Source organism: Burkholderia sp. BCC1047, from assembly GCF_902833155.1.
GTDB lineage: Bacteria > Pseudomonadota > Gammaproteobacteria > Burkholderiales > Burkholderiaceae > Burkholderia > Burkholderia sola.
Genome location: NZ_CADFEH010000035.1, coordinates 1 through 57,671, shown reverse-complemented (window position 1 = coordinate 57,671; position 57,671 = coordinate 1). Strand labels below are relative to the sequence as shown.

The window sequence follows — 57,671 nt, the reverse complement described above, 5'->3', positions numbered from 1 at the left end:
GGCACCGACAACGCCGCTGGCCGCGCGTCGAGATCGAGTGCGTCGCCTGTCGCCGCGCGAATCTCGGCCGACGTGATGCCGCTCGCGAGCAGCAGCGCGACGATCGCGCGATTCCGGCAGTCGGCGGGCGTGTCGTCCGCCCGAGGCAGCACATGGCGCTGCAGCGCCGCGTCGGCGTCGGGCGGCAGGTAGCACGGCTCGGGCTCGTCGTCCGGCCAGGCGAGATGGTGCGTCGATCGGCCGGCCGGATGAATCGTCCGCACACCGGCATCGACCAGATGCCGGCCGAGCCGGTCGATCAGCTTCGCATAGCGCACGCGTGTCGACGTGCCGGGCGCGCAGGTGCGGTCGAGTTCCGCGAGGAAGGACGCGACATGGTCGGGCCCGAACGTCGCGAGCGACACGTGCCGCGCGCTCAGGTGACGCAGGAATCGCTCGAACATCGCGACATGCTGGACGATCGAACGCGGCGCGAACGGCCGGTGGCCGGCGCCGGTCGCGGCGGTTTCCTGCCAGGCGCGAAACGCGCCGACGGGGTCGTGAATCCAGCGATTCGTGTCCATCCCCGCTTTATAGCCGGACGCGGCGACGCCGGCAATCGTCCCGATGGCCGGTCGGCCGGCGCGCGACGGAGCCGGCGCGTCAGGCCGGGGCCCGGGTGTCGTCTATGCATGGCTGTCTCGGAACGGACAAATAATCATCACGGACTCCAAAATGAATGGGCGGGCGAAATGCGGCGTCGAGGAGACGCACGCGCCGGCTGGATCGAGTGCCTGCGCAGGAGGGGGCGGCGATTGTCGATCGAACCGCAGGCGTCATCAAGCGGCGCGCCGCTGCCTTCCTGCGTCGCGCGCTCGTTCAGTTGCATCCACCAGCGGGCGGACACGAGCGCGACGGTTGCGATGACGATGTGTCTCGCATTCTTTTCCGAGGCGATCGACGCGATGGAGCACGGGGCCGGCACGCGTCGCCGGGCGAAAAGGTAACGAAGTCACGATACGCCCATGCGCTGCAATGCAGCAGATGAAACCGCATGCCGGTTCGGTGACGTTGCGCACACAACGTCCGGTTGCATGACGCCATTTCCCGATTGCGAAAAAAATTCTGTTCATGGGACTATCGAACGCATCGCCTGCGCACCGAGGGGGTCGCTGGCGACAGGATGTCCATCGCAACGACCAGCACATCGGCAGACAATGAACAGAACAGCGATTTTTCCGTATGCGTCCGCGTTGCTCGCGGCTGCGTTGTTGACCGCATGCGGCGGCGACGTCGAGAACGACGCGGGCCGCACGACCCCACCTTCCACCGATACGAGTTGCCTCGCGGTCGACAACAGCGGCGCGACGGTCGTGGTGGGCTCGAACCAGCCGGGCGACCCGTCGCTGCCGGAAGCGTCGTCGGGCTATCGCACCGGGATGAAGCCCGTCTATGCGAAAACGTACCTGGTGGCCACGTCGAACGCGTACGCAAGCGCGGCCGGGTGCGCGGTGCTGAAGAAGGGCGGCACGGCCGCCGACGCGGCGGTCGCTGTGCAAGCCGTGCTCGGTCTGACGGTGCCGGAGGCCACGGGCCTCGGGTCAGGCGGCGTGCTGCTCTACTACGATGCGCGCGGCAAGACGCTGCAGGCGTACGACGGCCGCGAAACCGCGCCGGCCGCCGCGACGGAGAACTACCTGCGCTATGTCGATGACGCCACCGACCATTCGTTGCCGCTGCCGAACGCGCGTGCGAGCGGCCGCTCGATCGGCACGATCGGCGTGCCGCGGCTCATCGAGGCGCTGCAACAGGATCATGGCCGCTTGCCGTGGCAGAGCCTGTTCGGCGACGCGATCACGCTCGCGACCAACGGTTTCCCGATCGGCGGCCGGCTGGCCGACGCGATCGCGGCGAATGCCGCGAACCTGAAGCGCGACCCTGAAGCCGCCGCGTATTTCCTGAACGCCGACGGTTCGCCGAAACCGCTCGGCACCGTACTGAAGAATCCGGCCTACGCGCGCACGCTGTCGCTGATGGCGCAGTCGGGCGCGAATGCGCTGTACACGGGGCAGATCGCGCAGGACATCGTCGCGAAGATCGCGGTGACGAAGGGCGCGGACGGCTCGACGCTCACGCCGGGCAAGACGACCGTCGCCGATCTGGCCGCATATCAGGCGAAGCGCCGCGAACCGGTGTGCACGACTTATCGCAGCTACTGGGTCTGCGGGATGCCGCCGCCGTCGTCGGGCGGCATCGCGGTCGCATCCGCGCTCGGCATTCTCGAGAATTACGACTTGAAATCGTTGAAGCCGACGGCGATCGATCTCGAAGGCGGCAAGCCGACCGTCGCGGGCGTCCACCTCATCACCGAAGCCGAACGGCTCGCGTATGCCGACCGCGACAAGTACGTGGCCGATACCGACTTCGTGCCGCTGCCGGGCGGCACGTGGGACACGCTGCTGAACAAGCCGTACCTGAAATCGCGCGCGGCGCTGATCGACACGACCAAAAGCATGGGCACCGCTCAGCCCGGCAATCTCGGTGCGGTGCCGCTCGGCGTCGACACGACGCTGATCGAGCACGGCACGAACCAGTTCACGATCGTGGACGGCGACGGCAACGTGCTCAGCGCGACGACGACGGTCGAGTCGAGCATGGGCTCGTTCCACATGACCAACGGTTTCCTGCTGAACAACCAGTTGACCGACTTTTCCGCGAACCCGCTCGACGCGTCCGGCAATCTGGTGGCGAACCGCCTGCAGCCGGGCAAGCGGCCGCGCAGCTCGATGGCGCCGACGATCGTGTTCGGGCGGGCCGCCGACGGCTCGCGCGGCGACTTCGTGATGGCGACGGGTTCGCCGGGCGGCGGCACGATTCCGCAATACGTGGTCAAGACGCTGGTCGGCGCGCTCGACTGGGGGCTCGACGCGCAGCAGTCGGCGGGGCTCGTCGACTTCGGCGCGAGCAACAGCCCGACGACCACGATCGGCGGCGAGCATCCGAACGTCAACGCGGCGAACAACGGTGCGAACGATCCGCTGATCGCGGGGCTGCTCGCGCTCGGGCACAAGGTGTCGACGTCCGCACAGGCGAGCGGCGTCAATACGGTGATGCGCGTGACGGTTGGCCAGTCGCCGGCATTGCAGGGCGGCACCGATCCGCGTCGCGAAGGCGTCGTGCTCGGCGATACGTTCCGGCCGTAACCGCGCAGCGTGTGCACGGCCCCGGTTCGCTTGCTGGCGGCCGGGGCCGTGCCTCGTGACGAGGTCGCATCGACGGCCGCGCAATCCCAAAATAATTCGGAATGCAGATGAAGCGACCGCATGAAGCACGTCAGCCGGCCCGGGCCGCGGCCGTCCGCCGTCAAATACAGCGGCCACCCCGCCGCAAACCTCCGATTGTCAAACAGTGTGAGTCAATCGTCAGCATTTGCAACGGAAGTAACAGTCCCCGCAATTCAGTCGTTTTGCTCGCCGGCGCCGCTACATTAGCTCCACCTGCCGCATGTCGCGGCAAGGCATGCGACCAGCCGCACGAACGCGGCCCGCAGCAACAACGTCTTTGGGGAGAATGACCATGAACAAGATTCGTACGATTCTGCTGGGTGCCGCTCTGACGGCGATGGCGACGTCGGCTGCATTTGCACAGACGGCCCAGACCGGCGCCCAGGGTTCCGCAGGCGTCGGCGCGCAGGTCCAGACGCCGCTGCTCGGCGGTGGCGTCGGTGTGCAGGCTGGCGCCGGTGCGAATGCGGCAGGCTCGGGTTCGGGCGCGGGCAATGTCGTCGGCGGCGCGCTGAACGGCGTCGGCCAGACGGTCGGCGGCGTGGGCTCGGCAGCCGGGACGGCGGTGGGCGGCGCGACGCAGGCGGTCGGTTCGGCGGCCGGCGCGACGAAGGATGCGGCGGCATCGGCCGTGCACACGACGAAGTCGCACGTGAAGCACGTCGCCGCCTCGGCGAAGAGCCATGCCCAAGGCGCGGTGTCGACCGCAGGCGACGTCGCGGGCGGCGCGAAGGCGAAGGCCGGCGAAGCGCTCGAAGGCGCGACGAATTCGGTGCAGGGCGGTGCGTCGGTCGGCGTGAAGGGCTCGGCGTCGACGCAAGGCGGCGCGCTGTAACAAGCAGCACGCATCCCGTCACGGCCCGGCCCGCTTCGTTGCGGGCCGGGTTTTTCTATTGAGGAACGCGATACGTCGCGCACGGAGCCTCATGTCGAAACGCGGGTAAACGATGTATCGATATTGATTTGGATTGCGAATAATAATAGCGTCTGGTCGACTGAACTGGAACGCAATGCGGCCCGCAGGCGGTTCCCCAAACCGCCTACCGCGGAAAGCCCGACACCGTAACGACATATCTCGCCCGAACGTTTCGGCGGCCCCCGATGCGGGGCACTTTTTCTCCGTCAACAAACCGATTTTGCTTTTCGATACCGCCATCGAGCGGCTAGCGGCCTCAATTTCACTTTCATGATTCAATGACAGCCGCCGTAAATGCATTTGCAATGATGAAATAAAGTATTTGCAAGGAAAGTGGAAGCTAGTTTATAAATACGAGCGATTTGTATTTTCTCTACCGGTCGCAACCATCGACGTTGACGGAACGCCCAGATGGTCGTGACACGATTCGCTGCGCCTCATCATGTGCGCGCGTTGTCGCGACATGAATGCGCCTGCCAGGCAGCTATGCCGACGTGAGGGAATCCCGTCGAGATTGCTGAACTCGTCAGCCCGCGCCTGGTGAATCTCAGGCGGAACACGGTATTTTCGTTATCGAAATGCTGATTATCTGATCAGCGTCAATCGAGATCCATCTTGTGGTTATCGCTGGTATTAATGTGGCTTTTGTTAATCAATTTGATTCGTATTGCAAAATGACGGAACTGTATGTAATGAAAAACGAAATGATTGTCGATCCAATTTTCTGCTCCGTGGTCCGCATTTCGGAAGGCAAGATTCGATGATCAATACGCTGCAGGCATGAAGCACCCGCAGTAATTGAACGTGCCGCCAGCCTCCCGGCGCATCCGCCCTCATGTCGAGCGCGCGATTCGCAGTGGCAACGCAGCCGGACAAGCATGTGCGATCTGGCGCGTCGGTGCCGGTCGCGGCACGTCAATCTTCAAGTCAACCTGCACGACGTGTGCGGCAGGCCCGTTCGATACGTGAAATCCGGTGAGACACAAGTGAATACGATGATATCCACGATGGCTGATGGCGCTGAACCCGACGCGGACGTTCGACCGCGGCTCGCAACGCAACCCTCGAGACTCCTTGTGCTTGGCAAGCGCACGATCGACGAACTCGACTACGACCCGTCGATGGTGCTCGATGCCGTCGAACGGGCATACCTTGGCCTCGGTACCGGCGAATCCGACAATCCGCGCAAGCTGATGAGCCAGCCCGCGGACAAGCATTCCGTCGCGTACTCGATGCTGGGTCGAGACGGTGGACGCAGAACGGTCGGTTTCAAGACGTCGTATAAGTTCGATCCGGAACACAACCGCGAACTGCAGAAGTACTACACGACGTTGTTGCTGTTCGACGACGAAACCGGCATGCCTGTCGCATTGATGGACGGCAGCCTTGTCGGATCGCTGCGCACGCCGGCGGTGTCCGCCCTGATCGCGCGTGCGGCCGCGCCGCGGGCTCGGACGGCGCTCGTCGTCGGCACGGGGACGCAGGGACGGATGGCGGCGCCGTTCCTGCTGACCGCATTGCCGGACATCGAGCGCGTGATCGTACACGGCCACTATGAGTCGGGAATCGATGCTGTCCGCAAGACGTTGAGGCGCTTTCATCCGGGCCGTGACATCGAAGTGTCGAAGGATCTCGCCGCCTCCGCGAATGAAGCGGACATCGTGCTCGGGGTGGCCGGCGCCGGCGTATCGGAGAGCGTGCGGCACGCGGCGTTGAAGCCGGGCGCGCTCGCGCTTCTGGTCGGATACGGCATTCACGCCGACGCGCTGCATCGCGCCGATTACCGCATCGCGACGAGCGCGGCCCAAATGCAGGTGACCGGCGCCGATCTCGCGGACGAAGCGGGAAAACTGCCTGCCGTCGATGCGGAGTTTCCGGACATACTGCTTGGCCGCAAGCCTGCGCGGCGCAACGATGCCGATATCGTTTACGCGTTCAACAGCGGCATGATCGTGACCGACATCGCGCTGGGGCGCGTGCTGGCCGATGCCGCGCTGACGAAAGGGCTCGGCCGGGAAGTCGAGCTATGGTGACGGATATTCCGCGACTGCCGGCGTTGTGGGATCCGCTACTGCGGGATTTCGTGGACGAGCATCAGGCGATGATCCACGATCTTGTCCATGGCTTCGACGCGCCCGTTCATTTCCTGTTTCCCGAGCGCTTCACGCGCAATGTCGCTGAATTTCAGCGCGTACTGGACGATCGCCGGGTGTCCGGGCGCATTTACTACGCGAAGAAGGCGAACAAGGCGCGATGCTTCGCGCATGCGGCGGCAGCATCCGGGATCGGCGTCGACGTCGCAAGCACGGGCGAGTTTTCAGAAGCGTTGGCCGCGGGGGTGCGCGGAACCGATATCGGTGTATCCGGCCCGTCGAAGTCGAGTGAACTGCTGCGGCTCGCGGTTTTGCACGATGCGTTGATCGCCATCGACAGCGACGAAGAACTGAATCGGCTGATCGCGATCTCGGGACAGGCGAAGCGGGTTGCACGCATTCTGTTGCGGATGGCGCCGGCGGCACGCAACGATAGCCGATTCGGTTTGAGTGCCGACGCACTTCGCGTTGCGCTATCGACCTGTGCCGCGACGCGGGCGTCGCTCGTCCTTGAAGGGTTCTCGTTCCATCTGTCCGGTTACAGCGCGACGGAGCGCTGCAATCAGGCCGCGATCGCGATGCGTGCGTGCTTGGCTGCGCGCGAACGCGGTCTTGCGCCGCACACGATCAACATCGGTGGCGGCTTCGCGATGTCGTACGCGAGCGAGCGCGACTGGCACGCATTCCAGCGTGCGCACCGGGCGGACGATTACCACGCCAACAAGGTATTCGACGGATTCTATCCGTATCACTCGCCCTGCAGCGGCGCGCAGATGCTCGATGCGATTCTGGCTGGTACGCCTGGTGGGGAATCCGCATCGCTCGCCGAACTGCTTCGCGAGCACGGCCTGACGATCATGCTGGAACCGGGGCGGGCGCTGCTGGATCAGGCGGGGTTCACGGCGTTTGCCGTGCAAGGCGTGAAGGACTGCGGCGACTATGGCATCGCGACCGTCAACGGCACGAGCTTCAGCGTGTCGGAGCAATGGTTTGCCAGCGAATTCCTGCCCGATCCGGAATTGCTGAGCGTCGTGCGCGAGTCTTCGCGATCGCCGCGCACGGGCATGCCTTATCGCGCCTGTGTCGGCGGGGCGAGTTGCCTCGATTCGGACATGCTGACCTGGCGCAAGATCGCATTCGGGCAGCGCCTCGAACCTGGCGATCTGCTGATCTACCCGAACACGGCCGGCTATCAGATGGATTCGAACGAATCTTCATTTCACGAGCTGCCGCTTCCCCCCAAGCTTGTCTTGACACTTGACGGCGCGCGGCCACGCTGGCGCGTCGATCGCCTCTTCCAGCTTCCGGGAGCCTGACCAATGAATGTGCGTTTTATGGGTGAGCAAGCCACGATCACCGTCCCTGCGATCGTGTCGAAGGTATCGGATCTTGTCGGCCGCACGCCGTTGTTCGAATTGATTCGCGGCGCCAACGGCGCGCGCATCCTGCTTAAACTCGAATCGACGAATCCGACCGGCAGCGCCAAGATCCGGATGGCGAGGCAGATGCTCGACGAAGCGGAACAGGACGGCACTCTGCGGCCGGCCGGACACGTGATCGAATCGACGTCCGGCAATACGGGCATGGGGCTGGCGCTGTTGTCAGCCGAGCGCGGCTATCGGTTTACCGCGATCGTGGACAGTCACGCGTCGAAAGACAAGCTGCGCGCGATGCAAGCATTCGGCGCAAAGCTCGTCTGCGTGAGCGACGGCGACGCGATCGCGACGGCGGACCGCGATGCGCTTGCCAAGCGCATGGCAGCCGACGATCCGGACAGCATCTGGACGGAGCAGCACAACAATCCCGCGAACGGTAACGGTTACCGCGGGCTGGCACATGAACTGCGCGACATCCTTGGCGACCGAATCGACTTTCTGGTCGGGTCGGTCGGCACCGGAGGCTCGCTGTTCGGCACTGCACGAGAACTGCTCGCGACGGGCCCGGCGCCGCGCGTCATTGGTGTCGAGCCCGTCGGCTCGATCGTTTTCGGCGGCGAAGGCGGATCGTATTATCAGTCCGGCACCGGGACGCCGCCTGGCGCCGAGATCGGCGCGTTGGTCGACTATGCGTTGCTCGACGAAGGCCACAAAGTGACGGACGCGGCCGCCTTCAATACGGCACGCTATATCGCACGCAAGAAGTCGCTGCTCGTCGGCGGCTCGGCGGGCAGCGTCATCTGGCACGCGTTGAAGATGTTCGATTCGCTGCCGGCGGGTGCCACGCTCGTGGCCCTGGTCTGTGACGGCGGCGAAAAATACCTCGACACGGTGTTCGACGACGACTGGATGCGAGCGCGAAATCTGCTCGACGAATCGATTGCTCAGGAACTCGAATCGATATTTTCCCGCGCCGCATGAAACTTCATCGACAAGTCTGGCTCGATGCCGCGCAAATCGGCGTGCTGGCCGCTCCTCTGATCCTTACGCAGCTCGCCCAGGTGGCGCTGACGACCACCGACATCGTCATGATGGGGATGCTTGGCCCGCGCGAGATCGCCGCTGGGGGGCTCGCGCTGACGATCTTCAACCAGTTCCGGACGATGGGAACCGGACTGGTGACAGGAACCGGCAACCTCGTCGCGTTCGCGAACGGTCAACACGCGCATGCTGACATCATGCGGCTGGTGCGCTCCGGCTTTGCGCTGTCGACGCTCGCGGCACTGGCGTTTGCATTGATGATGCTGTGTATCGAAATGCCGCTTGTCTGGCTCGGGCAGGATCCGGACGTTGCGCGGCAAGCCTCGTTCTATCTTGCGGCGGCCGCACCCGGCATATTGCCGTGTCTGTGGTTTCAGGTGCTTCGACAATATACCGTCGGACTGCGCAAGCCCGGGCCGCTATTGGCGATCACGATCGTATCGATCGTCGTCAATGCGGCGCTCGACTACGCGTTGATGTTCGGCCGGTTCGGCTTTCCGAAGCTCGGCCTGATCGGTATCGCGTGCGCGACCAGCAGCGTGTACCTGCTTTCCTTCATCGCGTTTCTGACGATCGCCAGGCGCCGGCCGGAACTGTCCGAACACTTGTCGCTTGCCGTCTGGCGCGCCGATGCCGATACGTTGGCGCGGACGTGGCGGATGGGTTTGCCGATTGCGGCAACCTATGGATCGGAGGCTGCATTCTTCACCGTCCTCACGCTCGTGATCGGGACGCTCGGCGCCGATGCGCTGGCCGCCCAGACGATCGTGAATCAGGTGATCTACATCGTGTTCATGATTTCGGTCGGTTTGTCTCACGCTTCGTCGATCAGCATCAGCCATGCGTGTGCGCGGCACGACTATCGCGGTGCGCGTCGACTCGGCTATACGGGGCTCGCGCTGGGCATCGTGACCATGTTGATCGTTGCGTTACCGTATCTCGTTGCGCCCACCCGCGTGCTCGCGCCATTTCTCGATAACGGCGTGGCCGCGAGTGCCGAAGTCCTGCGACTCGCCGGTGGGCTGCTGACGATCGCGGCGCTGCTGCAGATCTTCGATTGCAGCCAGAACATCGGCGTCGGCATTTTGCGGGGCCTCGGTGACGTAACGAGTTCGTTTCGGATATCGATCGTCGGATACTGGTTGATCGGTCTGCCGGTCGCCTGGGCGGCCGGTGTGATGCTGGGATACGGCATCTACGGCATCTGGAGCGGACTCGCCATCGGGCTTGCGGCCACGGCGTCGATGTTGCTGCACAAGTTCGAGGGCCGCCTTCGCGCGATGACGAAGCGGACGCAAGACGGACGTTCGTGAACGCGACGAAGCTTCCAATGCGCACACCGGTGCACATCGGGCACCGGAATTCCTGAAATACCGGCCGGCATTGCATCGAACGCGCCACGTCCGCTCGTCTCGCCAGCGGCGGAATGCCGGCCGAATTCCCGACTGCCCGCAGGTGTTGTCGTTGATGGACGGCGACGTATCTTTGTCCGCAACCGTACCTGATGCGCGGCATGGTCGTCGTAACCGGCCGCATACGGCGTATTCCGCTTTGGGGACGCACAAGCCGTGACGGTCATTGCTCATGATTGCGCCAATCGTATGCCGACGAGATGCGTCGGTGGAAAGTTTGCGTAGTCTGCAAATTTTTCTAATTGGACCGATCGATGGTCGCAAGAGCGCGACAAATATAACGGCATTTGAAAAGCATGATTTGACCGGCCACCTTTTTTGAATTATCGAAACGGTAATTGATCGCCGTGGATGCGGGAGATGTAAATAATGCAACGTATTATACGAGAGGGTGAAATTGACGTCGGATGATTTGTAAAGTTTTCTGGCGTTCTCGAGTCGGAATTGTGACAATATGCCGCACTTCGTCGGATTGTTGAAATATTGTGCGATATCAAATCGTTTTCATGCAATCAAATAGCCACTTTTCTACGTAATATAAAAGAAAGGTTCATTACATATTTTTTTCGGAAAGTAATGCTTCTGTCTTGTGTCCTCCGATATACTTGCGCAGCTTCAAGTTTAGAGTGCGGAATCCAGACAGGTGGCCCGTACAGTGAACTGTTTCAGCCATTGGCAAAGTAAATAATTCAGATGTTAATGGTCTTGCGTAATTGGTTTGTATTCCTCGTGAGTGCTGGTTATCAAAACATGGTTCGCGAACGATGGCTGCCTAGACGTTGCCATTGGATACTGTCGCAGTGCTGGCGCGTAGAAAGCAAGCGGCGTTGGATTGCCCGTCCGGTAAGGCCTTGAAGCTTTGGCAGATATTCGGCTGCCGGAGCATGTCAACGAATACGAATCTTGTCTTTTCAATAAGGGCCCAGAAAATTGGAGACCTTTTCTCGCATCATTGGCGAGATTCTTCGTCCCAACGGTTTGACCGAGGGGATCGATCAACTCGCGGAAAAAATCGGACGCGTGATTCCGTTCGACAAGTGTTTGATTTTGCACGGCGGAAGCGGCGATACGGCTTCTCACGGGCTGATATATCGCTATGGGGCCGCGAGCGATGCCGGAACCCGGCGAGGCGTGACTTTGTTTGGTCCCGGGATCGATATCGATCGATATCTGAGTTGCTTCGCGTTGTCCGATCGTCAGGATCATACGTTTCGCTGGTGCGATCTCGACGGGGAAGCGCCACAACGCGATGCGCAGGTCAACGATGTCGCGTCATACATGCGCGGGCGGGGTGTGGTCGCTTGCATCGGCGCTCCACCCGGTGATTCGACGGCCATTCGGACCGTTTTGCAGCTGAAGTGCGAAGACACGACGTTGCATTCGGCGTTGCTCGTCAGTCTCATCGCCATGCATTTGCACGCAGCGTTGACCCAGAAGATTGCGAGGCAGAACCGGGAAGGCGCGCAACCGTGCGCAGCGGGCCTCGAGCCGGATGCTTGCGAAAGCGCGAACAGGATTCAGTTCACGAGAAAGGAATCCGATGTAATCAAATGGGTCGTCGAAGGCAAGACTGCGTGGGAAATCGGCCGGATCCTTTCGATGTCCGAAAGAACAGTCAAGTTTCATCTGACGAATGTCTATGAAAAGCTGCGTGTGTCGAATAGAGCGCAAGCGGTGGCGAAGGTTAGCCGTCTGGGATTGATCTAGGAGAGTTCGGGAATGTCTTTCAAGGAAAAGGTCAAGGCATTTGTCGCGCGTCACGGGTTGACGTACAAAGCCTATATTTTGTCGATTCTCTTTCTGCCGCCGGCAGCACTTTATATCGCATGGAAGCGACCGGGCTTGCCGATCCCGGGCCGTGTCTTGCTGTGCGTGACCGGCGTGCTTGCGCCTCCGTTGATCGGCATCGCCACGGCGATGATGCTGAAAGGCGCATTCGATTTGATCCGGACCGTCATTTCCGTTTAGTTTTCCTGCTGATTGCCGAATACGATTCCGCTTTCCCGAGCGTGGTTCTCGATCGCTTCATCATTCATTTCATAGACGCCAATGAATGCCCGACTGCCAACCGTACAATTGCTGGAGCGTATTCGGGCAATAGCAGGATTACATGAGCCGTCGCGCAATATTCCGTATAACTACACGTCGTTTTCCGATCGCGAGATCGTGATCCGCCTGCTCGGCGAGGACGCGTGGGCGGTGCTCGACGAACTGCGCGCCGAGCGCCGCACGGGCCGCTCGGCGCGGATGCTCTGCGAAGTGCTCGGCGACCTCTGGATCGTGCGTCGCAACCCGTACCTGCAGGACGATCTGCTTGATAACCGACGGCGTCGCCGGTTCCTGATCGCCACGATGCATGACCGGCTGTCCGAAATTGCAAGGCGCCGTCGGGTGAGTGTGAGCGGATGGTACGACGACGCCGGCCGCGAACGCGCGTCGCGCGTCGAGATGCTCGAAACGGCCGCGCAGCGCGCGGTCAACGAATTCGCCGACGAATTCGACAAGATGGCCGAGCTGCGCCGTCGCGCGACCAAGGCGCTCGGCCGCTGCACGCAGAAGGACAACATCCGCTTCGACGGGCTGTCGCGCGTGTCGCACGTGACGGACGCGACCGACTGGCGCGTCGAATACCCGTTCGTCGTGCTGACCCCCGATACCGAAGCCGAGATCGCCGCGCTGATCAAGGCGTGCTTCGAGCTCGGCCTGACCGTGATCCCGCGCGGCGGCGGCACCGGCTACACGGGCGGCGCGGTGCCGCTCACGCCGTTCTCCGCGGTGATCAACACCGAGAAGCTCGAACAGCTCGGCGCGGTCGAGCTGACCGAGCTGCCGGGCGTCGCGCACAAGGTGCCGACGATCTTCTCCGGCGCGGGCGTCGTCACGCGCCGCGTGACCGAGGCGGCCGAAGCGGCCGGCTACGTGTTCGCGGTCGATCCGACCTCGCTCGACGCGTCGTGCATCGGCGGCAACGTCGCGATGAACGCGGGCGGCAAGAAGGCCGTGCTGTGGGGCACCGCGCTGGACAACCTCGCGTGGTGGCGGATGGTCGACCCGGACGGCAACTGGCTCGAAGTCACGCGCCACGAGCACAACCAGGGCAAGATCCACGACATCGCGGTCGCGCGCTTCGAGCTGAAGTGGTTCGACGGCGCGTATGCGCCGGGCGAGAAGCTGCTCAAGACCGAGATGCTCGAGATCGAGGGCCGCCGGTTCCGCAAGGAAGGGCTCGGCAAGGACGTGACCGACAAGTTCCTCGCCGGCCTGCCGGGCGTGCAGAAGGAAGGCTGCGACGGGCTCATTACGTCCGCGCGCTGGGTGCTGCACAAGATGCCCGCGCACACGCGCACCGTCTGCCTCGAATTCTTCGGCCAGGCGCGCGAGGCGATCCCGAGCATCGTCGAGATCAAGGACTACCTGTTCGAGACGTCGAAGCAGGGCGGCGCGATCCTCGCGGGCCTCGAGCACCTCGACGAGCGCTACCTGCGCGCGGTGGGCTACGCGACCAAGAGCAAGCGCAACGCGTTCCCGAAGATGGTGCTGATCGGCGACATCGTCGGCGACGACGCCGATGCGGTCGCGCAGGCGACGTCCGAAGTGATCCGGATGGCGAACGGCAAGAGCGGCGAAGGCTTCGTCGCGGTCAGCGCGGAGGCGCGCAAGCGCTTCTGGCTCGACCGCAGCCGCACGGCCGCGATCGCGAAGCACACGAACGCGTTCAAGATCAACGAAGACGTCGTGATCCCGCTGAACCGGATGGGCGAGTACACCGACGGCATCGAGCGGATCAACATCGAGCTGTCGCTGAAGAACAAGCTGCAGCTGGTCGACGCGCTCGAGGCGTTCTTCAAGGGCGGCAACCTGCCGCTCGGCAAGACCGACGACGCGAACGAGATCCCGAGCGCGGAACTGCTGGAAGACCGCGTGCAGCAGGCGCTGGAGTTGCTCAAGCGCGTGCGCGCGCGCTGGGAATTCGTGCGCGACCGGCTCGATCAGCCGCTGCGCGAGGCGCAGCACTACCTGGTGCAGCTCGGCTACGAGGCGCTCGCCGAGAAGTTCGCCGATCGCGCGGACGCGCAACCGGGCGCGACCGTGTTCCACGTCACGCAGGACCGCACGGTCCGCATCTCGTGGAAGCAGGAGATCCGCGCGGAGCTGCGCGCGATCTTCAACGGCGGCGCGTTCAAGCCGATCCTCGACGAAGCGCAGGCGATCCACAAGCGCGTGCTGCGCGGGCGCGTGTTCGTCGCGCTGCACATGCACGCGGGCGACGGCAACGTCCACACCAACATCCCGGTCAACTCCGACAACTACGAGATGCTGCAGGACGCGCACGCGTCGGTGGCCCGCATCATGACGCTCGCGCGCTCGCTCGACGGCGTGATCTCGGGCGAACACGGGATCGGCATCACGAAGCTCGAGTTCCTGACCGACGACGAGATCGCCGAATTCCGCGCGTACAAGCAGCGCGTGGACCCGAACGGCCGTTTCAACAAGGGCAAGCTGCTCGACGGCGCCGATCTGCGCAACGCGTACACGCCCAGCTTCGGGCTGATGGGCTACGAGTCGCTGATCATGCAGCAGTCCGACATCGGCGCGATCGCCGATTCGGTGAAGGACTGCCTGCGCTGCGGCAAGTGCAAGCCGGTGTGCGCGACCCACGTGCCGCGCGCGAACCTGCTGTACAGCCCGCGCAACAAGATCCTCGCGACGTCGCTGCTGGTCGAGGCGTTCCTGTACGAGGAGCAGACGCGCCGCGGCGTGTCGATCAAGCACTGGGACGAGTTCAACGACGTGGCCGACCACTGCACGGTGTGCCACAAGTGCGCGACGCCGTGCCCGGTGAAGATCGACTTCGGCGACGTGACGATGAACATGCGCAACCTGTTGCGCAAGATGGGCAAGAAGAAGTTCAACGCCGGCAACGCGGCGGGGATGTTCTTCCTGAACGCGACCAATCCGCAGACGATCAACCTCGCGCGCGGCGTGATGATGGGGGTGGGCTACAAGGTGCAGCGCTTCGCGAACGACATGCTGAAGAAGGTCGTGACGAAGCAGACGCAGCACCCGCCGGCGACGACGGGCAAGCCGCCGGCGGTCGAGCAGGTGATCCACTTCGTGAACAAGAAGATGCCGGGCAACCTGCCGAAGAAGACGGCGCGGGCGCTGCTGGACATCGAGGACAACAAGATCGTGCCGATCATCCGCAACCCGAAGTCGACGACCGTCGATTCGGAAGCGGTGTTCTATTTCCCGGGCTGCGGCTCCGAACGGCTGTTCTCGCAGGTGGGGCTGGCCACGCAGGCGATGCTGTGGGAGGCGGGCGTGCAGACGGTGCTGCCGCCGGGCTACCTGTGCTGCGGCTATCCGCAGCGCGGCTCGGGGCAGTACGACAAGGCCGAGAAGATCGTGACCGACAACCGCGTGCTGTTCCACCGCGTCGCGAACACGCTGAACTATCTGGACATCAAGACGGTGGTCGTGTCGTGCGGTACGTGCTACGACCAGCTGGCAGGGTATGAATTCGACAAGATCTTCCCGGGGTGCCGGATCATCGACATCCACGAGTTCCTGCTCGAGAAGGGGATGAAGCTCGACGGCGTGACGGGCACGCGCTACATGTATCACGACCCGTGCCACACGCCGATCAAGACGATCGACCCGGTGAAGCTGGTCAACGAGCTGATGGGCGCGGAGAAGGACGGCTACAGGATCGAGAAGAACGATCGCTGCTGCGGCGAGTCGGGCACGCTGGCGGTCACGCGGCCGGACGTGTCGACGCAGGTGCGCTTCCGCAAGGAAGAGGAGATCCGCAAGGGCGCGGCGAAGCTGCGCGCGATTCCGGTGGTGGCGGGCGATGCGCCGGCGCCGGCCGCCGCGGCCGCGAGCGGCCCGGACGTGAAGATCCTGACGAGCTGCCCGTCGTGCCTGCAGGGGCTGTCGCGCTACAACGAGGACGCGAACCTGGAGGCCGACTACATCGTGGTGGAAATCGCGCGTCAGGTGCTCGGCGAGAACTGGATGGCCGATTATGTCGCACGGGCGAACCATGGCGGGATCGAGCGCGTGATGCTGTGACGAAACGATCTCGCAAACGATGCAGGCGCGACCGGTTCCCCGTATCGCGACTATGCGTGCGCGGCCAGCGTCGCGACAACGTGATCCTGGAGCTCGCGCTCCCGGGCATGGATGAAGAAATGATCGCCGTCGAACCGATGAAGCGAGAACGGCCCGTCGCTGTAGCGGCGCCATTCGCGCAGCGCGTCGATGTCGACATGCGGATCGTGCAGGCCGCCAAATACGGTCAGCCCGCAGCGCAACGCGAAAGGCGTATCGGTGCAATAGCCTTCGGCGAGCGCCAGATCGGCTCGCAGCGCGCGCAGGAAATGCCGAAGCCAGTCCGGCTCCGACAGCAACGCATCCGGTGTGCCGCCCATCGTCTTCAGCCAGTCGATGAGCTCAGGTTCCGGCAACCGATGAATCGCTAACGGACGAGGGACGACATGCGGCGCGCGGTGCGCCGCGCAGAATGCGTGAATGGGCCCGCGAAGCCGTCGTCGGTCGAGTTCCCTCAGCCATTCGATACCGACGACACTGCCGAAACTGTATCCGAAGGTGCCGAACGGCTTGTCGAGGAGCCCGTGCGCGGCGGTGGCCAATGCATCCGTCATCGCATCCAGCGACGTGGGCGGCGCTTCCGAGAAGCGCGTCTGGCGTCCCGGTAGTTCGACCGCCACGACTTCGATCCAGTCGGGCAGTTCGAGCGCCCAGCGCCGATAGAGCAGCGAGCCGGCGCCGGCGTACGGGAAGCAGAACAGCCGGTGCGTGGCCGCGGGTTGCGGGCGATGCAGGATGAACCAGGGCGTGATCTTGACTGGCATGCCGATTGAGAGCGGAAGTCGTGACGCGTCGCAGCCGCGATCCGATCCGGGGCGGCGCGCCGATGACGGTGCAGCGTAATCGCAAGGGCCGGCAACGGGTGCCGTCCGACGGTACAGGTTGACGATCCCTCCCGGCCGTGATTGTTCGCGAATGCGGGGCGCGACATGCGATCCCGGCATCGCGTTCGCACCCGGATGCTGCCCCAACGAACAGGTTTTTCCCTACACGCAAGTTGGTATTCTGCGCTGCGCGATCGTCCTGCACCGTGCTGTCGCGGCCTGCCAACTTCGTACATCGAGACCATGAACGCCGTAATACTCGAAGCCGTTGAAAAGTCGTATCTGATGGGTTCCGTCAACGTGACCGCGCTGCGCGACGTCACGCTCGACATTCGCGACGGAAAACTGACCGTCATCGCCGGCGCTTCCGGTAGCGGGAAGTCGACGTTGCTGAATCTCGTCGGATGCGTGGACCGGCCCGACCGCGGCCGCATCGTCGTGGCGGGCGAAGACGTCGGTCGTTTGTCGGACGACGCACTGTCCGATTTTCGTGCGCGACGGCTCGGTTTCGTCTTCCAGAACTTCAATCTGCTTCCGGTGCTCACGGCGCACGAAAACGTCGAATATCCGCTGCTTCTCGCGGGCACGCGATTGACGGAGTCCGAACGTGCGCTGAAGGTGCGGGACATGCTGGATGCGGTCGGCCTCGCGGACAAGGCGCATCACCGTCCGGGACAGCTGTCCGGCGGTCAGCGGCAACGCGTCGCGATCGCACGCGCACTCGTTGCGTCGCCGAACCTCGTGCTGGCGGACGAGCCGACCGCCAATCTGGACAGCAAGACCGGTCAGCAAATCATCGCGCTGATGCGGCGATTGCAACGGGAGCGGCGCGTGTCGTTCGTGATTTCGTCGCACGATCCGCAGGTCATCGCGGCAGGCGACGACGTCGTTCACATTGCCGACGGGATCGTGTCCGACGTGACACGCACCGACGACCAGGAGGCGTTCGCATGAAGACTTTTTCGCTCGCGCTCCGCAATCTGCTGCGCAACCGTCGCCGCTCGATCACAACCCTGCTCGCGATGATCGTCGGCGCGCACGCGGTGCTGCTGTTCGGCGGCTATACGCGCAACATCACGTACGGTCTGCAAACCGATTACGTGAAGTACGGCGGCCACCTGCAGATCGAACGCAAGGGGTTCTACGAGTTCGGTAGCGGCAATCCTTCCGCGTACGGGATCGACAACTACGAGGCGATCATCGATGCGGTGAAGGCCGATCCGGAACTGGCGAAGATGGTGCTCGTCGCGACGCCCACGCTGCAGTTGCAGGGGATCGCGGGCAACTTCGACGCGGGGTTGTCGCGTACCGCGCTCGCGCTCGGCGTGCGCGTCGACGACCAGAACCGGATGCGAGCGTGGAACGACTATCAGTTCCCCGTGACGATCCCGCCGATGGCGCTGACCGGCACGACCGGCGACGCAGCCGTGATCGGAACGGGCCTCGCGCGCGTGCTCGAACTGTGCGGGCCGCTCAAGGTACCCGACTGCAACCCGCCGAGGAAGGCGGCGGATACCACGCCTGCTTCGCCGCTTCCGGGCGACATCGCGGCCCTTGCCGAGGGGACGCGTGCGGCGCCGGTTGCCGCGGCGGACGGCCGGCGGATCGAACTGCTTGCGGCGACCGCGCGCGGTGCGCCGAACGTGGCGGAACTGCAGGTCGTGAAGGCGGAGCGGCAGGGCATCAAGGAATACGACGACATGTACGTCGGCCTGCATCTCGCGCAAGCGCAACGACTCGTCTACGGCACCGAGCGGCCGATGGCGACGGCGATCGTCGTCCAGTTGCGCCACACGTCGGATTTGCCGGCCGCGAAGGCGCGGATCGAGACGCTGCTGAAAACGAAATTCGCGGGTACGGATACGGAAGTCGTCGACTACACGGTGCTGAACCCGTTCTATGGTCAAGCGCTTGCGATGTTCGCGACGCTGTTCGGTTTCGTCGCGCTCCTGATCGCCGCGATCGTGCTGTTCACCGTCGGCAACACGATGAGCACCGCGGTGTTCGAACGCACGGTCGAAATCGGCACGCTGCGCGCGATGGGATTGCGCCGTGCGGGCGTGCGTCGCCTGTTCCTGTGCGAAGGGTTGCTGCTCGGCGTGATCGGCGCGGTGCTCGGCGTCGCCAGCGCGGCGTTGCTCGCCGGCGTCATCAACGTCAGCGGTCTGACGTGGACGCCGCCGGGCCGCTCGCCGGTGCCGCTGATCATTCGTGTGTGGGGCGAGAACGACCTGATCGTCGGGACCGCGATCGGCCTGCTCGTGGTGGCGATGCTTTCCGCGTTGCTGCCCGCGCGCCGCGCGTCGCGAATGGAGATCGTCGATGCGCTCCGCTATGCGTGATCGAACGATCGGATCGGCCATCGATGAAATGTCGATGAAATCGATTCGTCGGCGGATTGTCATGTTAGCCTTCGCCGGGAGTTGCATCGCGATGCTCGGCGCATGTGGCGCACCGGCCGAGCAGCCGGCGCCCGCGGGTCTGAATCTGTCGTTGACGCAAGCGACGGCGTCGGGCGCGTACGTCGTGACACTCGAACCGCCGACGACACCGCCGCCGCTGAACCGGATCCATGCATGGACCGTGATCGTGAAGCGTGCATCGGGCGAGCCCGTGCGCGGTGCGCGCATCGATGTCGGCGGCGGGATGCCTCAGCACGGGCACGGTCTGCCGACGCGCCCTCGCGTGATCGACGGCGACGCGAACGGGACGTATCGACTGCAAGGGATGAAGTTCAGCATGCCCGGCTGGTGGACGATCACGCTGAAGGTCCGGGACGCGCAGCGCGACGACGACGTGACGTTCAACGTCGTGTTGCCGCCGGCGGCGGCGTCATGACGGTCGACACGGGCGCCATGCCTGATTACTGGATGAGTTCCATATACGGAGAGGCTTCAATGCGAAAAGTCATGCTGTACTGGATGATGGTGCTGCTCGCGCCGTTTGCATCGGGTATCGCGAACATGGCCCATGCGGGGCCGGCGAGCGAAGCGTCGGCGCCGGCCGCCGCCGCGCCCGCGGCGGCACGCGCGGACCGGCTGCCCGCGTATCAGCCGCGCTTCGGGCGCACGCGCCCGATCGTCGCCGTCGTCGGCGAAAACTACTATACCGAGCTGACCGATTACGTCGTTCCCTATGGGATCGTGGCCGAATCGGGCGCGGCGGATCTCGTCGCGCTTGCGACGAAACCGGGCCCCATCCGGATGTTCCCGGCACCGATGAACGTCATTCCGGACGAAACCACTGCCCAGTTCGATCAGCGCGTGCCCGAAGGGGCCGACTATGTGATCGTGCCGGCCGTGCATCGCGACAGCGATCCGGCGCTGCTGGCGTGGGTGGCCGAGCAGGCGAAGAAGGGCGCGACGATCATCGGCGTGTGCGACGGCGTCTGGGTGGTCGCCCGTGCGGGGCTGCTGGAAGGCCGCCGTGCAACCGGGCACTGGTATTCGATGAACGATCTCCGCAAGAAGTTTGCCGATACGCGCTGGGTCGAAGGCAAGCGTTACGTTGCCGACGGCAAGGTCGTCACGACGACCGGCGTCACCGCGACGATTCCGGTATCGCTTGCGCTCGTCGAGGCGCTCGCGGGGCGCGAACGTGCGCTGCAGGTCGCCGAGCGGCTCGGACGTCCTGCATGGTCGTCCGAGATCGCGAGCGACCGCTTCAACCTCGGCTTGCCGGCGATGGCGACGATCGCGACCAACTACGTGTCGTTCTGGTCGCATGAGGATTTCGGTATCCCGATCGCGCCGGGCGTCGACGAAATCGCGCTCGTGCTCGAGGCCGACGCTTATTCCACGACGTTCCGCTCGACCGCCTACACGGTGGCCGCGAACCGCGAACCCGTGCGCACCCGGCGCGGGTTGACGATCGTTCCCGACCGCGTGGCCGGCGTCGACGCGCCGACGCGGATGTTGTCCGCGCCGATCACGCGCTATCCGTTGCATGCGCTCGATGCATCGCTGAATGCGATCTCGTCCGAATTCGGCAAGCGCACGGCCGCATGGGTCGCACTGCAGATGCAGTATCCGGGCTACTGAGCGGCACACCGCAGCGTTACCCCGTTCCTCCCCGAGCCTGTCGGTTTTCCACCCGTTTTTCGGGTGGGAGCCGAACTCGTCCCTGTCATTCCGTAATTGCTCCGGAGATTCCGATGCAGACGCATTCGATGGCGCGCCTGTCCGCCGCCGCGATCCTCGCACTCGCCTGCTGTACCGCACACGCCGCGCCCGATCCGCAACGCATCCTCGCCGCGAGCGATGCCGTTCGCAACCCGAGCGAACCGTTCACGCTGAATGTCACGCTGACCCAGTACACCGACGGCAAGCAAACGGATTCGAACGCACTGACCGCCTATTCGCGGATCAACCCGACGAGCGGTCAGTTTCGCAGCCTGATTCGATTCGCCGCGCCGGCACGCGATGCGAACAAGCTGATGCTCAAGAGCGGCAACGATCTGTGGTTTTTCGATCCGGCAAGCAAGGCGACGATCCGCATTTCGCCGCAGCAACGGTTGCTCGGGCAGGCGTCGAACGGCGACGTGGTCACCGTCAATTTCGCACAGGGATATCGTGCCCAGGTCGAGGCGGAGGAGGACGTGCAGGACGGCGAGCGCCAGATGCGCCGTGCGTACCGGCTGAAGCTGGTCCAGAGCGTATCCGACATGACGTATCACTCGATCGAAATGTGGATCGACACGACGGACTCGCGCCCCGTGAAGGCACGGTTCTTCAGCGAAAGCGGCAAGCTTCTCAAGACCGCGTTCTATCGGCGCTTTCAGCAGCAGCTCGGTGCGTTGCGGCCCACCGAGATCGTGATCATCGACGGGCTCAATCCGAATCTCGTGACCGTGATGCGATATGCGGACTACGTGGCGAAGGAGATTCCGGATGCCTGGTTCCAGTCCGATTTCATGGCGCGTTTCCAGCCTGAATGATGACGCGCATCGGCATCGCCTGTATCGCGTTGGCCGGCATGGCGGGCGTATGCCATGCCAACGACGCGGAAGAGGCCGGGCTGGCGCTGGCCGACGCGACGCCGGTGCAGAAGGTCGACGACGGCAAGTACCAGTTCAGTCTTGAACCGGGCTTGCGCTTCGCCACCTTGCGCCCCGGCGGCACGCGGACGGCCACGCGGCTGTCGCTCGACCTGACGGCGCGTCACGCATTCTCGAACGGCTGGGGCATCAGCCTTGCAGACCGACTCGACCTGAACGGTCCGTGGCGCTTCGATGGCGACTCGGGCGCGATCAACACGCTGAAGGAACTGTATGTGGACGGCCGCGTAGGCAGCGGCAGCACGCTGCTGCAGGCCGGCCGCGTCAATGTGCGGCTCGGCGTGGCGACCGGCTACAACCCCACCGACTTTTTCCGCGACAACGCGGTCCGTTCCGTGACCTCGGTGGATCCCGCGAGCCTGCGCGAGAACCGGCTCGGTACGGTGATGCTGCGCGGCCAGCAATTGTGGGCAGACGGTTCCGTCAGTGCGCTCGTCGCGCCGCGGATCGCGGATCGCGCCACCGACGCATCATTCTCGCCGGACTTCGGCGCAACGAATCAGCGCACGCGCTGGATGCTTCAGTTCAGCCAGCGCGTCATCTCGGATCTGTCGCCGCAGATCGTGATCTACGATGACGGAAAGCCCGGCAGTTCGCCGCAATTCGGCGTCAACCTGGTTCATCTCGTCAACAATGCGTGTGTCGGATACGTCGAGTGGTCGGGCGGGCGAGGGCCGTCGACGCTGGCGCGTGTGCTTGGGCAGCCGTACAGCGATGTCGCGTTCCGCTGGAAACTCGCAACCGGTGCGACTTGCACGACGTCGCGCAATCTTTCCGTCACGCTGGAGTATGACCGGGACGGCGCCGCGCTCGATCGTGCGGGTTGGCAGGCGCTGCGCAATGGCCCGCCGGCCGGTTATGCCGCGTATCGAACGCTCGCGGCCGCCCAGCAGGACCCGACGACCCGCGACGGACTCTTCGCGATGGTCAGGTGGCAGGACGCGTGGATCCAGCGTCTGGATCTCTCCGGTTTCGTCAGGTTGAACCTCGCCGATCGCAGCCGGCTCACGTGGCTCGAGGCGCGTTATCGCTTCGCGAGAACCGATGTCGCGCTGCAATGGCAGATCAATGCGGGCGCGTCGTCGACAGAATATGGCGCGCTGCCCCAGTCGAATCTCTTCCAGTTGCTCGTCAAGCACTATTTGTGACGCGGCAGCGCCACCTGCTTCAAGGAGAAGCACTGCATGAAACACTATGTGACCTCGGGCCATGAATTGCCGCAGTGGCCGTCGCCGATCAGCCATGCGGTGGTCGCGAACGACACGTGCTATCTCAGCGGCCAGCTTTCGCTGGATGCCGACGGCCGCTATGTGCCCGGTACGCCGGCCGAAGAAGCGCGGCGCGCGTTCGCGAACCTGTTCCGTGCGATCGAGGCGGCGGGATTCAGCCCGCAGGATCTCGTGTTCGTCGACATCGCGTTCTCCGACATCGGTGCGCTCGCGGAGGTGAACGGGGTGTATGCCGACCTGTTTCCCGCGGATCGCCGGCCGGCGCGAACCGTCTATCAGGCCGCTGCGTTGCCGTTTGGCGGCCAGGTCAAGGTGATGGGCGTCGCCGTTCGCGACGCGTCGCGCTGACGCACGGCGGCGCGGACGATCAGCGCTCGACGATCGGGGCGGAAAACGCGCCGAGCAGCGCGACGAGCTGCCGTTGCTCGTCGTCCGACAACGCGATCCGCTTCAGTTCGCTATGCCCGATCGCGGCCGCGGGCGCGTCCGCGTAGTGGCGCATCACCGCGTCCAGCGACGCGAACTGACCCGCGTGCATGTACGGCGGCCGCAGCGCGACGTTGCGCAGGCTCGGCGTCTTGAACGCGCCGAGCATGTGCGGATCGTCGGTCGAGATGAATTGCAACTCCTCGCACTGCTCGGGCTTCGCGTCGCTGAACGGCCCCATGCAGTTGAATTCGTCGTGCAACACCTTGGCGACCGCCGCCGCGCGACCGGGATCGGCAGCCGTTCCGCTACGTGGCGGTACGCCGATGTTGTGGAACTGCCGGTCGCTCAGCATGGGCCCGGTGTGGCAGGTCATGCATTGGCCTTTGGTCACGAACAGGCGCAGGCCTGCTTTCTCGGTCGGCGTCAGCGCGGCCAGCTTGGCCGGGTCGCCGGTCCGGACGCCGTCGACATAGGTATCGAAGCGTGAAGGGCCGTATTGAAGCGTCGCTTCGTACGCCGCGATCGCCTTGCCGAGATTCGCGAACACGCGCGACACGTCGGTGCAGGTGCGTTCGTCGAGTCGCTGCCACACCGCTTTCTCCGCGTCCGTGCCGAGCGGGCCGCCGTCACGGGGCAGCGCGCTCAGGTCCGGCAGCGGCCCGAACAGCGGCTCGTAAGCGTCGCGGTAGTGCTCGGCAAGCACATGGGCGGCGCGCAGCCGGGTGCCGCCGTGTTCGTTGTGATCCTCGATCGGCCCGATCGCCTGCGACCACACGCTATCCTTGCGGCCGTCCCAGAACAGCCACGGCGCATCGGTCATGCCGACGACGGGCATCGTGCGACGCACGCCGATGCCCAGGCCGATCGCCAGCGGCCGCCCGTCTTCGAACTGGCGATCGGCAGCGTGACAGCTTGCGCAGGCGATCGCACCATTTCGGCTGAACCGAGGATCGGAGAACAGACGCTTGCCAAGCTGCGCCGCCGGTGCGGATGCGGCCACGCGATTCGACGGGTCGACTTTGACGACGACGCTCGCGGGCAGGCGCATCGATTCGAGCTGCGCCCGTTCGTCGGCGCGCCAGTGGTCCGGCGCGTCGGCGGTTTCGGCCATCGCGTCGGCGCGATGCCCCGGCCATGCGGTCCAGACGAGCAGCGCGCCGACCATCGACGCAGCGGCGAGCCCGTAGTGCGTGCGGGACGGCCGTCGCATGCGACGGCCGGCATTACGCGATCGCATCGATCGTGCGCGATGCCGGCAGCAGCGCGCGCGTATTGCCCGACATCAACCACTTGCGTTGCACCGGCGCAACCGCCGCGAGCGGGCCGTCGGCGGCGAGGAACTGCTCCATGACCTTGCGGTGGCCGCCCGAATTACGAAAGACCGGCCAGTCGGTGCCGAACAGAATCTTGTGATTGATGTTCATGCGGAACAGCTCCGCGAGCGCGACCGACCACCCCTGCGGATGCTGCGAGCCGAGAAATGCGCTGACGTCGAGATACACGTTCGGTCGATACGCGCACTGTCGCGCGCAAGCGTCGACGTGATGGACGGCGCCGTGCGCGAGGATGAAGTTCACGTCGGGAAAATCGAACGCCGCGCGATCGAGCAGATCCGGGTGCGAGTACGCAAACTCGAGCGTCGGGCTGGTCGGCCCCACGTGCAGAAGCACCGGCAACCGGTGGGCGCGACAGATTTCGTACAGCGGGTACAGGCGCTTGTCGCTCGGGCTGTAGCCGCACGGCGGATAGAGTTTCAATCCGGAGAAGCCGTACTCGACCACGCCTTTCTCGAACAGCGCGACGCCGTCCGCGCCCCAACGCGGATCCATGCCGCCGAAAACGTGAAAGCGCTCGCCATGACGCCGCAGAATCGCATGATGCTCGGCATACATCTCGGCGATCGTGAGGTCGCTTTTCATCACGTATGTGAAATCGGGCAGCAACACCACGGCCTGCTCGATGCCGGCCGACGTCATGTCGGCCACCAGTGCATCGCCGAAGTGGTCCTGGCTTTGCGCGAGATAGGTATCGAGCAGTTCCGATCGCGATTTCCGTACGCCATTGGCGACGAGCCGGACATGAACGTTGGCGCAGAATCCCTCGAGGAACGCAGTGGGGATGAAGCGCGTCGACGCGATGTGGCAGTGCGAGTCGATGATCGGCCCGTCGTAGATGGCGTGGCTCATACCGTTGCTTTGACGGGGGCGGTGCGGTCGGCGTCGCGACCGGTGAGCATGCCGAGCGCGCGTTCCTTGAGGTCGGCCACGCGCTGCATCATGAAGTGGCCGGCATGCATCTTCCCGTTCGCGCGGGCGTAGTCCGGCAACGTGCCCCACGTCTGAAAACCGTAGTGTTCCCATACGCGGTGAGCGGGCGTGCCGTCTCGCACGTCGAGCGTCAACAGTTCGACATTGTCCCGATCGCATTGCAGCGCAATCTCGACGAACGCGGCAGGCAGCACGCCACCGCCGCGGCAGGCGTCGTGGATCATGCCTTTCGCGAGATCGGTGATATGGCGATTGTTGGGGTTCAGGTTGCGGCGCAACGTGCACAGGCCGATCAGCTGCCCTGTGTTCGCGAAGATCGTCAGCAGGCGCACCTTTTCCGCGGCGAGATTCGAGCGCAGTTCGTCGAGATAGCGGCTCGCTTCCGCGTCCGCGATCGTTTCGGCGAAGCCGATGATCGGCGCGCTTTCGCTCGTGCGCCGCATCAGTTCGACGATCTGCGCGCCCAACGTATCGTCGACGGCGTTCGTCCAGCGATAGGTGACGTGCGTGACGTTGGCCTTCGGCAACGCGATCGGATACTGCGCGCCGTCGGCAAGCAAGGTACGGATGGAGTCGTTCATGGGTGTCCCTGGATCACGTGGTTTCGAGGGCCACGGCGCTTTCGGCGCGTGGCGCGGGCGCGGCGGTGCACAGGTCGTCGAGCACGGCCTGGAGGCCATGATCGACCAGCCACTGATCGTCGTAGATCGTGTCGAGATATTTGGTACCGCTGTCGGGGAACACGAGCACGATGTTGGCCGGACCTTGCAAGGTGGCGACGTAGCGACGCGCGGCCTGCGCGATGGCGCCGGACGAACCGCCGAGCAGCAATCCTTCGTCGAGCGCGAGGCGACGACAGCCGACGAACGCATCGCGATCGACGATGCGCATCGTTTCGTCGACGAGATGAATCAGGATGTTGCCGGGCTGAAAACTGAGCCCCGCGCCGTTCTGCAGATGCGGCCGGTAGGTGCCGCCGAACACGACCGAGCCGTCGGGCTCGACACCGATCACGCGGGTGGCCGGGTCGCGCTCCTTCACATAGCGTGCGATGCCGCTCAGATGGCTGCCGGTGCTCGCGGACACGATCACGGCGTCGAGCCGATCGGCGAGCTGCGAGACGATTTCGGGCCCGGTGGAGTAATAGTGGGCGTCGATCGCGGCCGGATTGTTGTACTGATCGAGGTTCACGCAATTCGGCACGCTCGCGGCAATCGCCTTTGCGACCGCAATGCGCTTGCGCTGATAGCTGCCCGTCTCGTCGGGGTGTTCGACCATCTCGACCTCTCCGCCGAATGCGCGCACGAGATTGGCATTCGTCTTCGGTGTCTTCGGATCGAGCACGCAAATGAAGCGATAGCCGCGCGTCGCGCACAGCATCGCGAGTGCGTGCCCCATGTTGCCCGACGTCGATTCGACGATCGACCAGCCCGGCTTGAGGCCATGGTCGCGCTCGGCCTGGCGGAGCAACTGCAGCGCGCTCCGGTCCTTCACGCTGTTGCCGGGGTTGTAGCACTCGAGCTTTCCATACACGCGGATTCGCCTGTGTTCATTCGACAGGCTTTTCAGATACAGCAGCGGCGTATCGCCGATCAGTTCGACAAGGCTGTTTGCGTACATTCGACATCTCCGACCAGCGGGTTGGCGTTGGCTTGTGCGTCGTTTGCGAGTTGTACGACGCGATCGGCCGCGTGTGATCCGGCTTGCTTCACAGTGCGATTTTAGTGATCGATGCCCGGGGCCTGTAACTGTCCGAACGGGCATCGGAAGGCGCGTGCGTCACAGTTCGCCCGATTCCATCTCTATCCCCATCTCCACGTCGCCGCGGTCGGCCGCAGGGAGGACGCGCAGTCTCGGATGCGGCAGTGCGTCGGGTGTCAGCGCTCGATCGCCGACGAACGCGCCGACGAGTTGCGCGAGCAGCGCCGCATTCTGGTGAACCATGTGATGACTGCCGGCCTGGAGCTCGACCTGGATCGGGCGAAGCTGGGCCGACGTAATGGCTCGCGCACGGATCGCGCAGGTCATTTCGTCGTATTCGCCGGTCACGAGCAGCGCGGGGATGCCGGCGATCGATCCGTCGCGTTCGGCTTCGATCCGATGGGCGCGGAAATTCAGCAGTTGCTGGCTGTATTCGATCATGTTCGCCGCCGACACGAACGGCGCGTGCAGCCAGTGACGGGTCGCCGAATCGGGTAGCGCGAACATCGATGCGTGGCCGCCTTCGCGTGCGTCGCTGCGTGCCCGCTTCTCCAGGAGCCCGATCATCGATTTGGCCATGCTGTCCGCGGCCTTCGGCATGCGCGCGACGAGCGAGCACATCGTATTGAGATTGTTTTCGTACGCGCTGTCGGCGCCGTCGTAATCCTGCGCGCCGGCAAACGACGGCGCGATCAGGCTCATCGACGCGATGCGGCCGGGCAGTGCGCGCGCCAGCGCCAGCGCATATCGGGCGCCTCCGCACCAGCTCGCGACGTGAATCGCGTCGATCCCCTCGACGTCGAGCAATTCAGCCACGCTGCGCGCGTAGCGGTCCGGCGCATCGGGGCTCGAATAGTACGCGCGTGTCAGTCCTGCATCGGCTGACGCATCGCTTGCATCGCCCGCCAGATAGAGTGAAAAATCCGGCGCCAATCCGGCCGCGAAGTCGTGCCACACGTCGTGCGGGATGCCGAATGCGTTGATGAGCAGCATGGCCCGCGAGCCGCGCCCGGCATTCAGATACCCATGCCCGCTGCCGGTCGTGATCCGGCGCGCAGACGGCAGGTCGACAAACCGGCGAGCGTCGCGCCTTTCGTGCCGGGCCGCGTGAGCGGCGACGCGTGAAGCGATCCGGGCTTGCCAGTCGAAGCCGTCGCAGCGTAGTCGGTGAGAACGGATGTCGGTCGGGGGAACGTGCGCGTCATCCGCGTATCCCAGCATGTGCTCGGCGTGCTTCAGATTCGTTTCGAGTAGCGCGAGAACGGCGTCGGAGCCGGCCTCGTCGGCATCGCTTCGCGTCGGAATGGGCACCCTTTGCGCGACGCTTTCGGCGAGTTCGCGCCAAGCAATACGCCGATCGCCATGCACGACGTGAAGGCCGGGCGACGCTTGCGTCGCAAGCCAGGCCAGCACCGCTTCAGCCGTCAGCAGGCAAGCCGTGCCGGCTGTTTCGGCAGGCAACGCCAGCGGCTCTTGCTCGAAGTACGCGTCGGCGCGGCGGCGTACCTCGAACACGGTTTCGGCGACCGCGTCGGCGAGCGTGTCGAATGACGCCAGCGATAGCGTACCGGCTTCGCCGATGGCGGCCGTGCCGTCCGCGAGCGCGTCGCCGAGCACGACGATGCATGCGTTCGCAACGGATGCGGACGCAACGTCGAGCGCGGCCGACAGGAGACGGGGCAAGGACGCGAATTCGCGCGTGCGACGCATCTCGGGATCGTCGACGACGACGGCGAGCCGCCCGGAACCGGGCGCGTTCAATGCGTTGCGAAGCCGAGCGATGCGTGCGTACGCGTCGAGTGCCGATGCCACATCGCCGGCATCGGCCGCTGCGCGCAGCGCGGCGAGGTCGCCGGTATCCAGCAGGAAGACACGGTCGTCGTCGCCGGCCGACGGCATCCTGCATGCATCGTGCGGATGATCGTTCATCGTCATCTCGTTACGCTTTCACGGACAACAGCATTTCCACCAGATCAACCGCATCGCCGATGGTTTCGAGGTTCGCGACCTGTTCCGTGTGCGAGGCGAAGCTGATGCCGAGCCGATCCTCGGTCAGCGCCATCAGCGACAGCAGCGAGATCGAATCGAGCATCAGATCCGACGTCAGCGACGTTTCCCGCGTCAGCATGTCCGGCGCAATATCGAGCGCAGCAATCTGCGGAATCAGTTCGGTAAGCGTAGCGAACACGTTCGCGTGGTCGTCCATCGGATTCTCCAAGTGCCGTAGGGGTTCCGCTTTATAGCGTCAAGCCACCGCACTGCCTACCTGCACTGACGTACAGGGTTGGCGCAGCAAGGGAAACACTCGCCCGAACGGACAGGTTTCAGTCTTGAAAGCCGCCATTACATTGCCGGTTACCTCACCGACAGGGAACGATCATGACCCTCACCAAAGAAGCCGTGCTGATGGACAAAGCGACGTTTTCGCGCGCGCTGCGCGAAACGCTGGACGAGCAGCTCACGCTCGATCACCCGATCTTCGCGGAGTTGTTCACGCCGCAGAAAAACTGGCGCTTGCTGAAGATCATCTCGCTCGAGGGATACCAGATCACCCGGTACTTTCTCGAGTACATCGAGAACCTGTACTTCCGCTGCCCGTTTCCCGATCACAAGCGCCGGCTGCTGTACAACCTGTTCGAAGAGGAAACCGGGCGCTTCTCGAAAACGAAGAACCATGTCGAGCTCATGGAAGACTTCATTCGCGCGCAAAACATCAGCGACGAGGAGCGCGATGCGTGGACGCCGTCCGCGGCCACGCGCGAGTTGATCGACTATCGCCTCGAGAACTGCAAGGGCGACGGTACCTACCATATCGGCGCCGCCGCGGTGATGATCGCGAGCGAAGGGCAGAGCCTGGAAACCCGTGCGGGCGACGCGCGCCACTCGATTCTGGCGAAGTGCTACGGGCTCACCGAGGAAGACACGCGATTCTTCTCGGTTCACCAGAAAGAGGACGTCGCGCACGTCGCCGAGGGCATCTCGCTCGTGACCGACCTGTGCACGACCGTGGAGATGCAACAGGAAGCGCTGTTCGCGGTGCGCCACACGTGCAAGCTGTTCTGGAACATGTATGAAAGCGCCGCACAAAAGTACTACGCGTCCGCCGAGGGCGTCGCGCACGCGTGACGGGACAACGCCGATGATGACCTTCGACGATCTCGTCGCGCGCTTGCGCGACAGCAGTCATACGCTGACCTTTGTCGACGACAAGGGCGCCGAAACCGTCCGGACCTTCCACGAACTGTTCGAAGACGTGCTCGCCACGGTCGAGCGCGGCAAGACAATCGGCCTCGTACCCGGGGCGCGCGTCGGCATCGCGGCGCCGAACGGCTATCCGTGGATGGTGTGGGATCTGGCGTGCATCGAGCTCGGCTGCGTTTCGGTCGCGTTTCCGAACGATGGCCTGCTCGACACGTGCGACGCGTTGATCGAGCGCTACCAGCTGAGTGTGCTGGCAGTAGACGCACGATGGATCGATGCCAGCGAGACGATCGCCGGGCGCGTCGTGGATATCGATCCCGCCAGCCGCGGCGATTCGCGCGCGCGTATCGAACCTGTGCGGGTGGAGCATGCACCCGATACCCATTCGTTGGTGTTCAGTTCGGGCACGACAGGCAGGACCAAAGGGCTCGTGATGAGCCGCCGCGGCACCGCGCACTTGCTCGGTCTGTATGGCGACGCATTCGGCGTCGCACCGGGCGAGCGGTTCCTGACGTTTTTGCCGTTCGCGAACTATCAGCAACGGATGACGTACTACTTCTGCCTGTATCACGGGGTCGATCTCGTGTCGGTGCCGTTCCACGGGCTCTTTCCGGGACTCAAGCGGCACCGCCCGACGTTCGTGATCGCACCGCCGGTGTTGTACGAGACGCTGCATACGCTGGCGCGCGCGGCTGCCGGGCCCGGCAGCGATCCGTCGACGCTCGCCGAGCGACTGAGCGCGCTGACCGGCGGCAACATCCGCTACATGGTCACCGGGATGGCGCCGATCAAGCGCGCGGCGCTCGATTTCTTCTGGGATTGCGGGATCGCGCTGTACGAGGCATTCGGGATCACCGAGGCCGGCATGGTTGCGTGGAACAAGCCCGGGCAGGTACGCGTGGGTACGGTCGGCCAGCCGGCGGAGCCGGGCAGCGTCTCGTTGCTGGAGGACGGCGAAGTCGTCGTCACACGGCACGCACTGCTGTCGCTCGGCTACTTCGATGCGCCGGACGAGGACAGTCGCGCGACATTCATCGCACCGAATGCGGTCGCGACGGGCGACATTGCCGAATTCGACCGCGACGGCTTTCTGCGCGTCGTCGGGCGCAAGAAGGACGCGATCATCACGAGCAACGGCGAGAAATTCCATCCCGAACCGATCGAGGCGCTGCTGTATCGCGATCCGCGCGTCGACGTGGCCGTGGTGATGGCGGGTGCGCAAGCGGGGCTCAGCGTCGTCATCGCGACGCGCCGGCCGGACGATCCCGACGTCACCGACGCGCTGCGCGAGCTCGTCCGCGCGGTCAACGGCACGCTGCCCGCACAACGGCAACTGGTGAAGGTGATTTTCACCGACCGCGCATTCGACGTCGAAGGCGGGTTGCGCACGCGCAACCTCAAGCTCAATCGCCGCGCGATCGCGGACGCGTTCCTGCGCGACGCATGAGATCACCCCCGTGCGCAAGCCGCCGCCTTTGCGCGGCGGCGCGCACAGACCTCATTCTGGACACACCATGACGACGCATCCGAATCCGAACGTGTTTCAGATGGAAGTCGAACCGACCTCCATCATCGAGACGCTCGCCCATCACACCGAGCGGGACCCCGACCGCGTCGCGCTGACCATCCTGCGCGACGGCGAAGCGATCGAAAGCGAAAGCACGTTCGGCGATCTGCATGCCGGCATGATGCGCGTGGCGCGCGGACTCGCGCAACTGACCGAGCCGGGCGCTCGCGTGCTGCTGCTGTTGCCGACGAGCGCCGAATTCGTCTGCACGTTCTATGGATGTCTGGCATCGGGGCGCGTCGCCGTGCCGGCCTATCATCCGCAGCAGGTACGCAAGGTCGCGCAATGGGCGAAGCTGCATGCGATTGCCGACAATTGCGGCGCGACGCTGATCGTTGCGCCGGCGACCTCGGTCGAGACCATCGAGACCCTGCGCGCGACGCAGCAGCTGTTCGCCGGCTGCAAGCTCGTCACGTACGAAGCGCTCGTCGACGCCGGTGCGCAGGATACGTCGGCGTTGCCGCGCATGCCGGCGCCGGATGATCTTGCGTTCCTGCAATACACGTCCGGATCGACGGGCACGCCGAAGGGCGTGATGATCACGCACGGCAACATCATCGACAACCAACGGTCGATCGCGCTGCTGATGCAGCACGATCGCGACACGCGCATGCTGTCGTGGCTGCCGCTGTATCACGACATGGGACTGTCGATGCCGTTGCAACTGGCGTCGATCGGGCTGTCGGTGGTGCTGATGTCGCCCGTTGCGTTCGTTCAGCAGCCGGGCCGATGGCTGCGCGCGATTGCCGCACACCGCGCGACGACGTCCGGCGGGCCGAATTTTGCGTATGCGCTTGCCGCTGCCGCACTCGACGGAAGCGACGACGGCGGCCGGCTCGATCTGTCCAGTTGGCGGGTGGCGTTCTGCGGCGCGGAGCCGATTCATCGTCAGACCGTCACCGATTTTATCGACGCTGCGCGCGCGCACGGTTTCGAGCCCGGCTCGTTCTATCCGTGCTACGGGATGGCCGAGGCGACCCTGATCGTATCGGGCGTGCCTTGCGGCGAAGGCGCCTATTTTCTGGACGTCGATAACGTGAAGCTCGCCGCCGGCATCGTCGAACCGGTTCAGCCCGGCGCCGCGAACGCGAAGAGTCTCGTGTCGTGCGGCGGCACGGCGCCCGGTACCGAGATCCGGATCGCGGGCCCCGATGGTCGCCCGGTGGCCGACCCGAACGGCGTCGGCGAGATCTGGGTGCGCGGCGGCGCGATCGGCGTGGGCTACTACGGCAACCCGGAAGCGACACAGTCGACGTTCGGCGCGCATGTCGATGACGAGCTTGGTGCCCGTCCGTTCCTGCGCACCGGCGATCTGGGCGCGATCGTCGACGACCGCCTGTACGTGACCGGCCGCGTGAAGGACATGCTGATCGTGCGCGGCCGCAACCTGTATCCGCAGGATATCGAGGCGTGCGTGCAGGACGCGGTGCCGGCGTTGCGCCGCGGGTGCGGCGCCGCCGTATCGGTGCAAGCGGACGGCGAAGAGAAGCTCGTGATCATCCAGGAAGTCGGGCGCACCGCGCGCCGCACGCTGGACCTCGACGCCACGCTGCGCGCGATGGTGGTCGCGATCGGCGAGGACTTCGGGGTCACGCCGCACGCGATCGTGCTGGTCGAGCCGGCAACCATCGAAAAGACTTCCAGCGGCAAGATCGCGCGTGCGCTGTGTCGTCGTGCGTATCTGCAAGGCGAACTGCGGGCCGTCGCCAGCTGGACCGATGGCGCCTACGCGATGGATGCGGGCGCGGCGCGTGACGGTGCGCTGGCGCCAGCTGTCGCCGAGGTTGCGCCCCATTCCGAGTCGACGCTGATCGAGCGCGAAATCGCGGACCGGATCGTACGGATCGTCGCCGAGCGGCTCAAGATCGCCGAGACGCAGGTGTCGCGCACGGCCGCGTGGGTCGAGATGGGTTTCGACTCGATGAGCGCGCTCCAGTTTTCGTTGAAGGTGCAGCACACGATCGGGCTGACGTTCGACGCCGCCGTGCTGTGGGACTGTTCGAACGTCGAGCAGCTTGCCGCGCATCTGGCGCGGATGCAGGGCGCGGCCGATGCGTTGCGATCGAGCGACGCGCCCGCATCGGCCGCCGCGCACGCGCATTCCGCGCCGATCGTCGGCGGCGCCGATGCGCCGCCTACCCGGGAGCAGCTTGCGGCGCTCTCCGACGCGCAGGCCGAAGCGCTGCTGCTGAAAGCGCTGCAGCGCTGAGCCGATCCCCGGCAGTCTCGTTCCGCGAACGTCTGGAGTGGTACACATGATCGAGTCCAACGGCGCGCCCGCCGCGCCCCTTACCCCCGTGAAGCAAGCGTTGCTGAAGATCGACGCGCTGCAACGCGAACTGGCCGACGCGCGCAGCGCGATGAACGAACCGATCGCCATCGTCGGTATGGGCTGCCGCCTGCCCGGCGGCGCGGATTCCGCCGACGCGCTCTGGTCGATGCTCGCGGACGGGACCGACGCCGTCGGCCCCGTGCCGGCCAACCGATGGACCGATGCGATCTACGATCCGCGGCCGGGCCGGCGCGACACGAGCTACAGCCGGCACGGCGGGTTCATCGACGATGTCGATCGTTTCGATGCGGGATTCTTCGGCGTGTCGGAGCGCGAGGCGCCGCACATCGATCCGCAGCAGCGGTTGTTGCTCGAATGCACGTGGCGTGCACTCGAAGATGCCGGCTTTTCGCGAGAAGCGATCGCGGCGTACCGAACCGGCGTGTTCGTCGGTTCGTCGGTCGACGACTACGCGCGCGTCAGCGAGAGCGTCGCGGGCGACGCGCTCAGCTATGCGCAAACCTCGCTCGGTACCGCGCGGCCCTTCGCGGCCGGACGCATTTCGTACCTGTTCGGATTTCATGGCCCGGCGTTGCATCTCGACACCGCGTGCTCGTCGTCGCTCGTCGCCGTCCATTTGGCTTGCCATAGCCTGCGTACCCGCGAGTCCGATGTCGCATTCGCGGGCGGGGTGAACCTGATGCTGTCGCCGGAGATGACGATCGCGCTGAGCGAGCTTCAGGCGCTGTCGCCGAGCGGCCGCTGCCGGACGTTCGACGCGGCTGCCGACGGTTACGTGCGCGGCGAAGGCTGCGGCGTCGTCGCGCTGATGCGGCTGTCCGATGCGCGTGCGCAGGGCAGGCCGATCCGGGCGGTGATCCGCGGCTCCGCCGTCAATCACGACGGGCGCAGCAACGGGATGACGGCGCCGAACGGCCGTGCGCAACGCGACGTGATCCGCGACGCGCTCGAGCACGCCGGCGTGTCGCCGGCCGACGTCGACTACGTCGAGGCGCACGGCACCGGTACGCCGCTCGGCGATCCGATCGAGCTGCGTGCGCTCGAGGACGTGTATTGCCGCGACACGAATCGCACCGGCGACCTGTACGTCGGCAGCATCAAGACGAATATCGGGCACCTCGAATCGGCCGCCGCGGTCGCCGGGCTGATGAAGGTCGTGTGCGCGCTGCAGAAGGGCGAACTGCCGCGGCATCTGCATTACGATACGCCGACCACGCACGTCGACTGGGATGCGAACGGCATTCGCGTGCCGACCGAGCATGCGGCGTGGCCGTCGTCCCGACCGGGCCGGCGTATCGCGGCGATCAGTTCGTTCGGCATGAGCGGCACGAACGCACACCTGATCGTCGAGGCATGGCAGGAGACGCGCGCAGCGGAACCCGACGCGGACGTCGCGCTGGCCGGGCACGCGCGTCACGATATCTGGCCGTTGTCCGCTCACACGGCGCCGATGTTGAAACAGGCGATCGAAGACTGCGCGGCGCACGTGAGGGCAGACGCGTCGCTGGCGCCCGACGCGGTCGCCAGCGCGCTGCGTCTCGCGCGCGACAGCCATCGGCATCGCGTGGCGATTGTCGCGGATGCTCGCGACACGCTGCTCGATGCGCTGTCGGACGCGGCGCGGGCCATGACGGTCCGGAGCGGGCAGCCGGGCGGCGCCCGCGACCGCCTTGCGTTCCTGTTTACCGGACAGGGCGCGCAGCGCGCCGGGATGGCTCGACAGCTCTATCGGGATTTCGCGCCGTTTCGCGACGTATTCGACGCATGCGACAGCCATATCGAGGCGCAAGGAGAACTGTCGCTCGTGGACGTGCTGTGGGGCGACCATCAGGACCGGATCAACGAAACGCGTTATACGCAACCGGCGATGTTCGCGCTCGAGGTCGCGCTCGCGCGCTTGTGGATGCACTGGGGCGTCGTGCCGGAGGTCGTGATGGGCCACAGCATCGGCGAGTACGCGGCTGCGTGCATCGCTGGCGTGTTCTCGATCGAGGACGGCTGCCGTCTCGTGACGGCGCGCGGACGTCTGATGGATACGCTCACCGCGCCGGGCCGTGCGCTCGCGGTGTTCGCGAGCGTGCGTCACGTGGCCGATGCGGTGCGCGACTACCCCGGACGGGTCGCCATCGCCGCGGACAACGCACCGGAGAGCGTGCTGGTGTCCGGCGACCCGGATGCAATCGAGTCGATCGAGCGGCTGTTCGCGTCGCGCGGCATCGCGACGAAAGCGCTGGCGGTATCGCGCGCATTCCATTCGCCGCTGATGGAGCCGATGCTCGCCGAATTCGGCGCCGTCGCCGCGACCGTGCGGTATCGCGCGCCTGCGATTCCGATCGTGTCCAACGTGACGGGCCGATTCGAGGTCGAACGTTTGTGCGATCCCGCGTATTGGGTCGAGCATGTTCGGGCCACGGTAGCCTTCCGTGCGGGTGTCGACACCCTGCTCGACGACAAGGTGACGACGGTCATCGAGATCGGGCCTGGCAAGACGCTTTCGAGCCTCGTTACCGCATGCACGACGGAGCGGGCGGATCATCGCAACGTGATTGCGCTGCCGTCGATGAACCATGACGGGCGCGAGACCGAGCAGTTGCTGCGTGCATTGGCACATGTCTATATGTGCGGTCGTCGTGTCGACTGGCATGCGTATGAGCGGTCCCGAACCGGTGCGCCGATGCGGCAAGCCGCGCGCCGCGGCGTGCTGCCGCCGTATCCGCTCGAAGCGCAGCGTTACTGGGTGAATGCGCGGGAGCCGGCGCAGCGGGCGAACGTGCTGACGAGCGCAACCGGCGCGCGTCGGACCGCCGGTCGCGGCGTGCTGGGCCGGCATCTCGCGATTCCGGCATCGGATCATCTTCGCTACGAGAGCGAGGTATCCGATCGGCATCTGCCGTTTCTGGGCGGACACCGCGTGCACGGGCAACTCGTTTTCCCGGCGGCAGGCTTCGTCGAGGCGCTGCTCGATGCCGCATCGCGGCGCGATGGCGGCGATACGGAATCCGCGGCCGGCCGCTGGCTCGTCGCGCGTGAGGTGTCGTTCGATAACGCGCTCACGCTGGAGCCCGGCAACGCGGTGACGTTCGGCACGGTCGTGCACGCAGGTGATCCCTCGCATCCGGGCGAAGAAAGCGCACGGATCGACATTCACGCCTGCCACGACACGGCCGCTTCCCAACCCGAATGGACGTTGCAGTGCGCCGCGCAGATCGGGACGACGCATGGCGTTGCCGACGTGCCCGACGTGCCGGCGCTCGATGAATGGCGCGCGCAATGCGGCGACGCGTTGCCGGTCGACGGTTTCTACGAGCGTTTGCAAGCGACCGGCCTCGAATACGGCGGTGCATTTCGCTCGATTCGCGCGCTGTCGCGGGGCGGCGACGTGGCGCTGGCCCGAATCGAAATGGAGCCGGACGGCACGGACGACCTCGTCCGCATCGTTCATCCGGCGCTGCTCGACAATGCGTTTCAGACCGTCGCGGGCGCGCTATGGGATGCGGATCTGAACACCGCTTTCGTGCCGATCGGCATCGAACGGATCGCTTGCATGCCGATGCGCGGCGTGCAGGCGGTGTGGTGTGCGGTGCGGGCTCGGGTGAAGCGCAGCGTTGCTACCGCGGATCTCTGGATATACGACGACGCGGGCAGTTGCGTCGCCGTCGTCTCCGGATTGCGGCTGATGGCCGTCGATCCGCGACGGTTTCAGCGGGTCGCGGAGCCTGTCGCGCTGAACACGCTCGTCTGGCGGCCGTTTGCGGCCAAACATGAGGCGGCCGACGCGCGCGCGAACTTCGTGCTGATCGGCAACGGGTCCGCGCTGGACGCGATGCTGGCGCACGCATGTGAAGACGCTGGCAACGCGTGCGCAACCGCAGCGCTGCCGATGGACGACCTGTTCGACGACGATGCTGGCGCCGAGCGCATTCGAGCTGCACTCGACGACGACGCACTCGCCGGCCTGAATGCACGGCCGACTGTGCTGCTCTACGTGTGGCCGTCGATAGACGATGCGGAATCAAAAGACGAACTCGCCGCAGTCGGCGCAGCTTACCGGCGCTTCGCGAACATCTGGCGCGAAGTGCAGTCGACCCGCTGGCCGCAGCGCACACCGACCGTCTGCATCGTGACCCAGGCGGCGCAGCACGTGTCCGGCATCGACGTGCGCGTGTCGCCGTTTCAGGCGGCCGCCTGGGGCGTCGCCCGCAGCCTGATGCACGAGAGCGGCGACATTCCGGTGTGTGTGGTCGATCTGCCGGCGCCCGACGCGACGTCTTGCGCGAATGCGCTGACCGCGCTGGCGGGCGCGGCGGCGACCGGCGAGACGCAGTTCGTGTCGCATGGCGACACCGTATACGTTCCGCGGCTCGTCGCACGCGACGCCGGCGCGGCGCAACCGCTTGCCCGCGGCGCCTATCTGGTGACGGGCGGACGCGGTGCAATCGGCACGTGGGTGATCGAGCAGTTGATCCGGAATGGCGTGCCGAAGATCGTGTCGGCCAGCCGCCAGGTGCCGACCGACAGCGAACGCGCGCGACTTGCGTCGATCGCCGATGCGCACGGCGCGATCGTCGAATTCGTGGCGGCCGACGTCGCCTCGTCCGCCGACATCGACGCGCTGGTCCATGCGCTCGAAGCGGATTCCGCGCATCCCCTCGTCGGCGTCCTGCATGCGGCGGGCACGCTTGACGACGGCCTGCTCGCGACTCAGCCGATGACCGACGTATTGAAAGTGCTCGCGCCGAAAGTCGCTGGAACGTTGAATCTGCATCGCGCGACCGCGCATCTGCCGCTGCGGCACTTCGTGTCGTTTTCGTCGATCGTGGCCTGCATCGGCTCCCCGGGCCAATGCGCATACGCCGCCGCGAACGCCTACGTGGACGCGCTGACGGCCGTGCGCAACCAGGACGGTTTGCCCGGGCACACGATGAACTGGGGCCTGTGGGGCGGCAACGGGATGGTCGATCAGCTCGACGCGCGGCAACTGCGCCGCATCGCGTCGTTCGGTCTCAAGCCGATCGAGCCGGACGTCGCACTGCGCGTGTTCGACGCGCTGGTCGCCGAACCCAACGGGCAGACGCAGATCTGGAACGTGGAAGTCGATACGCTGATCAAGCGCAGCCCGAGCCGGGCGATGGGCGCGCTGTTGTCGGAACTCGTGCCGCCAGCGCCGCCGGCGCATCGCCCGGCCGGTACCGGCCCTGGCTTGCGCGAGCGCATCGCGGGGGTGCCGGACGACGAGCGCATGCAATTGCTGCGCGGACACCTGACCGACGCCATCGCCGCGACCCTGCATACGTCGAGCGAGCGGATCGCGCCGGATATTCCGCTGATCGAGCTCGGCCTCGATTCGCTGATGGCCGCGGAATTCCGCAATGCATTGCGCAGCGAGCTGGGCGTCGATGTTCCGTTCGGGCGATTGCTCGAAGGCGCGTCCGTCGACGACGTCGCGCGCACGATCGTGACGACGCTCGACCGCAGCGAGTCGCGGGCGCCCGACGGAACACCCCCATCGCGCGCGGCGGACCGGATCGACGTGGTGTCGGGAGAAGCGACGTTCGGCGTCGAAATGGAAGGAGGAGAGCTGTGAGCTCGATCGAATTCATCAACGAACTGGCGGGGCGCGGCATCGAGCTCTGGACCCGGGACGGCAAGCTGCAATACAAGGCGCCGAAGGGCGCGGTCACACCTTCGCTCGTCGACGAGCTGAAGACCCACAAGGCGACGCTCATCGCGCTGCTCGAGCAATTTGCGGGAACGGCGGGCACCTACCCGCTCTCGTTCGCGCAGAAATCGCTCTGGTCGCTGCATCAGCTCAATCCCGACAGCGCGGCATACAACGTGACGTACGCAACGCGCATCGACGACGATGTCGACCTATCCACGCTGCGCCGCTGCGTCGACTATCTGATCGCACGCCATCCGATCCTTCGCACCGCGTACCGCGTGATCGATGGCGAGCCGCGTCAGCAGGTGGGGTCGCAAGCGCGCGCGCAGTTCTCGGTCGATCGCGTGTTCGCGGCCGACGAAGCCGCGATCCGCCGGTGGATCGACGAAGAGTCGAATCGCCCGTTCGATCTGACGCAATCGCCGATCCGGCTCAAGCTGCTGCTGAACGAGCACGACGGCGCCGACGCGATTCGCGTGGTGCTGCTGTTGAACGTTCACCATATCGCCGCCGATTTCTGGTCGCTCGAGATCCTGCTCAACGAGCTGCGCACGCTCTACCGTCTCGCCCGCGCGGGCGAGCCGCTGAAGTTGCCGCCGCTGCCGGTGCAGTACAAGGATTGCGTCGAACACGAGCGCGCACGGCTCGACGGCGCGGACGGCGAGCATCTCGCGGCGTTCTGGCGGCGCGAGCTGGCACACGGATTTCCGGTGTTGAGCCTCGCGACCGACCGGTTGCGCCCGCCGCGCAAAACCGAGCATGGCCGCGTATACGATCGGTCGCTCGGCGCGACGCTATCGCAGCAGGTGCGCGACACGGCCCGGCTGCTGCGCGTGACCCCGTACATGCTGCTGCTCGCGGTCTATCAATTGCATCTTCACCTTCACACCGGGCAGGCGCGGGTGATGATCGGCGCACCGACTTCCGGGCGCAATGCGCCGGGCAGCGAGAGCGTGGTCGGCCATTTCGTGAACACGGTCGTGCTCGCGTGCGAAGTCCGACCGGACGATTCGTTCGACGATCTGCTGCGGCGCACGCGCGAGATGATGCTGCGCGTGCTCGATCACCAGGATTATCCGTTTCCGTTGCTGGTCGATGCACTGCGCCCGGCGCGCGATCCGAGCCGGTCGCCGATCTACCAGGTGATGTACAACTGGAACCAGGCGCGCGGCGATTTCGCCGCCGAAGGCGGGAGCGGCGTGCCGTTCTATCGTGAGCGTCTCGCCGCATCGAGCACCGGTACGCGCGGCGCGACACACGACCTGACGCTCAACGTACAGGATCTCGGTGACGAATATCTGACCGCCTGGACGTTCAATACGGATCTGTTCGACGACGAAACGATCGAGCGATTCGCGAGCCAGTATGTGCATCTCGTCGTGCAGGTGGTGGCTGACACCAGCCGTTCTCTGCACCAGTACACACTCGCGACCGCGCCGATCGACGATGCGCGAAGCCGCATTGCCGCAGCCGACGCATTCGTGCGCCGCGCGGCCCATGCCGAATCCGAGGTGCAGCTAGATGCCTCGCGCGTGGTCTGGCAATTCGACCATCGCGCGATCAGCGATGGCGAGGTCCGCGATGCGGTTCGCGCCGTCCGTGCACAACTGGACGCCCTCGGGATCGGTGCCGGAAAGCGAGTCGAACTCCGGTTGCAAGGTGTCGCCGAACGCGCGGTCGCGTTGCTCGCGATCCGCGCCGTCGGCGCGTGCTATACGGTGTCGGGCGACACGGCCGACGCGGTGTGCCGCGGACGCAGCGACGGGTGGGCCGGCTGGGAGATCGGCGCGATCGAAGTGGTGCATGTGCGCGATGTCGCCGCGCGCGGCGACGGCGTTGCCGTAGGCAGCGCGTCGGCGGTCGAGCCGCTGCTCGACTATGTCGGTCAATTGCTCCATCTCGACGCCCACGCAACGGCGCTCGTTCCGCACGGCGCGCATGACTGGCTGTCGGCAGCGGCGCTTGCCCAGGCCGTACTTGTCGGCGGCACGGTTCGATTGTCCGAGCAGGCCGCCATTGGTGCGCTCGCTTCCGGCGACCCGGCGATCGCGACCATCGCGTACGCGGCACTCGACCGGTTGCTCGCGGACGGCCCGTCGCTCCTGCTGCCGTCGCTTCTGTTGCAACGTGCCGACGTCGCCGGCATGGGGCGGGCACGCACGCTTGTCGCGTACGGCGAGCATCCGCAACCGGTGAAGTCGCTCACCGCGGCCAACCGGATACCCGCAGCGGCGTACTTCGTCCCGGTGCAGCACGCGGACATCGGTTCGGCGCTGTGTGCGTTCGCGGCCGGTCCGGACGGCTGGCAATTGCTGGCGCCGTCGTATCCGGGACGCGTTGCGTTCGCGCTCGGATCGTCCGGAAGTTTCGCCGACGATCGTCAGGCCGGAAAACTGCATTTCTTCGACGGCGCGTCGATCCGCGCGTCGGATGTGGGAGCGCCCCTCGAAACCGCGCCCACGGACAGGACGCTGATACCCACTGGCGTGTCGGTCGTCCGCCGTGGCGCCGACATGCTGTGCGCCGATCCTTCTTCACGGGTCGCGCGTCACCGGCCCGTGCCGATCGAGATCGGCACGGTCGAGCAGGCCATCTCCGCGATTCCCGGTGTGGCCGCCGTCGCCTGTGCATGCGTCGTCCGCGACACGCAGGAAATGCTGGTCGCCTATCTCGTCGCGGATGACGGCCACGCGGATGCGCATGCGCTCGAAAACGCGGTTCGTTCGGCATTGAAGCATGCGTTGCCGGACGCGATGCACCCTGACGCGATCGTGGTGCTCGACCGGCTGCCGCTCGACGCGGGCGGCGCACTCGACGCAGGCGGGCTCCCGCTGCCTCGCGCAAGCGAGCGGGCCGACCGTCGCGCGTCGACCGACATCGAGCGCAAACTCGCGGCGATCTGGGCCGACGTCCTGGGCCAGCCGTCGGTCGGCGTCGATCAGGATTTCTTCGAATTGGGCGGCGATTCGATTCTCGCCGCGGTGATCGTATCGCGAGCCGCGCTTGACGGCATGTACTTGAAGCCGCAGGACATCTTCCTGCATACGACCGTGGCGGGCCTGTCGACGGTGGTGCGCGAGACGCCGGGTCTCGATGTCGATCAGGGGCCGGTGCAGGGCGAGACGGTGCTCGGTCCGGCGGCGCAATGGTTCGTCGAGCGCGTCGACGTCGATCGTTCGCACTTCAACCAGGCGCTGCTCGTTCCGCTCGGCGAGACGCCCGACGCGAACATCATGGCCGAGGCGATTCGCGTCGTCATCCGCCATCACGACGTGCTGCGTTCCCGGTTCGTCGCGCACGGCGACGGAATGCGGCACGTGTTTGCCGGCGACGGCGGCACCGACGCCGTCGATTTTGCGATCGTTCCGTGTATCGACTCGGCTGGCCGGCATTGCGAACGCACGTGGCGCGATGCGATCGACGCCGCACAGCGCAGCCTCGACCTCGAGGGCGGCCGACTCATCGCGGTCAGGTGGCTCGAGAGCACCAGCGTGTCGAGCAGCCGGCTGCTGATCGTCGTTCATCACATGGCGATCGACGGTGTGTCCTGGAGCATCCTGCTGCAGGATCTGGCCGACTGCTATCTGCGCTTGCGTGACCGCACGGCGGCGGCGTTGCTGCTGAAGACGAGCTCCGTGAAGGCGTGGGTCGACCAGTGGCTCGCGCTGGCGCAGGGCGACGCGCTCGACGACGACCGTCTCTACTGGCGCAGCGTGAACGCACAGGTGCGCGACGTGCTGGGCGGGCCGAAGCGGGTCGCGCTGATGCGTCACGGGCTGACCTCGATCGTTCAGCATGCTTATCAGGAATCATCGCTCAGTTGCGCGATCACGCTCGATGCGGATCTGACGCACGCGTTTCGAACCACGGCGCCGCGTGCTTACGGCACCGACGCGAACGACCTGCTCATCGCCGCGTTGCACGCGGGTTTCCATGCATGGAGCGGCAGCGATGCGTTGCTGGTGGACGTCGAGGGGCATGGCCGGGATGGCCTCGGCGACGCGATCGACCTGAGCCGCACGGTCGGCTGGTTCACGTCGATCTATCCGGTGCTGATGGACACGCCGGCTGACACCGCGGATCCATCAGCGCTCATCAAGTCGGTCAAGGCCCGACTGCGCGAGGTGCCGCGCAAGGGCGCGAGCTATGGCGTGCTGCGCTATCTCGACACGAAACCGCAGGCCGGCGCCGATGCGCTGGCGTCGTTTCCGCGCGCACCGATCCTGTTTACGTACCTCGGTCAACTGGAGCAATTGTCGGGACCGTCGTCGCCGCTGTACGGCGGGCCGCCCGAACCGGCGCCGGGCATCCGCAGCCCGCGTCAGCGGCGCACGCATCTGCTGGACGTGGTTGCATACGTGTCGCGCGGCAGGCTGACCGTGGAGTCCAGCTTCTTCGGGGTGCCGGGCGTCGATGAGAGCATCGGCTGCCTGATGTGCCGCGTCGAAGAGGCGCTGACGATGCTGATTCGCCATTGCAGCGCCGACGGGGTGGGCGGTCTGACACCCGACGACGTTCCTCAACTCGATGTCGACCAGGACGCGCTCGACGCGCTGCTGGAAGAAATCGACGCACTCGAGCGCTGAACGCGGCGGCGCGCGATACCGCGCGTTCGTCGAGCATGACCGCACCAGGAATCCAGGATGACCCGAAACGTCGACACCATTTACCCGCTTACGCCTCTGCAGCGAGGCATGCTTCACCATTCGCGACTCGATCCGGCCTCCGGTATCTACGTCGAGCAATTTTCCTGCGTGTTGCATGGCCCGCTGGACCTCGAGCGATTCCGCGGCGCGTGGGAAGCGGTCGTGCATCGCCACGACACACTCAAGACGCTGTTCATTCGCCTGCACGAAGAGAATCCGTTGCAGGTCGTCCGGCATACGGTCGGGTTGCCGTTCGAGGTGATCGACTGGCGCGACCACGCGGCCGACGAGCAAGCCGATCGATTCGATCGATTGCTCGCGAGCGACCGCGCGCGCGGCTTCGATTTCAGCGTCGCGCCGCTGATGCGCGTCACGCTGATCGAGCTCGGTCACGAGCGGCATCGGTTCCTGTGGACCTATCACCACGCGATCCTCGACGGCTGGTCGATGCCATTGCTGCTCGGCGAGGTGTTTCAGCGTTATTCCCGCCCGGACGCGCCGCTTCCTGCCATCGCGCGGGACTATCGCGACTACGTTGCGTGGCTGCGCACACGCAATGGCGACAGTTCGCTCGACTATTGGCGCGATCTGTTGCGCGGCTATCGCAGGCCGGCAGGATTCGCGCCGTCGGTATGCCCTTCGCCGGCGAACGATGCCGCAGGCCGCGCCGACACGCGCCGCACGCTGTCGGTTCGGGCGGAGACGATGCCGGCCGGATGGATGGAGGCGGCCGGCCGCGCATGCCGCGTCGCCCGGGTGACGCTCAATACGCTGTGCCAGGGTGCGTGGGCGATGCTGCTTGCGCGCTACGGCGGTTGCGACGACGTCGTCGGCGGCATCGTCGTATCGGGACGTGCGGCAGAGGTGGACGGCATCGAACGCATGGCCGGCCTGTTCATCAACACGCTGCCGTGGCGTGCGACGCTCGACGGCGAGCTCGATGCGACCGACTGGCTGCGACGCTTGCAAGCCGATACGCAGCGGCTGGAACAGCATGCGCACAGCGCACTCACGGACGTATTGAAATGCAGCGAAGTGCCGCGCCAGCAATCGCTGTTCGACACGCTTTACGTATTCGAGAACTATCCGGGCCGCGATGCGTTCGACCGGCTCGCGGCGAGTTGCGGGTGGCGGATCGACGACCCGCGCGCCGTCGAGGAAACGAGCTATGCGCTGGCGCTGATCGTATTGCCGACGGATACGCTGACGTTTCAGTTGACCTACGACACGGCCCGCTTCGACGCGGCGTTCATTGAACGCATGGCGTCGCAGTATCGCAGGCTCCTCGAAATCCTGGCCGACGCGACCCCGCGAAAAGTGTGCGATCTCATGCTCGATGTGCGACCGTCGACGGGTACCGGCGGCGCGTCCGACGCATTCGCACACGCATCGATGGGCGACGCGACGTTGTCGGCGCATATCGCCGCGCATGCCGCTCGCACGCCGGATCGAATCGCCTTTTCCCGACTGGACGGGCGCGAGTCGCCGGGCGGCGCGCACGGCGTCACCTATGGAACGATGGCCGAGCGCGTGCAGCGTGCGGTTCATCAATGGCGGCGTTTCGGCTATCGGCCGGGCGAGCGCGTGCTGATTGCATGCGACGATCCCGTGTCCGGGCTGGTGTTGCTGTTGTCCGGGCTGACGTATGGCGTCGATTGCGTGATGACCGACCCGAATCTGCCGTCGTCCGCATTCGATGCGCTCGTCGACGGCAGTTGGTCGCCGGAACCGCTGAGAAGCTGCGTGACGACCGCGCAGCATACGCCGTTGACCGGCGTCATGTGTTACGTATTCGACGAGCAGGACCCGATGTACGGTCAAATCGACGGTGCGCTCGACGATCGTTCGGATCCGGTGCAGGGCGCGTGTTCGTTGCTGCGGCGCGATGTCGATGGCGATTGGCACGTCGTGCGCTATACGCACGCCCAGCTTGTCGAAGCCGCGCGCGCGTTCGGCGCGACGTTACCGGCCGGTGCATCGCGGGATGTTGCGCTCGGCGACGGGCCGCTGTCGCATACGGCGTTGTGGACGGTACTGGGCGCACTGAGTGCCGGGCTGTCGCTGCACCAGATCGCGAGCGCCGGCGATCCCGCGTTTCTGCGGCGAGCGGCGTCTCCGGATGCGCACTGGCACGGTATCGTCCTGAGTCCGGAAGCGACGCGTCATATCGTCCGCGCCTCGCCGATGCTGTCGGCCGGCGCGCTTCGCACCGACTGGGTCATCGCCGATGCACGCTCGTTGACGCGTGCGGACGCCGCGAGACTCGCCGAGCTCGCACCCGGCGCGAAACGCTTCCGGCAATTGTGCTGGCCTGCGTGGTCGCTCCCGCATGCGGTGTCGTCGGCCGATGGATTCGATCGCGTCGAATCGGGCGTGGTATCGGCAAAATCGGCCAATGAATCCGTGTTCGTCGCCGACACCCATCTGAACCCGGCGGGTGGGGACGCGCTCGGTACGCTCGTCGTGTCGGGGCATTCGGTGCCCGATCTGATGTTGCGCAACGGCAAGCCGGACCGCGACAGCCTGACCGTCACGCGCAACGGTACGTGGTTGCGCACGACGCTGGACGCGTGGCACACCGAGCATGGCTGTCATACGTGGCTGCCCGACCGAAGCGCGTGTTCCGACGAGACGACGGCGGACTGGCTCGATTTCGAGGCCGACGTCGCACGGCAGGCGGGCGTCGATGAGGTGGCGCTCGTGGAGCGGATCGCCGAAAGCGGGCAATGGGACCATGCGCTGTTCCATCAGGACGCGACGGCCGACGCCGCGGATATCGTGCGCCGACTGGCCGGGCTGCGCGGCATGCCGGCACTGTCCGCCGGCGCAATCGTCGCGCTCGCGGCTCTGCCGCGTTCCGCGAAAGGCAGGATCGACCGCGTCCGGCTGCTTTCCGGTGACGTCGAGGTTCGCCAGCATGGTCGCCATGCGGCGCCTCGCGATCTGGTGGAAACGGCGATCCACGACATCTGGTGCGTGTTGCTCAAGCAGCCGCGTATCGGCATTCACGACAATTACTTCGATCTCGGCGGGGATTCGCTGCAAGCCACCGTGATGCTGTATCAGGTCGGTGAGCGGCTTCAGCACCCGATCGACATGGAAACGCTGCTGGCCGCGCCGACGATCGCCGGCCTGGCCGCCAGTATCGCGAATGGCGATGTGCGTCGCGATACGCCGGCCGTCGATTTGCCGGGCGAAGCGCGGCTCGACCCGACGATCGAGACACGGCAACCGTATGCGTGGCGCCCGTATCGGACGGTGTTGCTCACGGGCGCGACCGGATTCCTCGGCGTGCACCTGCTTCATACGCTGCTCGCGACGACCGACGCACGCGTGATGTGCGTGGTGCGCGCCGACGATCCGGCCGCCGGCGTGCGACGCATCGAGGCCGCGATGCAGTCGCATGGCTTGTGGGACGCGCAACACCGCGATCGGATCGTCGCCGTACCGGGCGATCTTGGCGAACCGAACCTTGGCTTGTCGGCGGCCGCATTCGACGCGCTCGCACGTGAAATCGATGCGATCTACCACAACGGCGCGCTGGTCAACTTCGTTTATCCGTACGCGACACTGAAGCAGGTCAACGTGCTGGCGACTCAGGACATCGTCAGACTGGCGAGCCTGCATCGCGTGACGCCGATTCACTACGTGTCCACGGTCGGCACGCTGAACCGTTATTCGGATGCGTTGCCGGAAACGCTCGCGGTGCCGTTCCACGAACACCTGACGAGCGGCTATGAACAGAGCAAATGGGTCGCCGAGCAGTTGCTCGCGCAGGCGCACGCGCGCGGCGTTCCCGTCACGGTCTATCGTCCGGCGCGGATCGTCGGGCATGCGGTGAGCGGGCGGATGAACCTGGACGATCTGTTCTGTCGATTGATCAAGGGCATCATCCTGTTTGGAAAGGCGCCGCGCGACGTGGGATTCGACAACATCCTGCCGGTCGACGTCGTCAGCCGGATCATCGTACGCGCGTCGCTCGACCCGACTGCCGCGGGGCAGGGCGTACACGTGATCAACCCGCGCTGGAACTCGCTGGACGCGCTGGTCGATTTCATCGAAGACGAAGGCTTCGCGATCGAACGGATGAGCTACGACGCGTGGCTCGCGGCGTTGGCAGAACATGTCCGGCAGGACCCCGCGCATCCGCTTTCGATGCTGATTCCGGTGCTCAAGAAATTGAATCCCGTCGCGGATCCGACGGTCGGACGCATTCTTCCGATCGACGTCACCCAACTGAAGCGGCTCGCGGGCGACGTGCTCGCATCGAGTCTGCGTCCGGCCAACGACTGGTTGCGCACGTTCTTCGATTACTTCTACGAAGACGGTTTTCTCGAGCAGCCGCATGAAAGACTGGTCACCGCATGAGCGGCGGTTCGCCGGTGCGGCCGAGCGCGAGACGATGATCTGAAGTCGGCGCTGTCGGGTCGCGACGACCGACGTCGTCGAATAGTCGATGCCGGGAAGGCGGGCTCACCGTCGTCCCGGTTCCCGCATTGCCCGAAAGCGATGCGCTGCCTTGTTGCAAGTCGCGCGGGGCGGGCTGGTATCGAAACGGTATCTGCCGACCGTGTTCGCGGATCGCGAGCGGTTGAAGTGTCTGGTTCGACGGTGCACCCGCGCAAGGTTGCCCGGCCGCAACGCTTCCATCGGTGAGAAAGTGCCTCCAACGAACATCACCGACGTGCCGCGCTCGATCAGTCGCGGATCGACGGGCGCCCCCTGCCTAATGCCTGCGCGCCATGCTTAAATAGCAGGGCTCCCGACCGCCGGCCGCCGCGATCGCAGCGCCGGCCGGCACGGGCCAGCATGTCCGATCGACACCGTGACGACAGACGATACGAAAGTGCCGTTCCGGCCCGCCCGGCGCGGTCCGATAACATTCCGGGGCATCACGTCATGACCATTCGCGCGATCGGACGATCGCGCAGCCATCATTTCGTGCGCTGCCCGTTCTTCGGCGGCGCGGTATCGCCGTCGCTCGCTCGTGCTGCGGCACAATGTCGGTTCGTATCGGTATCGCGTGCTTCCCCGCCATCCGGACCGACGGAGAACGCATGTCGTTACCGGTTTCAGGTACCATCCCGACCCGCTTGCAGCGGGCAGCATGATTCGGTCCGGCGCATGTCGCATGTGCGACGGCTACCGGGACGACGCTTGACGGCACGGCCCGTGCGAGCGGCGTCGCCCGTTCGCCATGAAACAGAGGAACCTTCGTGAAGTTCATCCACGCGGCAGACATTCACCTTGACAGCCCGTTGCACGGCCTGAGCGCGTATCCCGACGCGCCGACCGCGCAGTTGCGCAACGCGTCGCGCGAGGCGTTGCGGCAACTTGTGGATCGTGCGATCGAAGAGGAAGTCGCGTTCCTCGTGATCGCGGGCGACCTGTACGACGGCGACTGGAAGGATCACAACACCGGCATCTTCTTCGGCCAGCAGATGGGGCGCCTGCGCAAGGCCGGCATCCGCGCGTTCGTCCTCGGCGGCAACCACGATGCCGAAAGCGAGATGACGAAGAAGCTGACGCTGCCCGACAACGTCACCGTGTTCGGCCACCGCAAGCCGGAAACCTTCCGGCTGCCGGAATTCGACGTCGCGTTGCACGGGCAGAGCTTCAAGGACAAGGCCGTCGTCGACAATCTCGCGATCGGCTATCCGGACCCGGTACCCGGGTACTACAACATCGGCGTGCTGCACACGGCGCTCGAAGGTAATACGGCGCACGCGAACTATGCGCCGTGCACGCTGGCCGAACTGCACGCGAAGGGCTACGACTACTGGGCGCTCGGCCACGTGCACGAATTCCAGCAATGGACGGGCCCGTCTACCGTCGTGTTTCCCGGCAACCTGCAGGGGCGTCATATCCGCGAGACGGGCCGGCGCGGCGCGGTGCTCGTCACGGTCGAGCAAGGCAGGACGCAGGTCGAACGTCTGTATCTCGACGTGCTGCGCTGGGAAGCCGTGTCGGTCGATGCGTCCGATTGCCTGTCGGTTGCCGATCTGTCGCGAAAGATCGGCCAGTCGCTGGAGGCGCTGTTGACCGTCGACGGCCACGTGCCGCGCGCGGTGCGCGTCACCGTCACCGGGCGCACGCCCGCGCACGGCCTCTTTTTCGGCCGTGCGCCGCAGTTGCGTGCGGAAGTGCTGAACCAGATCGGCATCATCGGCAACGAGCGGCTGTGGCTCGAGAAGGTCCGGCTCGCGACGTCCGCGGCCGATCGGCAGCCGGGCGAAAGCGAACCGCTCGAAGCGCTGGAGGACCTGAAGCAGATCCTGGCCGATGCCGCGCACGATCCGGACTTCCTCGCGCTGCTCGAACGCGATCTGAAGCCGTTCGTCGGCAAGGTCCGCAGCGACGTGAAGGAGGACGTGCCGCTGCTGACGATGGCGCGCGCGGGCGAGCTGACGGCGCTGGTCGAGCAGGTCGGGCCCGCGTTGCTGGCGCGGCTCGCGAGGGGAGAATAAGCGATGCGCATCAGTCAGCTCGATCTGATCAAGTACGGCAAGTTCACCGACGAGACGCTGCGGTTCCCGTCGGCCGCCGAGGATTTCCATGTGATCGTCGGGCCGAACGAGGCCGGCAAGTCGACGATTCGCACGGCCGTGTCCGAGTTGCTGTTCGGGATGAAGCTGCAGACGCCGCTCGATTTCCTGCACAGCACGCCCGAGTTGCGGATCGGCGGCGTGCTAGAGAGCGGCACGGGCGAACTCGCGTTCCACCGCGCGCGCGGGCGCAGTCCGTTGCGCACGCCCGCCGACGACAAGTTGCCCGACGACTATCTGGCGGCCGTCCTGGATGGCGCGACGCGCGAATTCTTCGAGCAGATGTTCGGGCTCGATCACGGGCGGCTGGTCGATGGCGGCCGCAGCATTCTCGATGCATCGGACAAGCTCGGCCAGGTGCTGTTCGAATCGGCTGCCGGGGTCGGCAGCCTCGGGCCGGTGCGCGAGGAGCTCGACGCGCGCGCGCTCGAATTGTGGGCGCCGCGTCGCAGCGGCAGCGCGTTCGCGCTGGCCGAAACCGCATTCAACGAAGCGGTGACCGAGCTGAAGGCCGTCCAGGTGCGCACGCGCGACTGGGTCGATCGCAAGGACGCGCGCGAAGCGGTCGAGCAGCAGATCGAGCAGGCGCGCGCGGAACAGCGCCGGCTCGAAGCGCTGCGCTCGAAGCTCGAACGCGTGCGGCGGCTCGCGCCGTACCTGAAGGAGCTGACGGTCAAGGACGCGGCGCTGGCCGAACTGGGCGCGGTCGTCGAGTTGCCGCCGACCGCGTATGCGGATCTGCTGAAGGCGCAGGGCGATCTCGCGGCCGAGCAGAAGGTGCTCGAGGAACGGCGCGCCGACCTGCTCGCGAAGCGGCAGGCGCGCGATGCGATCGCCGCGGACGCCGACACGTTGGCGCTCGAAGCCGATATCGAGGCGCTCGATCGGCTGCGCGGCGCATGCATGAATCACGCGCAGGATCTGCTGCTGCTCGGCGCGGACGTCGAGCGGCACCTGTGCGCCGCGTCGTCGGCGGCCGCGCAGCTCGGCTGGCCGACGGACGAAGCGTCGCTGCGCGCCGCGTTGCCGACGGCACTGTCGCTGAAGACCGTCGCGAACCTGCTGCGCGAACATGGCGCGCTACACCAGGCGCTTGCCGGCGCGCGCGAATCGCTCGACGAACGCACGCGCGAACTGGCGCAGGTCCGCGAACAACAGGCGCGCCTGTCGACCGTCGACGTGCCGGAAGCGTTGCGCGCGGCGCTGGCCGATGCGCAGGGTTTTCGCAACAGCGGCCCGCGCGAGCAGGCGCTCGCGCACGACATCGCGGCTGCCGAACGCACGCTGTCCGGCGCGCTCGATGCACTTGGCCAGTGGCGCATGCCGGTCGACGCGCTGCGTGCGCTCGACGTGCCGTCGGCGGCGCGGCTTGCCGCGCTGCTCAAGGAAGACAGCGAACGCGCGAGCGCGGCCGCTGCCGCGCGCGACGCGCGGGACGGTGTGCTCGAAGAGCTCGAACGGCTTGAATTGCAGGAGAAGCATTTCGCGGAGAACCACAAGGTCGTCACGACCGCCGACGTGCTGGCGGCGCGCGCGCGTCGCGATGGCGCGTGGGGCGATATCCGCCGCGGCGCCGTCGATCTCGCGACGGGCGCACCGGCGGTCGACGACGCGATTCGTCTCGCGGACGAACTCGTCGATGCACAGCTCGGCGCGACCCAGGCCGCGGCGACGTTGCAGTCGTTGCGTCAGCAGGTCGAATCCGCGCGTGCGGGTGTGACGCGCCGACAGGCCGCGCTCGACGAACGCGAGCGCGAACTCGCCGCCCATCGCGACGCCTGGGCCGCGCTCGCGACGGCGGCCGCGGTGCCCGGCATGCCGCTGGCGGCGATGGGCGACTGGCTGGCGAAGCGCGACGCGGTGTTCGCCGCGCAGGCCGATCTCGATCGCCAGCGCCGCGAATTCGACACGATGCGTGCTGCCCGCGCCGGCGCGGAAACCGCGCTGCGTGCGGCGCTGTCGACGGTATCGCGAGGCGGCGAGTCGGACGGGCTGGCCGCGCTCGTCGCCGTTGCCGAGACCTTCGTCCAGTCGGCCGAGAAAGCGGCCGCACGAAAGGACAGTCTCGACGATCGCGCGCGGGAAGCCGAACGCGGGTGCGCGACCGCGCAGTCGCGGGCCGACCTTGCACAAGCGGCTTACGACGCGTGGCAAGCGCAATGGCGCGACGCGCTGACCGACGCGAAACTGTCCGCGAGCGCGACGACGCTGGCCGCGGCGGAAGGCGCGCTCGGGCTCGCGAACACGGTGACGGCCGAACTGGCCGATGCCGACGCGCCGCGCAACCGGATCGCCGCGATCCGCGCTGAGCTGGCCGCGCTCGAGGCCGGCGCGCGGCGGCTTGCCGAAGCGCTCGCGCCGGAATGGCTGGCGAGCGGCGACTGGCCGGACGTGGCGCGCCGGCTGACGATGCGCCTCGCGTCCGCCAGGGAAGTCGCGCGGGCGATCGATCGGGCCGACGAGGCCGTGCGGCAGGCCGACGCCAAGGTCGCGGACGCGGCCGCCGCGGTCGCGGGCGCCGATGCGCGCATCCAGCCGCTGCTGCAACTGGCCGGCGTCGCGTCGATCGACGCGGCGCTGCCGCTGGCCGAGCGTTCCGATCGGCAGCGCCAGCTTCGGCAGGCGGTCGATGCCGCGCACGAAGCGCTGGTGCGCGACGGCGACGGGCTGTCCCGGTCCGCCGTCGAGGCCGAGGTGGCGGAACAGGACATTGCCGACGTGCCCGCGCATCTGGAAGCGGTGAAGCAGTCGCTCGGCGATGTGGGCAAGCGGCTGAACGAGCTGGCGCAGCAGCAGGTCGTGGCCGACCAGGCGTTCGGCGCGATCGACGGCCAGGCGAACGCGGCCGTCGCCGAGTCGAAACGGCAGGAGGCGCTGGCGGCGATGGGCGACGCGGCCGAACAGTATCTGGAGGCAGCCACCGCGAGCCGCTTGCTGAAGTGGGCGACGGATCGCTACCGCGACCAGAAGCAGGGGCCGATGCTCCGGCGCGCGGGCGAGATTTTCGCCGGGCTCACGCTGGGCGAATTCGCGAAGCTGACCGTCGATACCGAGCGGACGCCGCCCGCACTGTATGCGCGGCGCGCGAAGGGAACGTCGGTCGAGGTCGCGGGGCTGAGCGAAGGGACGCGCGATCAGCTGTTTCTCGCGCTGCGGATCGCGGCGCTGGAGTTGCAGCTCGGCAGCCGCACCGCACTGCCGTTCGTCGCCGACGATCTGTTCATCAATTTCGACGATGCGCGCGCGAAGGCGGGGTTCGATGCGCTGCGCGATCTGTCGACGCGCACCCAGGTGCTGTTCCTGACGCACCACGACCACCTGCTGCCGCTCGTGCGGGACGTATTCGGCGCGCGGGTCAACGTGGTCGAGTTGCAGCGCGCGCCGGCCGGCGCGTGATGCGGAGTACGCCGGCGTGCCCGCGCGCGGGGACGGTCATCGCGTACAGGTAGTATGAGCAGTTCCGAAACGCATGCGGCCGGTTCAACGGTCGCGGGTCTGGCCACACGAGGGGGGAATATGAAGAAGCTGGTAGCCGCGATTGCGTTCGCGGCGGACAAGCATCGCAATCAGCGGCGCAAGGACGAAGAGGCGTCGCCGTACATCAATCATCCGGTCGCGCTCGCCGACGTGCTGGCCAACGAGGCCGGCGTCGAGGACGAACGCGTGATCGTCGCGGCCGTGTTGCACGACACGGTCGAGGATACGGAGACGACCGAGCAGGAGTTGCTGCGGCTGTTCGGCAAGGACGTGGCGGACATCGTGATGGAAGTCACCGACGACAAGTCGTTGCCTAAGGAAGAACGCAAGCGTTTGCAGGTCGAACACGCGGCCACCATCAGCCGGCGCGCGAAGCTCGTGAAGCTGGCCGACAAGATCTGCAACCTGCGCGACATCGCCCGGCATCCGCCCGCGGATTGGCCGCTCGAACGCAGGCAGGCGTACTTCGATTGGGCGAAGTCGGTCGTCGATCCGATGCGCGGCGTCCATCCGGGTCTCGAGGCGATCTTCGACACCGCGTACGCCGCGCGGCCGGCGGACTGACGCACGCGTTATGCGATCGGCCCGATCCGCCGCACGGCAAGCGGCTGCCGTGGCGGGCGTCGACGTCGGCGGTGACAGGAAGCTGTGCGATCTCGTGATCCTGCGTGGGTCGACGGTCGTCTGCCGGGAAGCGCGGATCGCGCCCGAGTCGCTGCCCGCCCTGTGCCTCGCTCATGATGTCGTCGCCATCGGCGTTGACGCGCCGAGCCTGTGGTGGACAGGGAGCGGCCGTCGCGCGGCCGAACAGGCGCTCGCGCGTGAACGGATCTCGTGCTTTCCGACACCGTCGCGGGAGCAGGCCGTCGCGAGCACGTCGGGCTTCTTCGACTGGATGTTCATGGGCGAGCGCGTCTACCGCGCGCTCGCTGGCGCCTATCCGTTGTTGACCGACGCACGCTACGCGGGCGGACGCGTGAGCTTCGAAACCTATCCGTATGCGATTACCTGCGCGATGCTGGGCAAGGCCGTGGCGTCGGCGAAGCAGAAGCGCAACCAGCGCCGGCACTTGCTGGAGCGGCTGGGCATCGACGTATCGACGCTGCGCTCCGTCGATGCGCGCGACGCGACGCTGTGTGCGTTGACCGCGCAATACGTGATCGACGGGAACGCGCATGCGTACGGCGATGCGGCGGGCGGATATATCCGTGTGCCGATGGTGAGCGAGACGATCGTGCTCGATTCGCCGTAGGAGCGGCGTGCTGCTTTGCGCGGGATGATGGCGATCGCAGGGGGCGTTTCGTGAGGGGATGCGGCAGGCCCGGCGACGAAGAGGTCAGCTAGCGACTGTCGGCGGGCGTGGCGCGACGCCTCTGCATCGCGCGATTTCGGGTAAGCCTGCTCAATCCTCGAGGATGGATTTCGGCACGCTGGACAGGTCGCAGGCTTGCGCGTGTTCGAAGTAGCTGTCCGCATCGTCGATCATCACGACCGCGACGTCGATCAGCTCGTCCAGCCGTTGGAGGAGCGATTCGCGCCACTCGATGTCCTCGTCGCGCTCGGGCGTCTTGTCCAGCTGCTCGATGATCGAGTCGGCCGTCTGCAGGAATGGAATCGCCTGCTGATAGTTTTCGATCGAGACCAGCGCCGCGTTGCGTGCACCGACGAGCCGCTCGCGATGCGTGTCCGCCAGTTCGGATTCGCCGCTGATGCGCGGCAACATGTCCGAGATGCGTTGCAGAAGCGGCGGCACCTGTTCTTCCAGCAGGATCGCGCGCTCGCGCAGTGCCGCATATTCGTCGCGAAGGTCGCTGTCGCCGGATTGAGTCGTGCTGTCCATCATCAATATGAGTGCGTGGTTCGGTCGCGGCATGATACTCGACCGCGCCCGTTTCCTTGCTTGTTCTGCGTCCTCTTATATAGAAGGGAAGCGGCGGCTTCGTCATATCTTTGGAGGGCGGCGCCCGTTGCGTTTCACGGCCTGTCGAGCCCAAAGCCACCGTGCGCGCCAGCGCACGGAGGCTTTTTCAAACTTTCTTCACAAAGAGCTTGCGCGGATGGGGGCGGATGCTTAGAATCACGCCTCTTTCGCGCTAACGGAAACGCGGCGCGGAAGGAAGGGAAGCGGTGCTGTTGGGGTTCGGTCGTAGCGAGCCTGGGCAGTACAGGAAGTTGAGCCCCGCAGTCGCAACGAAGTCGTTCAGAAAGTTGTTGACGAACTGCGAAACACGGTTCATAATCTCGCTTCTCTGCTGCTGAAAACGCAGCGCTGCTGGGAAACACGAAGTTTCTCGCAGACATGCTCTTTAAAAATTAACAGCCGATAAGTGTGGGCGCTTGATGGCAGCGAGCTGATCCTCGGATCAGATAGCGAAAGTATCAAGAGTCTCACACTAAAGTAAGTCAGGTTTATGAAGTGATTCATATTCCTGTCAGCTTTGAGTGAGCGACCGGTTCGAAAGAACCGAAAACAGTAACAGGTTTAAACTGAAGAGTTTGATCCTGGCTCAGATTGAACGCTGGCGGCATGCCTTACACATGCAAGTCGAACGGCAGCAC

The 57,671-nt window shown here is 65.7% G+C and carries 35 protein-coding genes and 1 rRNA gene (1 of these 36 running past the window's edge); 27 read left to right on the top strand and 9 right to left on the bottom strand.

Annotation, left to right across the window (positions count from 1 at the left end; translation table 11 throughout):
- Nucleotides 1-563: the 5' portion of a tyrosine-type recombinase/integrase gene (locus HWX55_RS28825; protein ID WP_175978197.1), read on the bottom strand. 370 nt of this gene lie to the left of the window's left edge; 563 of the gene's 933 nt are visible here — the first part of the coding sequence; it begins with the start codon at nucleotides 561-563; the stop codon falls past the left edge of the window.
- A gap of 633 nt (nucleotides 564-1,196) precedes the next feature.
- On the opposite strand from HWX55_RS28825, the gene HWX55_RS28820 reads away from it, so the two are divergent.
- The 9 genes from HWX55_RS28820 (at nucleotide 1,197) to HWX55_RS28780 (ending at nucleotide 16,176) form a co-directional block, all read left to right on the top strand.
- Nucleotides 1,197-3,182 (top strand): gamma-glutamyltransferase family protein, encoded by a 1,986-nt coding sequence (locus tag HWX55_RS28820; protein WP_175978196.1) that lies wholly within the window; start codon nucleotides 1,197-1,199, stop codon nucleotides 3,180-3,182.
- Nucleotides 3,183-3,555: 373 nt separating this feature from the next.
- Entirely contained in the window at nucleotides 3,556-4,098 is a 543-nt protein-coding gene (locus HWX55_RS28815) for a hypothetical protein (protein WP_175978195.1), read from the top strand.
- 1,157 nt (nucleotides 4,099-5,255) lie between these two features.
- On the top strand, nucleotides 5,256-6,212 hold the full coding sequence (locus HWX55_RS28810) for an ornithine cyclodeaminase family protein (protein WP_244140669.1): 957 nt from the start codon (nucleotides 5,256-5,258) through the stop codon (nucleotides 6,210-6,212).
- Complete coding sequence (locus tag HWX55_RS28805) at nucleotides 6,206-7,588, top strand: alanine racemase (protein ID WP_175978194.1); 1,383 nt, start codon at nucleotides 6,206-6,208, stop codon at nucleotides 7,586-7,588. Before HWX55_RS28810 ends, HWX55_RS28805 begins: the two co-directional genes overlap by 7 nt.
- A 3-nt stretch (nucleotides 7,589-7,591) precedes the next feature.
- On the top strand, nucleotides 7,592-8,629 hold the full coding sequence (locus HWX55_RS28800) for a cysteine synthase family protein (protein WP_175978193.1): 1,038 nt from the start codon (nucleotides 7,592-7,594) through the stop codon (nucleotides 8,627-8,629).
- Nucleotides 8,626-10,002, top strand: coding sequence for an MATE family efflux transporter (locus HWX55_RS28795; RefSeq protein ID WP_175978192.1), 1,377 nt, complete (start codon nucleotides 8,626-8,628; stop codon nucleotides 10,000-10,002). Before HWX55_RS28800 ends, HWX55_RS28795 begins: the two co-directional genes overlap by 4 nt.
- A 1,029-nt stretch (nucleotides 10,003-11,031) precedes the next feature.
- On the top strand, nucleotides 11,032-11,808 hold the full coding sequence (locus HWX55_RS28790; protein WP_244140667.1) for a LuxR C-terminal-related transcriptional regulator: 777 nt from the start codon (nucleotides 11,032-11,034) through the stop codon (nucleotides 11,806-11,808).
- A gap of 12 nt (nucleotides 11,809-11,820) precedes the next feature.
- Nucleotides 11,821-12,069, top strand: a complete 249-nt coding sequence (locus HWX55_RS28785) for a hypothetical protein (protein ID WP_175978191.1) — start codon at nucleotides 11,821-11,823, stop codon at nucleotides 12,067-12,069.
- Nucleotides 12,070-12,150: 81 nt separating this feature from the next.
- A complete protein-coding gene (locus HWX55_RS28780; protein ID WP_347879640.1) occupies nucleotides 12,151-16,176 on the top strand; it encodes a DUF3683 domain-containing protein in 4,026 nt (1,341 codons plus the stop codon).
- Between the two features lie 50 nt (nucleotides 16,177-16,226).
- On the opposite strand, the gene HWX55_RS28775 is transcribed toward HWX55_RS28780, so the two are convergent.
- Nucleotides 16,227-17,159 carry a thioesterase gene (locus tag HWX55_RS28775; RefSeq protein ID WP_175978190.1) on the bottom strand — a complete coding sequence of 311 codons (933 nt, stop codon included), beginning with the start codon at nucleotides 17,157-17,159 and terminating at the stop codon, nucleotides 16,227-16,229.
- Between the two features lie 123 nt (nucleotides 17,160-17,282).
- On the opposite strand from HWX55_RS28775, the gene HWX55_RS28770 reads away from it, so the two are divergent.
- From HWX55_RS28770 to HWX55_RS28740, 7 genes are all read left to right on the top strand, one after another.
- The gene (locus tag HWX55_RS28770) at nucleotides 17,283-17,993 is read left to right on the top strand and encodes an ABC transporter ATP-binding protein (RefSeq protein ID WP_175978212.1); all 711 of its coding nucleotides are present in this window, start codon (nucleotides 17,283-17,285) and stop codon (nucleotides 17,991-17,993) included.
- Nucleotides 17,990-19,381, top strand: a complete 1,392-nt coding sequence (locus HWX55_RS28765) for an FtsX-like permease family protein (RefSeq protein WP_175978189.1) — start codon at nucleotides 17,990-17,992, stop codon at nucleotides 19,379-19,381. The genes HWX55_RS28770 and HWX55_RS28765 overlap by 4 nt, the downstream gene beginning before the upstream one ends.
- A gap of 61 nt (nucleotides 19,382-19,442) precedes the next feature.
- Nucleotides 19,443-19,877 (top strand): FixH family protein, encoded by a 435-nt coding sequence (locus tag HWX55_RS28760; RefSeq protein WP_244140666.1) that lies wholly within the window; start codon nucleotides 19,443-19,445, stop codon nucleotides 19,875-19,877.
- 59 nt (nucleotides 19,878-19,936) lie between these two features.
- Nucleotides 19,937-21,079 (top strand): DJ-1/PfpI family protein, encoded by a 1,143-nt coding sequence (locus HWX55_RS28755; protein ID WP_124595562.1) that lies wholly within the window; start codon nucleotides 19,937-19,939, stop codon nucleotides 21,077-21,079.
- A 128-nt stretch (nucleotides 21,080-21,207) separates the two neighbouring features.
- Entirely contained in the window at nucleotides 21,208-21,975 is a 768-nt protein-coding gene (locus HWX55_RS28750; RefSeq protein WP_050016717.1) for an outer membrane lipoprotein-sorting protein, read from the top strand.
- Nucleotides 21,972-23,243, top strand: a complete 1,272-nt coding sequence (locus tag HWX55_RS28745) for a hypothetical protein (protein ID WP_244140665.1) — start codon at nucleotides 21,972-21,974, stop codon at nucleotides 23,241-23,243. The genes HWX55_RS28750 and HWX55_RS28745 overlap by 4 nt, the downstream gene beginning before the upstream one ends.
- 36 nt (nucleotides 23,244-23,279) lie before the next feature.
- Nucleotides 23,280-23,672 carry a RidA family protein gene (locus HWX55_RS28740; RefSeq protein ID WP_175978188.1) on the top strand — a complete coding sequence of 131 codons (393 nt, stop codon included), beginning with the start codon at nucleotides 23,280-23,282 and terminating at the stop codon, nucleotides 23,670-23,672.
- A 19-nt stretch (nucleotides 23,673-23,691) separates the two neighbouring features.
- Here the strand turns inward: HWX55_RS28740 and HWX55_RS28735 are convergent, their stop codons facing one another.
- The 6 genes from HWX55_RS28735 to HWX55_RS28710 all read right to left on the bottom strand — a co-directional run bounded on the left by HWX55_RS28735 (nucleotide 23,692) and on the right by HWX55_RS28710 (nucleotide 29,927).
- Entirely contained in the window at nucleotides 23,692-24,963 is a 1,272-nt protein-coding gene (locus tag HWX55_RS28735; protein WP_244140664.1) for a cytochrome c peroxidase, read from the bottom strand.
- 13 nt (nucleotides 24,964-24,976) lie between these two features.
- The gene (locus HWX55_RS28730) at nucleotides 24,977-25,939 is read right to left on the bottom strand and encodes an amidohydrolase family protein (RefSeq protein ID WP_175978186.1); all 963 of its coding nucleotides are present in this window, start codon (nucleotides 25,937-25,939) and stop codon (nucleotides 24,977-24,979) included.
- A complete protein-coding gene (locus HWX55_RS28725; protein WP_175978185.1) occupies nucleotides 25,936-26,601 on the bottom strand; it encodes a GNAT family N-acetyltransferase in 666 nt (221 codons plus the stop codon). Before HWX55_RS28725 ends, HWX55_RS28730 begins: the two co-directional genes overlap by 4 nt.
- A 13-nt stretch (nucleotides 26,602-26,614) precedes the next feature.
- The gene (locus HWX55_RS28720; protein ID WP_244140663.1) at nucleotides 26,615-27,640 is read right to left on the bottom strand and encodes a cysteine synthase family protein; all 1,026 of its coding nucleotides are present in this window, start codon (nucleotides 27,638-27,640) and stop codon (nucleotides 26,615-26,617) included.
- Nucleotides 27,641-27,799: 159 nt separating this feature from the next.
- Complete coding sequence (locus HWX55_RS28715; RefSeq protein ID WP_175978184.1) at nucleotides 27,800-29,650, bottom strand: alpha/beta hydrolase; 1,851 nt, start codon at nucleotides 29,648-29,650, stop codon at nucleotides 27,800-27,802.
- A gap of 10 nt (nucleotides 29,651-29,660) precedes the next feature.
- On the bottom strand, nucleotides 29,661-29,927 hold the full coding sequence (locus tag HWX55_RS28710) for a phosphopantetheine-binding protein (protein WP_050016620.1): 267 nt from the start codon (nucleotides 29,925-29,927) through the stop codon (nucleotides 29,661-29,663).
- Between the two features lie 173 nt (nucleotides 29,928-30,100).
- Here HWX55_RS28710 and HWX55_RS28705 point away from each other — a divergent pair, with 173 nt between their 5' ends.
- The 10 genes from HWX55_RS28705 to HWX55_RS28660 all read left to right on the top strand — a co-directional run bounded on the left by HWX55_RS28705 (nucleotide 30,101) and on the right by HWX55_RS28660 (nucleotide 56,364).
- Complete coding sequence (locus tag HWX55_RS28705; RefSeq protein ID WP_175978183.1) at nucleotides 30,101-30,847, top strand: iron-containing redox enzyme family protein; 747 nt, start codon at nucleotides 30,101-30,103, stop codon at nucleotides 30,845-30,847.
- A gap of 13 nt (nucleotides 30,848-30,860) precedes the next feature.
- Nucleotides 30,861-32,369, top strand: coding sequence for an AMP-binding protein (locus HWX55_RS28700; protein ID WP_175978182.1), 1,509 nt, complete (start codon nucleotides 30,861-30,863; stop codon nucleotides 32,367-32,369).
- Nucleotides 32,370-32,436: 67 nt separating this feature from the next.
- Entirely contained in the window at nucleotides 32,437-34,698 is a 2,262-nt protein-coding gene (locus tag HWX55_RS28695; RefSeq protein ID WP_175978181.1) for an AMP-binding protein, read from the top strand.
- A 46-nt stretch (nucleotides 34,699-34,744) separates the two neighbouring features.
- Entirely contained in the window at nucleotides 34,745-40,366 is a 5,622-nt protein-coding gene (locus tag HWX55_RS28690; RefSeq protein ID WP_175978180.1) for a type I polyketide synthase, read from the top strand.
- A complete protein-coding gene (locus HWX55_RS28685; RefSeq protein WP_175978179.1) occupies nucleotides 40,363-45,030 on the top strand; it encodes a condensation domain-containing protein in 4,668 nt (1,555 codons plus the stop codon). Before HWX55_RS28690 ends, HWX55_RS28685 begins: the two co-directional genes overlap by 4 nt.
- A gap of 57 nt (nucleotides 45,031-45,087) precedes the next feature.
- Complete coding sequence (locus HWX55_RS28680; RefSeq protein ID WP_279612702.1) at nucleotides 45,088-49,458, top strand: thioester reductase domain-containing protein; 4,371 nt, start codon at nucleotides 45,088-45,090, stop codon at nucleotides 49,456-49,458.
- A gap of 848 nt (nucleotides 49,459-50,306) precedes the next feature.
- Nucleotides 50,307-51,557, top strand: a complete 1,251-nt coding sequence (locus HWX55_RS28675) for a DNA repair exonuclease (protein WP_175978177.1) — start codon at nucleotides 50,307-50,309, stop codon at nucleotides 51,555-51,557.
- A gap of 3 nt (nucleotides 51,558-51,560) precedes the next feature.
- Complete coding sequence (locus tag HWX55_RS28670; RefSeq protein WP_175978176.1) at nucleotides 51,561-55,031, top strand: YhaN family protein; 3,471 nt, start codon at nucleotides 51,561-51,563, stop codon at nucleotides 55,029-55,031.
- Between the two features lie 120 nt (nucleotides 55,032-55,151).
- Entirely contained in the window at nucleotides 55,152-55,676 is a 525-nt protein-coding gene (locus tag HWX55_RS28665) for an HD domain-containing protein (RefSeq protein ID WP_175978175.1), read from the top strand.
- 10 nt (nucleotides 55,677-55,686) lie between these two features.
- Entirely contained in the window at nucleotides 55,687-56,364 is a 678-nt protein-coding gene (locus HWX55_RS28660) for a DUF429 domain-containing protein (RefSeq protein ID WP_175978174.1), read from the top strand.
- A 150-nt stretch (nucleotides 56,365-56,514) separates the two neighbouring features.
- Here HWX55_RS28660 and HWX55_RS28655 read toward each other — a convergent pair whose 3' ends face one another.
- A complete protein-coding gene (locus HWX55_RS28655; protein ID WP_175978173.1) occupies nucleotides 56,515-56,985 on the bottom strand; it encodes an ATPase in 471 nt (156 codons plus the stop codon).
- A 611-nt stretch (nucleotides 56,986-57,596) separates the two neighbouring features.
- Between HWX55_RS28655 and HWX55_RS28650 the strand changes: the two genes are divergently transcribed.
- Nucleotides 57,597-57,671 (top strand): 16S ribosomal RNA (locus tag HWX55_RS28650); the annotation flags it as partial.

Bases quoted from the DNA above. Each gene is read 5' to 3' on its own strand.
- HWX55_RS28820 (WP_175978196.1), top strand. From the start codon at position 1,197: ATGAACAGAACAGCGATTTTTCCGTATGCGTCCGCGTTGCTCGCGGCT.
- HWX55_RS28815 (WP_175978195.1), top strand. From the start codon at position 3,556: ATGAACAAGATTCGTACGATTCTGCTGGGTGCCGCTCTGACGGCGATG.
- HWX55_RS28805 (WP_175978194.1), top strand. From the start codon at position 6,206: ATGGTGACGGATATTCCGCGACTGCCGGCGTTGTGGGATCCGCTACTG.
- HWX55_RS28800 (WP_175978193.1), top strand. From the start codon at position 7,592: ATGAATGTGCGTTTTATGGGTGAGCAAGCCACGATCACCGTCCCTGCG.
- HWX55_RS28795 (WP_175978192.1), top strand. From the start codon at position 8,626: ATGAAACTTCATCGACAAGTCTGGCTCGATGCCGCGCAAATCGGCGTG.
- HWX55_RS28785 (WP_175978191.1), top strand. From the start codon at position 11,821: ATGTCTTTCAAGGAAAAGGTCAAGGCATTTGTCGCGCGTCACGGGTTG.
- HWX55_RS28780 (WP_347879640.1), top strand. From the start codon at position 12,151: ATGAATGCCCGACTGCCAACCGTACAATTGCTGGAGCGTATTCGGGCA.
- HWX55_RS28775 (WP_175978190.1), bottom strand. From the start codon at position 17,159: ATGCCGGGATCGCATGTCGCGCCCCGCATTCGCGAACAATCACGGCCG.
- HWX55_RS28770 (WP_175978212.1), top strand. From the start codon at position 17,283: ATGAACGCCGTAATACTCGAAGCCGTTGAAAAGTCGTATCTGATGGGT.
- HWX55_RS28765 (WP_175978189.1), top strand. From the start codon at position 17,990: ATGAAGACTTTTTCGCTCGCGCTCCGCAATCTGCTGCGCAACCGTCGC.
- HWX55_RS28760 (WP_244140666.1), top strand. From the start codon at position 19,443: ATGTTAGCCTTCGCCGGGAGTTGCATCGCGATGCTCGGCGCATGTGGC.
- HWX55_RS28755 (WP_124595562.1), top strand. From the start codon at position 19,937: ATGCGAAAAGTCATGCTGTACTGGATGATGGTGCTGCTCGCGCCGTTT.
- HWX55_RS28750 (WP_050016717.1), top strand. From the start codon at position 21,208: ATGGCGCGCCTGTCCGCCGCCGCGATCCTCGCACTCGCCTGCTGTACC.
- HWX55_RS28745 (WP_244140665.1), top strand. From the start codon at position 21,972: ATGATGACGCGCATCGGCATCGCCTGTATCGCGTTGGCCGGCATGGCG.
- HWX55_RS28740 (WP_175978188.1), top strand. From the start codon at position 23,280: ATGAAACACTATGTGACCTCGGGCCATGAATTGCCGCAGTGGCCGTCG.
- HWX55_RS28735 (WP_244140664.1), bottom strand. From the start codon at position 24,963: ATGCGACGGCCGTCCCGCACGCACTACGGGCTCGCCGCTGCGTCGATG.
- HWX55_RS28730 (WP_175978186.1), bottom strand. From the start codon at position 25,939: ATGAGCCACGCCATCTACGACGGGCCGATCATCGACTCGCACTGCCAC.
- HWX55_RS28725 (WP_175978185.1), bottom strand. From the start codon at position 26,601: ATGAACGACTCCATCCGTACCTTGCTTGCCGACGGCGCGCAGTATCCG.
- HWX55_RS28720 (WP_244140663.1), bottom strand. From the start codon at position 27,640: ATGTACGCAAACAGCCTTGTCGAACTGATCGGCGATACGCCGCTGCTG.
- HWX55_RS28715 (WP_175978184.1), bottom strand. From the start codon at position 29,650: ATGAACGATCATCCGCACGATGCATGCAGGATGCCGTCGGCCGGCGAC.
- HWX55_RS28710 (WP_050016620.1), bottom strand. From the start codon at position 29,927: ATGGACGACCACGCGAACGTGTTCGCTACGCTTACCGAACTGATTCCG.
- HWX55_RS28705 (WP_175978183.1), top strand. From the start codon at position 30,101: ATGACCCTCACCAAAGAAGCCGTGCTGATGGACAAAGCGACGTTTTCG.
- HWX55_RS28700 (WP_175978182.1), top strand. From the start codon at position 30,861: ATGATGACCTTCGACGATCTCGTCGCGCGCTTGCGCGACAGCAGTCAT.
- HWX55_RS28695 (WP_175978181.1), top strand. From the start codon at position 32,437: ATGACGACGCATCCGAATCCGAACGTGTTTCAGATGGAAGTCGAACCG.
- HWX55_RS28690 (WP_175978180.1), top strand. From the start codon at position 34,745: ATGATCGAGTCCAACGGCGCGCCCGCCGCGCCCCTTACCCCCGTGAAG.
- HWX55_RS28680 (WP_279612702.1), top strand. From the start codon at position 45,088: ATGACCCGAAACGTCGACACCATTTACCCGCTTACGCCTCTGCAGCGA.
- HWX55_RS28670 (WP_175978176.1), top strand. From the start codon at position 51,561: ATGCGCATCAGTCAGCTCGATCTGATCAAGTACGGCAAGTTCACCGAC.
- HWX55_RS28665 (WP_175978175.1), top strand. From the start codon at position 55,152: ATGAAGAAGCTGGTAGCCGCGATTGCGTTCGCGGCGGACAAGCATCGC.
- HWX55_RS28660 (WP_175978174.1), top strand. From the start codon at position 55,687: ATGCGATCGGCCCGATCCGCCGCACGGCAAGCGGCTGCCGTGGCGGGC.
- HWX55_RS28655 (WP_175978173.1), bottom strand. From the start codon at position 56,985: ATGCCGCGACCGAACCACGCACTCATATTGATGATGGACAGCACGACT.